Origin of the sequence: Rhizobium beringeri, assembly GCF_004306515.1 — a bacterium.
GTDB lineage: Bacteria > Pseudomonadota > Alphaproteobacteria > Rhizobiales > Rhizobiaceae > Rhizobium > Rhizobium beringeri.
In genome coordinates, this window is the sequence record NZ_SILG01000001.1 from 3064611 (window position 1) to 3121778 (window position 57168).

Sequence of the window (57168 nt, forward strand, 5' to 3'; positions counted from 1 at the left end):
CAAGATCGTCGCCGCCGAATAAACCATCGCTGACCGTCGACGACCGGGCGCCCTTGCGGCGCCCGGTTTCGTTTTGCGGCACTCGCTTGTGGCGGCAGATCGGTTATAAGTTTCGGAATCGGTTGTAATGTGAGCAATGCCATGACCACCAAGCTCGAACGTCTCATCGACCAGGGCGTCGGCCGCGTGCCGGCCGATATCGTGCTGAAGGGTGGCCGTTTCTTCGACCTCGTTACCGGCGAACTCGTCCTGTCGGACATTGCCATCGGCGCCGATCGCATCGTCGGCACCTCAGGCAATTATGATGGCGAGACCGAGATCGATATATCGGGCAGGATCGTCGTTCCCGGCTTCATCGACACGCATCTGCACATCGAATCTTCGCTCGTCACACCGCATGAATTCGATCGCTGCGTTCTGCCCTACGGCGTGACGACCGCGATCTGCGATCCGCACGAAATCGCCAATGTGCTCGGAACCGCCGGCATCGAATTCTTTCTCGAATCGGCGCTGGAGACGATCATGGACATCCGTGTCCAGCTCTCCTCCTGCGTTCCGGCGACGCATCTCGAAACCTCCGGCGCCGATCTGCCGATCGAGCGCCTCCTGCCCTACCGCCACCATCCGAAGGTCATCGGCCTTGCCGAATTCATGAATTTCCCCGGCGTGATCCACAAGGATCCCGTCTGCATGGCCAAGCTCGATGCCTTCCAGGGCAGCCATATCGACGGTCACGCGCCACTGCTGTCCGGCAACGACCTCAACGGTTACCTCTCAGCCGGCATCCGCACCGAGCACGAATGCACGACTGCCGCCGAAGCGCTGGAAAAGATCCGCAAGGGCATGCATATCCTCGTGCGCGAGGGTTCGGTATCCAAGGATCTCGCGGCGCTGATGCCTATTATCACCGAGCGGCTGTCGCCCTATCTGGCGCTCTGCACCGACGATCGCAATCCGCTCGATATCGCCGAACAGGGCCACCTCGATCACATGATCCGCACGGCAATCGCAAGCGGCGTCGAGCCCTTGGCGATCTATCGCGCCGCCTCGATTTCGGCCGCCCGCGCCTTCGGCCTCAGGGACCGCGGCCTGGTCGCGCCGGGCTGGCGCGCCGATCTGGTGGTTCTCGACAGCCTGGAAAACTGCCGCGCCGACATGGTCTTCTCGGCCGGTCGCCGCGTCACCGATGCGCTGTTTTCCTCGCGCCGACCGGTTGCCCCAATCGGTCTCGACAGCGTCAAGGCCAGGCCCGCCAACGCAGCCCATTTCGGCGTCCCGGTCGCCGAAGGCGAAACGCCCGTCATTGGCGTACTGCCGGGCAAGATCATCACCGAGCATCGCCGTTACCGCCTGCCCGTCAGGGGCAACGAGACGACGGTCGATCTTGCCAACGATATCATCAAGGTCGCCGTCATCGAGCGCCACGGCAAGAACGGCAATCATGCCAATGGCTTCGTCCAGGGCTTCGGCCTGAAGAAGGGTGCGATCGCCTCGACCGTCGGCCATGACAGCCACAATATCTGCGTGGTCGGCGTCAGCGAAGACGACATGGCCTGCGCCGCAAACCGCCTCGGCGAGATTAAGGGCGGCTTCGTCGTTGTCGAAGACGGCAAAGTCACCGGCGAAATCGCCCTGCCCATCGCCGGTCTTATGAGCCTAGAGCCCTATGAGACGGTTCGCGACATCCTCCACCATCTGCGCAAGGCCGCCTTGGCGCTCGGCGCCACGCTGGAAGAACCCTTCCTCCAGCTCGCTTTCCTGCCGCTGCCGGTCATCCCGCACCTGAAGATATCCGATCGTGGCATGGTGGATGTGGACAAGTTCGCGCTGATTGGGTGACGCAATTCCAGGGCTGACTCCGCAGTGGGGCAACCTTTGACCATCGCCTTCAGAGACACAGCAGCACGAACATCAAACCCGCGCACAAAACCCGTCGAGCGCTGCAAGCCTCACCGATCCCGCGCCCGCTACCGCCTCGAAGCCCGGCATCTCAAGCGGTTCCCCGAGCACCATGCCATCAGGCAGGCGGAATTCCGCCGGTTTGCGCGTCAGGTTGAAAACGAAGAGCAGTTTTTCTCCGCCCTTTTCGCGGGTGAAGGCGAGCAGGTCCTGGTTGGTGCCGATGAAGCTCATCTCGCCATCGATCAGGGCCGGATGGCTCTTCCGGAATGCGAGCGTCTTGCGGTAGTGATGCAGCACGGAGCTGTCGCTCGCCTCCTGCGTATCGACGGAAAGCGCTGCCTGCTCGTAAGGCACCGGCAGCCAGCTCTTTTCCGCGGAGGTGAAGCCCGCATGGGCCTTGCCTGCCTCCCAGGGCATCGGCGTACGGCAGCCGTCGCGGCCCTTGAAGGCCGGCCAGAAGCGGATCCCGTAGGGGTCGCGCAGATCCTCGAAGGCGAGCTCTGCCTCGGGCAGGCCGAGTTCCTCGCCCTGGTAGAGGCAGATCGAGCCACGTAACGCCGCAAGCACAGAGATTGCCAGCTTGGCGATGACTGGCCGTTCTTCCTCCGACCGCGCGAAACGGCTGACATGGCGCATGACGTCGTGGTTGGAAAAAGCCCAGCAGACCCAGCCGTCCGTGACTGCCTTGTGGAAGGCCTCGACGCAGCCGCGAATATGCTCGGCGGTGAAATCCGGCCCGAGCAGATCGAATGTATAGCACATGTGCAGCTTGTCGCCGCCACTCGTATAGGCGCCAACCGTCTTCAGCGAACGCGCGCCATCGCCGACTTCGCCTACGGTCGTGCGATCCTCGTACTGATCGAGCAGCGCCCGGAAGCGCTTGAGGAAATCGACATTTTCTGGCTGCGTCTTGTCGTAGAGGTGGTTCTGCATGCCGTAGGGATTGCTGTCGGGCGCATCAAGGCCTGCATCATCCTCATCAGGCTGGTGCGGCGGATTGCTCCTGAGCAGCTTGTCGCAGAAATAATAATTGACCGTATCCAGGCGGAAGCCGTCGACGCCGCGGTCGAGCCAGAACTTCACCGTCTCGAGGACCGCATCCTGCACGGCCTTGCTGTGGAAGTTGAGGTCCGGCTGCGAGGTCAGGAAATTATGCTGGTAATATTGCCGGCGTACGCCATCCCATTCCCAGCCCGGCCCGCCGAAGATCGACAGCCAGTTGTTCGGCGCCGTACCATCCGGCTTCGGATCGGCCCAGACATACCAATCCGCCTTGGGATTGGTCCGGCTCGATCGGCTCTCGACGAACCAGGGATGCCGGTCGGAGGTGTGCGAGATCACCTGGTCGATGACGACCTTGATGCCGAGCCTGTGTGCTTCGGCCATCATCTCGTCGAAATCGGCCAGCGTCCCGAAGATCGGATCGACGTCGCAATAATCGGAAACGTCGTAGCCCATGTCGGCCATCGGCGACTTGAAGAAGGGCGAGAGCCAGATCGCGTCGACGCCGAGGCTGGCTATATGCGGCAGCCGGCGGGTGATTCCCCTGAGATCGCCGAGACCGTCGCTGTTGGTGTCCTGAAACGAGCGCGGATAGACCTGATAGATCACCGCGCCGCGCCACCAGTCCGCACTCCCGCCTGCCTGCAATGCCATCGGCTACATCTCCTGCCTCGTTTGCGCTCGCCACACTAAAGCGGACAAAACAAAAGACAACCAGGTGAAGCCGTGATGAGAGCGTGGCTGATGTCGCGGCACATCGTCGCGATCCGACAAGGGGGAGACGTATATAGGCTTGTCCACAACCCGTTTCCACCCTCCGGATTTGGGGTTGCAACGCAAAGCCTTTGCGATAATGTGCGCGCTGACCTGCACGTAAGAGGTCAAACACCGGGAACAAATGTCTAATAAAGGCGAAAAGCCTAGAAAGGTGGACCCACCATGAACCATTTCGCGAAAAAATTTCTCGCCTCTGCGATGCTTGGCACATTGCTGGCGTTTTCGGCCCATGCGGCCACGCTCAACATTCACAATGGTGGCGACCCGCAGTCGCTCGATCCGCAGAAGCTTTCCGGGGACTGGGAAAATCGTATCGCCGGCGACATTTTCGAAGGCCTCGTCACCGAGGACGCCAAGGATAATCCGATCCCCGGCCAGGCCGAAAGCTGGACCATTTCGCCTGATGGCAAGGTCTACACCTTCAAGCTTCGCGACGGCATCAAGTGGTCCGATGGCCAGCCGGTAACGGCAGGAGACTTCGTCTTCGCCTTCCAGCGCCTCGTCGACCCGAAGAATGCCGCCGACTATGCCTATCTGCAGTTCACCATCAAGAACGCGGAAAAGATCAACAAGGGTGAGATCACCGATCTCAACCAGCTCGGCGTCAAGGCGATCGACGACAAGACGCTCGAAATCACCCTTGAAAACTCGACCCCTTATTTCCTCAATGCCCTGATGCATTACACCGCCTATCCGCTGCCGAAGCACGTCGTCGAAGCGAAGGGCCAGGATTGGGTCAAGATCGGCAACATCGTCACCAATGGCCCCTACAAGCCCGTCGAATGGGTTCCGGGCTCGCATGTCACCACAGTCAAGAACGACCAGTGGTATGACACCAAGGACCTGAAGATCGACGGCGCGAAGTTCTTCGTGCTCGAGGACCAGGAAGCCGCGCTGAAACGCTACCGCGCCGGCGAATTCGATATCCTCACCGACTTCCCGACCGACCAATACGAGTGGATGAAGAAGAACCTGCCGGGCCAGGCGCATGTCGCCCCCTTCTCCGGCCTCTATTATTACGTCGTCAACTCACAGAAGCCGCCCTTCAGCGACAAGCGCGTCCGCCAGGCTCTCTCCATGGCGATCAACCGTGAAGTCATCGGCCCGCAGATCCTCGGCACTGGCGAGCTGCCGGCCTATTCCTGGGTTCCGCCGGGCACGGCGAATTACGGCGAGCCGGCCTATGTCAGCTGGAAGGATCTGCCCTATAGCGAGAAGGTCGCCGAAGCCAAGAAGCTTCTGACCGAAGCCGGTTTCGGCCCGGACAAGCCGCTGCACGCCGTCCTCAGCTACAACACCAATGACAACCACAAGCGCATCGCCGTCGCCATCGCTTCCATGTGGAAGCCGCTCGGCGTCGATGTCGAGCTCGTCAATGCCGAAACCAAGGTGCATTACGACCAGATGCAGCGTGGCCAGGTCGAAATCGGCCGCGCCGGCTGGCTCGCCGACTATAACGACCCTGACAACTTCCTGAACCTCCTGGTGACAGGCGTGCAGATGAACTACGGCCGCTGGTCTAATCCCGACTACGACAAGATGATCAAGGAAGGCAACGCCGAGACGGATCTCACCAAGCGTGCCGCGATCTTCAAGAAGGCCGAACAGCTGGCGCTGGATGAATCCGCCGCCCTGCCGATCTACTACTATGTCTCGAAGAACGTCGTTTCGCCGAAGATCGAAGGCTTCGTCGACAACATCCAGGACATCCACCGCACCCGCTGGCTGTCGATGAAAGAGTAAGGGAAAACGGTCCTTCCCGCGCCTTGCGGGAAGGACCGGCCCACGACCATGATCAAATACGCCCTCCGTCGCTTGCTGTCGACGATCCCCGTCATGTGGATCGCCGTGACAGCCTCGTTTTTTGTTTTGCGCCTTGCCCCCGGCGGCCCTTTCGATGGCGAAAGGCCATTGCCGCCGGTGATCCTGAAGAACCTTGCGGCCCACTATAATCTCGACAAGCCGCTCATCCAGCAGTACCTGATCTATGTCGGTGACCTGCTCCGGGGCGATCTCGGCCCCTCCTTCGCCAGCGAAGATTTCACCGTGGCCCAGCAGATCATGATCGGTCTGCCCTATACCTTTACCATCGGTACGGCTGCCTTCCTGATTGCCATTATTGCCGGCGTGGCCGTCGGCTGTCTCGGGGCGCTCTATCAGAACAAGGCACCGGATTATATTCTGGGCGCGCTCATTCTGGTGGGCGTCGTGCTACCGAACTTCCTGATTGCGCCCATCCTGCAGCTCGTCTTCGGCATCCATCTCGCGTGGTTTCCGGTCGGCGGCTGGGGTGACGGCTCGATCAAATACCTCATCCTGCCGATCGTCGTTCTGGCGCTGCCGCATGCCGGCCGTATCTCGCGCATCACGCGCGGCTCGATGATCGAGGTGATGAATCAGAACTTCATTCGCACCGCCAAGGCCAAAGGCATCGGCCCCCGCCTGACGGTCATGCGCCACGCGCTGAAGCCTGCGCTGATGCCTGTCGTCTCCTATCTGGGTCCAGCAGCAAGTTACCTTCTCACCGGCTCGCTGGTTGTCGAGAGCATCTTCGGATTGCCCGGCATCGGCCGCTATTTCGTCAACGCAGCGCTGAACCGTGACTACGGCATGGTTCTCGGCACGGTCATCTTCTACATGGTGCTGATCGTGTTCCTGAACCTTCTCGTCGATATCGCCTATGCGTGGCTCGATCCGAAAGTGAGAAACAGATGATTCTCAACCCCGCAAAGCGCGAGCTGCTCGCGCAGGAGCTACTGGAGGCGGAAGGCCTTGCGCCCGAAAGCCGCTCGCTCACCAAAGATGCGTTGCGTCGCCTCGGGCGCAACAAGGCGGCCGTCCTGTCGATCGTCGTCCTGACGCTGCTGATCCTCGTGGCCTTCATCGGCCCCTGGTTCATTCCCTTCAACTATGAGGATCCTGATTGGGCGGCTTTCCGCATACCGCCCTCGATCGAGACCGGCCACTATTTCGGCACCGACCCGAACGGCCGCGACCTTCTCGCCCGCGTCCTCTATGGCACCCGCGTCTCGCTTGCCGTGGCGCTGACGGCGACCGTCGTCTCCGTCTTCATCGGCGTGCTCTACGGTGCGGTATCGGGTTATATCGGCGGCAGGCTCGATGCGATCATGATGCGCTTCGTCGATATCATGTATGCGCTTCCCTATATCCTCTTCGTCATCCTGCTGATGGTGATCTTCGGCCGCAACGTCTATCTGCTGTTTGCCGCCATCGGCGCGCTGGAATGGCTGACCATGGCCCGCATCGTGCGCGGCCAGACGCTGTCGATCAAGCATCGCGAATTCATCGAAGCGGCCCGCGCATCCGGGCAGCGGCCGTTCAAGATCATCATCAAGCACATCATCCCGAACCTCGTCGGGCCCGTGGTTATTTTCGCAGCATTGACGGTGCCTGAAATCATCGCCACCGAAAGCTTCCTTTCCTATCTCGGCTTCGGCGTACAGGAACCGCTGACCTCGCTCGGAACGCTGATCGCCGAGGGGACCGATGCCATGGAAAGCATGCCTTGGCTGCTGGTCTTCCCGGCAAGCTTCCTCGTGGCTCTGCTGCTTAGCCTGCTCTTCATCGGCGACGGCCTGCGCGACGCGTTCGACCCGAAGGATCGTTAAATGACGGATACCCTCCTCGAACTCAAAGACTACTCGATCACCTTCAAGACGCCAGATGGAGAGGTGAAGGCGGTCTCGAACATGAATCTGACGGTCAGGCGCGGCGAGCGCATCGCCATCGTCGGCGAATCCGGCTCCGGCAAGAGCCAGACCTTCCTCGGCATCATGGGCCTGCTCGCCAAGAACGGCAAAACGACGGGACAGGCCCTGCTCGAAGGCAAGGACGTGCTGGCGCTGAAACCACGCGAGCTCGACCAGATCCGCGGCAAAGACATGGCGATGGTTTTCCAGGACCCGATGACCGCCCTCAATCCAACGCTGAAGATCTCCCGGCAGTTGACGGAGCAGCTCGAGGTTCACGGCGGGCTGACGGCGCGCGCCGCATCCGCCGCCGCACTCGATATGCTGAAACGCGTCGGCATCCCCGACCCAACACGACGCTTTCACCTCTACCCGCATGAGCTCTCCGGCGGCATGCGCCAGCGCATCGTCATCGCCATGGCGCTGCTCACCCGGCCGAAGCTTCTGATCGCCGACGAACCGACGACGGCTCTTGACGTCACCATCCAGGCGCAGATCCTCGATCTCTTCAACGACCTGACGGCGGAGATGAACACGGCGCTCGTCATGATCACCCACGATCTCGGCGTCGTTGCCGGCCTCGCCGACCGCGTCGCCGTCATGTATGCTGGCCGCATCGTCGAGGAGGCTCCCGTCGACGAACTCTTCGACAACCCGGCGCATCCCTATACCGCGGCACTGCATGCCTCGATCCCGCGCCCCGACCAGGATGTCGACGACCTCGTCGTCATCCCCGGCCGTCCGCCAAACCTGCAGCACCTGCCGAAGGGCTGCAATTTCTCGCCGCGCTGCTCGCAGGTCCAGGACGATTGCATCGATCGCCCGCCACCGCTCGAAACCCTGGCGCCGCACCATTGCGCCGCCTGTTACCACCCTTTCCCGCGTCGCGAGGAGCTGTTGAACCATGGCTGAACGATCGCTTCTAAGGGTCGAGAACCTGACGACCCAATTCGAACTGCCGGCGAAAGGCCTCTTCAAGCCGCCGATCTTCCTGACCGCCGTCAACAATGTCAGCTTCGACCTCAGCGAGGGCCGCACGCTCGGCATCGTCGGCGAATCCGGCTGCGGCAAGTCTACGCTCGGCCGCTCCATCTTGCGGCTGTTGAAATCGCAGAAAGGCCGCATCCTCTGGCAGGGCCGCAACCTTCTCGACCTGTCGGACGAGGAAATGCGCGCCGCCCGCCGCGACATGCAGATCATCTTTCAGGATCCGATCGCCTCGCTCGACCCGCGCATGACGGTCGGCGACATCATCGCCGAGCCGCTTACCGTCTTCGAGCCGAAACTCTCCAAAGCCGAGCGCACCGAACGTGTCCGCGAGATCATGACCGCCGTCGGCCTGGTGCCGGAAATGATCAACCGCTATCCGCACGAATTCTCCGGCGGCCAGGCGCAACGCATCGGCATCGCCCGCGCGGTCGTTACCAAACCGAAGCTCATCATCTGCGACGAGCCGGTTTCGGCCCTCGACGTCTCGATCCAGGGTCAGGTCATTACGCTTCTGCGCAAGCTGCGCAAGGAATTCGGCCTGACGCTCATCTTCATCAGCCACGACCTCTCCGTCGTCCGCCTGATCTCAGACGATGTGCTGGTGCTCTATCTCGGCAGGGTGGTCGAAGCCGGCGACTGCGCCACCGTCTTCGATCATCCGGCCCACCCCTATACGCAGGCGCTCTTTTCCGCCGCGCCGATCCCGGATCCGAAGCTTGCGCGCCTGCGCACCCGCATCCGCCTGCAGGGTGACCCGCCCTCGCCGCTCAACCCGCCGAAAGGCTGCGTCTTCTCACCGCGCTGCTGGAAGGCGACCGACATCTGTCGCACCGAAATGCCGCCGACCGAGGAGGTCCGCCCCGGCCAGAAGGCCGCCTGTTATCATATGGACAGGCCATGAACGGAAACACGGCCGCCCAGGCGGCCCTCGCCTTGAATGCCCGATGCGCCGTCCATCCCGGGACGAAGCGGACTATTTTTGGATCTAAAATCCCCGATAAGAAAGATTTTATGAGCGAATGCTATCCCATTTCGGCCTAATCGCAGGCCAGGGGAACGCATATATGAAATCGAAAATATCAGCTTTGATCGTACTCGCCGCCACGATGATCGCCGCCTCGGCCGTTTCGTCGAATGCCGAAGATCTGAACTTCAAGCTCACCAACGGGACGAACTCCGTCCTGACGCGCTTCTACAGCTCGCCGACCGGCGTCGGCGAATGGGAGGAAGACGTCTTTGGCGACGAGGTTCTCAATCCGGGCGAAAGCATCGATATCACCATCGCCGATGGCCGCACCGTCTGCAAATACGACATGCGCTTCGAATTCGAGGAAGACTCAAACCTCGCAACCACGGAAGATACGCAAGATCTTTGCGCGATGGGCAGCTATACCATCCACGAATAAGCGTCCTTCTGAAAGCCCGCCTTCGCCTCGCCCGCGAAGGCGGGCTTTCATCTCCCGTAATATCGACGCTTGTCACTCCGCCCGGCTCCGCGTATCAGCGAATGAAGACCTGCGGATAATCCGCCAATTCAAAGTGATAGAGCGTCCTTAGCGTGTCCTGTTGGATCCGCAGCGCTCTAATGCCGGGAGGACAAGGTGAGCAGACGGTTTCTATCGATCGGTGAATGCATGGTGGAGCTCTCACAGGCAGGCGACGGCCTGCTGCGCAAGGGCTTTGCCGGCGATACCTTCAACACCGCCTGGTATGCCCGTGCCTGCCTTGCCGCCGACTGGTCGGTCGATTATTTCACCGCCCTCGGTGACGACGCCATGTCGGACGAGATGCTGGCCTTCATCGACACATCAGGCATCGGCACGAGCCTCATCCGCCGCATCAAGGGCAGGACGCCCGGGCTCTATATGATCAACCTGAAGAACGGCGAACGCTCCTTCAGCTACTGGCGCGACAGCTCGGCCGCCCGCAGTCTGGCGGCTGATCCGGACCGCCTGCGCGAGGCGGTGGAGAGCGCTGCCGTCATCTATTTCTCCGGCATCACCCTTGCCATCCTGCCGCATGAGGATGCCGAGACTTTGCTTGCCGAAGTCCGTCGCGCCAAGGCCGCCGGCAAGCTCGTCGTCTTCGATCCGAACATCCGCCCGCGCCTCTGGTCGAGCTACGACGTGATGCACACGACGATTAGCGAAGGCGCCCGCTCCTCCGTGCTCGTCATGCCGAGCTTCGACGACGAGGCGGCCCATTTCGGCGATGATTCCATTGAGGCGACGATCCACCGCTATCGCGCACTGGGCGCCGTCGATATCGTCGTCAAGAACGGCGCTGACGGTGTCACGCTGAATTTTGCCGGCGAGCAAACCTTCGTTCCGGCTGAAAAGGTGAAGAAGGTGGTCGACACGACCAGCGCCGGCGACAGCTTCAACGGCGCTTTTCTCGCACGATACCTCGAAGCAGGCGATGCGCCTGCCGCCGCCCGCTTCGCAGCAAAGGTCGCGGCCCGCGTCGTCAGCGAACATGGTGCACTGGTCGTGAGGGAAAAGCTTAGATTAGATGGCGGCTAGCCGCACATGCTGACGCAATACGAACGCCATGCGCAGGCGCTTCCCGCCTTGTCGGCATCGTTTGCGCCGCTGATCCCCCCTCAAATCGATTCCGATTTCAGGGTTATACGACAGAAAAAATCAGGACTTTGTCGGCCGATCGGACTCGCGAACTGCCTCGTCATGGTACCAGCAGCTGTCGAGCGCAGCATCGCAGACGTCTGCTGCCTCGCGCTCCATCAGCCTGGCGCGTTCGAACCGGTTGGCGTTTCGTATCGCCTTAACGGGAAACTGGTAGATCGTTGCGGATTCACGATGGAAACCGGTGGGCATGAGATCGCCTCCATTCAGTTCGGCGCATCAACATTTCAGGACCATCTACATAGCACAATGCACATAGTTTATGCAAATTGCATAAAATAAGGGCAATGTTGCAATTGTAATCGGTCGGCATGCTGTCTCAGCTAAAAGCTTCCGATAATTTGTTTAACACTTCATCATTTCAGCCTAACGCCACAATTTTCATCCGGTTCCAGATGGAAAAAGTGCGTTTTGATGGGCGATACCGCCTGTGAACGTTAAAAACAGCCCGATTTTCCAAAAGAGAAAAAATCGGTGGGCACGCTGATTCGCGATTTTTCTTTCGCGTGGCGCCAAAACTGGCACGCCACGTGCTTTTAAAGCGTCATCCCTGGCGGTCGGATGCGTTTGCGCGCCGAGATCACCTCCGGATTTGCTCACCTTCGTAGCATTGAGAGAGTCACGATGACAAAATATAAGCTCGAGTATATTTGGCTCGATGGGTACACTCCGGTACCGAACCTGCGTGGCAAGACGCAGATCAAGGAATTCGACGCATTCCCGACGCTGGAACAGCTTCCGCTCTGGGGCTTTGACGGCTCCTCGACGCAGCAGGCCGAAGGCCGCAGCTCCGATTGCGTGCTGAAGCCGGTCGCCATCTATCCCGACCCGGCCCGTACCAACGGCGCTCTCGTCATGTGCGAAGTCATGATGCCGGATGGCGTCACGCCGCACGCATCGAATGCCCGCGCCACCATCCTCGACGACGAAGACGCCTGGTTCGGCTTCGAGCAGGAATATTTCTTCTACCAGAACGGCCGTCCGCTCGGCTTCCCTGAGCAGGGCTACCCCGCTCCGCAGGGCCCGTACTACACCGGCGTCGGCTATTCGAACGTCGGCGACGTTGCCCGCGAAATCGTCGAAGAGCATCTCGACCTCTGCCTCGCTGCCGGCATCAATCACGAAGGCATCAATGCCGAAGTGGCCAAGGGCCAGTGGGAATTCCAGATTTTCGGCAAGGGCTCCAAGAAGGCCGCCGACCAGATCTGGATGGCACGCTACCTCTTGCAGCGCCTGACCGAAAAGTACGGCATCGACATCGAGTATCACTGCAAGCCGCTCGGCGACACCGACTGGAACGGCTCGGGCATGCATTGCAACTTCTCGACCAAGTACATGCGCGAAGTCGGCGGCAAGGCCTATTTCGAGGCGCTGATGGCACAGTTCGAAAAGAACCTGATGGACCACATCGCGGTCTACGGTCCTGACAATGACAAGCGCCTGACCGGCAAGCACGAAACGGCTCCGTGGAACAAGTTCTCCTACGGCGTTGCCGACCGTGGTGCTTCGATCCGCGTGCCGCACTCCTTCGTCAAGAACGACTACAAGGGCTATCTGGAAGATCGCCGCCCGAACTCGCAGGGCTGCCCCTACCAGATCGCTTCGCAGGTTCTGAAGACGATCTCGGAAGTTCCGACAGCAAGCTCGGCTTCCGCTGCCGCTTAACCTCCCAAACGGCGCCGGTCCACGACCGGCGCCGTCATTCTTTATGCATGAGAACCGCGATCGACCGCTGACATATTCGCGGGGATCGATTCGCTAAAGCCCTGCAATCCTTGCAATATGGGCTGTAATATTTCCATCATGGTCATGCCTCAAAATAAGCAAGCGGGAATCGCCGTTCCGGAACCCCGCTGAGGGGTTGAGCGTTGCCAGATCACTGCGACGCGGATGGAAATCGTGACATGCTGCAACGTCCGGCAAACACTTATAGCGGCGAGAGCTGGGCCAAGGCCGCAGCCGCCGGAAACCTGCCCGAAAGGCTGGTGATCGTCACCGATGCCTGGCACCCGCAGGTCAACGGCGTCGTGCGCTCGATCGAGAACACCAATCGCGAACTGGCGAAGATGGGCGTCGAGGTTTCGATGGTGACGCCGGAGCGCTTCAACAGCATACCCTGCCCGACCTATCCTGAAATCCGCCTATCGATCGCCAATTACCGCCGCATCGCTCGCGAGATCGAAAAGCACAATCCCTCCTACGTGCATATTGCCACCGAAGGTCCGCTGGGGCTGACCGCCCGCCGGTGGTGCCTGAAGAACCGCATGCCTTTTTCGACGAGCTACCACACCCGCTTCCCGGAATACGTCTCGGCGCGCCTGCCGATACCGAAGAGCTGGCTCTATTCTTTTGTCCGCTGGTTCCACAATGGCGGCGCCGGCTGCATGGTGGCAACACCGAGCCTTGCCCGCGAACTGTCGGAAAAAGGCATCCGCAACCTCATGCCCTGGAGCCGCGGTATCGACGCCACCCAGTTCCGTCCGATGGTACTCGAGGAAAACCCGTTCGGCCTGTCGCGCCCGATCTTCATGACGGTCGGCCGCGTGGCGCTGGAAAAGAACCTGCCGGCCTTCCTTGATCTCGATCTGCCGGGTTCCAAGGTCGTCGTTGGCGATGGCCCAGCCCGCGCAGAACTTGAAAAGCAATACCCCGACGTCTTCTTCGCCGGCGTGCAGTTCGGCGAGGATCTGGCGAAAACCTATGCCCAGGCCGATGTCTTCGTCTTTCCCTCGCTCACCGACACCTTCGGCAACACCATCCTCGAAGCGCTGGCATCGGGCGTGCCGGTTGCAGCCTATCCGGTCACCGGCCCGCTCGACATCATCGGCGAGGACAGCGACGTCGGGGCGCTCGACCAGAACCTGCAGGCCGCCTGCCTTGCCGCCCTCTCCGCCTCGCGCATCAAGGCGCGTGAACTCGCCATGCAATATTCCTGGGAAGCGGCGACACTGCAGTTCATCAACAATATCCGCGCCGCCAATGGCGTCATCACGCCGAAATGGAAGAAGGCCTGGCAGTTTGCCAAATCGCTTCCAAGAAGCAGAAAGCCCGGCGAAACCGCCGGGCCTCTCCCATCCGCAGACTGATTGGTTTTACTTGTGAAGCGCGCTGCGAAGCGTGTCGTTCGCGACCGTGATCGCGCTGCGCGCGGCAGGCGTTTCGGCAATGGCGTTCAGGAGCACGAAATCGTGGATCGTGCCGTTGTATCGCATCGACGTGACCTTGACGCCGGCCTGGCTGAGCTTGCGGGCATAGGCCTCACCCTCGTCGCGCAGCACGTCGTTTTCGTCAACGATGACGAGCGCCGGCGGCAGGCCGTTCAACTGCTCCAGCGACGCCTGCAGCGGTGAGGCAGTCGGCTCCTTGCGCTTGGCTTCATCAGGCAGATAGGCGTTCCAGAACCACTTCATCGCTTCCTTCGTCAGCCACGGGCCATCGGCGAACTGGTTGTAGGAACCATTGTCGAAATTGGCGTCGGTGACGGGGTAGAACAGCACCTGCTGATCGATGGCAGGACCGCCGCGTTCCTTGGCAAGCAGCGTCACCACCGCCGCCATGTTGCCGCCGACGCTATCGCCTGCGACCGCGAGCCTGGACGCGTCGACCTTGAACTCCTTGGCATGCTCGGCGACATATTTGGTCGCAGCATAAGCCTGCTCGATGGCAACGGGATAGCGGGCTTCCGGCGAGCGCTCGTAGTCGACGAAGACGACGGCGGCATCGGCGCCGTTGGCGATCTCGCGCACAAGCCGGTCATGCGTATCCGCATCGCCCAGCACCCAGCCGCCGCCATGGAAATAGAGAATGACCGGCAGCGTGCCCTTGGCATGTTCCGGGCGGACGATGCGCAGCTTGATGCTGCCTGTCGGACCAGCCTTGATGACCCTGTCCTCTTCCTTGGCGGCAAGCTTCTTCACATCGCCCTTCTGCGCGCCGGCCAGGACATTGCGGGCATCGGCCGGCGACAGCGTGTGGATCGGCTTGCCGCCGGCAAGCCCGTCGATGAATTTCTGCGTTGTCGGTTCGAGTACCGGATCGGCAAGCGCGCCAACGGCGGAGGCTGCGAGCAGTGCTGCTGCGGAAACTGCGGTCTTGATGGTCGACATTGTCTTGTCCTCTCGGTTTCGATGTTGGTCGTGAACACGGCATTTATATCGCGCACGATTATTTATTGCACAAATTAAATTTCCGCATAGCTGCCATGCATAAAAAGCGCCTACGATTATTTATCGCGCGATATATATTTGATTGGTTTTGGAGATATGCTCATGCAGGATCAACTGAAGCTCGACAATTTCATCTGCTTCGCCAGCTATACGGCAAGCCACGCACTGAACCGCGTCTACAAGCCGCTGCTCGACACGCTCGGCCTCACCTATCCGCAATATCTGGCGATGGTTTCGCTCTGGGAACAGGACGGCCAGACCGTCGGCGGCTTGGGTGAAAAGCTCTTCCTGGAATCGAGCACGCTGACCCCGCTGCTCAAACGCCTTGAAACCGCAGGTTATGTCAGACGCGAACGCAGCCGGGAGGACGAACGCGTCGTCGTCATCCGCTTGAGCGAAGAAGGCATTCGCCTGAAGGAAAAGGCGATCGGCATCCCGGGTTGCATCGCCGCTGCCAGCGGTCGCGATGCAGTCGACCTCACCCGCCTGCAGGCCGAGATCGTGGCGCTGCGTGAGGCGCTGAACAAAAGCGTGGTTTAGATTGCCGGATAGCTATCACAGTGCCTGTGATACCCTCTCTGCCCTGCCGGGCATCTCCCCCACAAGGGCGGAGATTGGATGGGGCGATGGCTTCCCCAAACAACGGGCCGTCACATGAATCGTAAATTGAGGGCGAGACACCGCTTCCTGCCGATCTCCCCTCTTATGGGGGAGATGCCTGGCAGGGCAGAGGGGGTGGCTCCACGACGCGTGCGCAATGCCCCACCAATCAGTGCAAGCTCCCCGCCTACGTCCGCCTCTTCTTGCCCTCGAACGGATTTTCAGGCGAGCGGAAATGGATACGGATCGGCACGCTCGGCATGTCGAAATCGGCGCGCAACCCGTTGATCAGATAGCGTGTATAGGATTCCGGTAGCGCATCCGAGCGGGTGCAGGAGATCATGAAGGCCGGCGGGCGGGCCTTTACCTGCGTCATGTATTTCAGCTTGATGCGGCGGCCGGAAACGGCCGGAGGCGGATGCTGAATCTGCTGTGTCTCCAGCCAGCGGTTGAGCCGCGCCGTCGAGATGCGTTTGTTCCAGACCCTGTCCGTGTCGATGATCGCCTGCATCAGCTTGTCCAGTCCCCAGCCGGTCTGGCCGGAGATCGGCACGGCGCGGATGCCGCGCGCCTGCGGCAGCAGGCGGTCGGTCTTTTCGCGCAGATCCGCAAGCACCGCCTGCCGGTCTTCGATCATGTCCCACTTGTTGAAGGCGAGCACAGCGGCACGGCCCTCGCGCAGCACCAGGTCGACGATCTGCAGGTCCTGCTTTTCGAAAGGGATCGTCGCATCGAAGACGATGACGACGGTTTCCGCGAAGCGGATGGCGCGCAGCGCATCGGCAACCGAAAGCTTCTCCAGCTTCTCGATCACCCGCGCCTTGCGGCGCATGCCTGCCGTATCGAACATCTTGATGGTGCGGCCGCGCCAGTCCCACTCGACCGAGATGGAGTCGCGGGTAATGCCTGCCTCCGGCCCGGTCAAAAGCCGGTCCTCGCCGAGGAAGCGGTTGATCAGCGTCGATTTGCCTGCATTCGGCCGGCCGACGATCGCCACCCTGAGCGGCTTCGTCTCGTCATAGGTTGGCTCTTCGTCCTCGTCGCTGCCCTCGCCTTCCGTCTGCGGAATGTCGACATCTGTGACGGCGACATCCTCCTTGGCGGGATAGGCCCGGTCCTCGCCGATTGCCGCAACGATCGCATCGCGCAAGTCGAGCATGCCCTGCCCATGTTCGGCCGAAATCGGCGTCGGCTCGCCGAGCCCGAGTGTGTAGGCGTCATAGAAGCCGCTGTCGGAGCCCCGCGCTTCGGATTTGTTGGCGACAAGCACCACCGGCTTGCCGCGACGGCGCAGCATTTCGGCAAGGTCGGTATCGACGGGCGTCAATCCGCTCTTGGCGTCGACGACGAAAAGCGAAAGATCCGCCTCGTCGATCGCCGCTTCCGTCTGCGCCCGCATCCGGCCTTGCAGGCTTTCTGCGTCGGCCTCTTCCAGACCAGCCGTGTCGATGATCGTGAAGGTCAGGCCCATCAGCCGCGCATCGCCCGGCCGGCGGTCGCGGGTAACACCCGGCGTGTCGTCGACAAGCGCAAGCTTCTTGCCTACCAGCCGGTTGAAAAGTGTCGACTTGCCGACATTCGGACGACCGACGATCGCGACCGTGAAACTCATATCTTGTCCTTAACGCGATCAGCCCTGAGCGGCGGGCGCCTTGCCGGATGCGGTAATCAGATCAAGCATCATATGGGCGCGATTGGCAACATTGCGTGGGCTGTCGGTATCGTCGACGATCGACTGGAACCACTGCCGTGCCTGGGCCATGTTGCCGGCTTTGTAAGCGGCGAGGCCAAGTGCCTCGCGCGCCGAATGACGAAAGGCGTTGCCCGGAACGGCCATTTCCTCGATCGCGGCCGAAACCTGTTCGTAAGCGCCGTTCTCGATGAGCAGCCAGCCGGCACGCATCTTGGCGGCATCGCGCACGGCGGCCGGAACGGCATTGTCCTTGCCGATCTCGTTGAAGGCGGCGATCGCCGCGGCGGTATCGCCCTTCTGCACCTGGACGGTCGCGGCCCGCATCCGCGCCAGCACCGGATAGGCGCCATGGCCTTCCTTCTCGAGCTTGTCGAGCGCGGCCAGCGCCTCGTCGTTCTTGTTCTCGTCGGCAAGCTTCATCGCCGCCAGAAACTGGTCGCCGGTACCGGAGGAACGGTTGTCGTCCCAATACTCGTAGAGAACCTTGCCGGCTGTGCCGACGACGATCAGAATGGCGACGACGATGATATAGCGGCCGAACCGGCGCCAGACGCCCTTCATCTGGTCGGATCGCAATTCCTCATTGACTTCACGGATGAAGCTGTCGTCGTTGAATGCCATTCTCGTCTCCGGCCGAGGAAATACCCATACACCATGCAAAATGCATATTGTCGGGCCTTCTACTCCATTTTGCAGCCGTTGTAAGGGGGATGTGAAAGATTAGAGCAATTCCAGGAAAAGTGCGAAGCGGTTTTCCCAGGCAAAGCGCGAAGCGCTTTTGCCGGGAATTGCGTAGAAACAAAAGGTTAGAGCGGTTCTGAGCTTCCATGAAAAGCTGAACCGCTCTAGAGCGCCGCGCGTCCAACAGGACGCGCTAACACTTTGAATCCGCGTATAATCCTTTCCAAAAATCGGAATCGATTTTTGGGGTTATGCGCGGGTCAGATGACGAGCGGCGAAACGCCGATCAACCATTCGTGCAGCTTCCAGATGATCAGCCCCCAGACGACGATGCCGATGATGATGGCATAGAGGTCGTATTTGGCCGAGACGAACGGCCGGAGCGTGATCTCGCCCGCCCGCTGCCGCCGTTTCAGGGAAATGCGCAGGATAACGCCCCAAGCGAGAAAGGCGGCAAACAGCAGGACCGACGACGTCTCGCCATTGGCGAGCAGGTGCGCCAGCGCCCAGATCTTCACCGACAGCACCATCGGATGCTTGGTCTTGGTCGCGATATGCCCCGCCGGCAGCAGCGAGGCGACGAGACAGATCATCGCGATCAGCATCAGCGTGATTGTTATATGCGCCATCCAGACCGGTGGATTGTAGAGCATGCCGGTTACCTGCCGGGCCTGCCCGAAGCCGTAGATCAACAGGATCAGCGTGGCGAGGCTGGCGATCGAATAGGCCGCCCGCCAGCCCTTCTCGCCGAGGCTTGCAATCATCGAGCGGCGAAAGTCCGGCGACACCACCCGCACCAGATGCACCCCGAGGAAAAGTATGATGCCGACGATAAGCAATGTCATTGCGGATCCCTTCCGTGCCGTTTGTGTTGGCTTAGCCGCTGGCGTGAAAAAATGCCAGCGCGACCGCAGCTTCGCCGCAATTCTGGTGGAGGAAACCGCGAACAAATTGTCGCGGTGCCCATGTCTCGTTCCCTTCTCTCCGCCTGCCTTTCTGTCTCGCTCCTCGTTCCGGCAGTTGCAGAGGCGGCCGACCGGCCGAAACAGCTCGTCATCATTTCCTTCGACGGCGCCCACGACAACGCGCTCTGGCTGAAGAGCCGCGAGATGGCGGCGAAAAACGGCGCCCACTTCACCTATTTTCTCTCCTGCACTTTCCTGATGAACGAGGCGGCGAAGAAGGCCTATCAGGCGCCGCACCAGAAACGCGGAAAATCCAATGTCGGCTTCGCCCAGAGCGACGACGAGATCCGCGAGCGCCTCGGCAATATCTGGCATGCCCATCTCGAAGGCCACGATATATCGAGCCATGCCTGTGGCCATTTCGACGGCCGCCTCTGGAGCGAGGCGGACTGGTCGGCCGAATACGCAACCTTTCATGCGACGTTGAAAAACGCCTGGAAGAGCGTCGGCCTGCAGGAGCCGGCCGGCTGGCAGGATCTGGTCGATCACGGCATCAAGGGCTTTCGCGCCCCCTATCTCTCGGCGACAGCGGGCACCGACATGATCGCCGCCGAAAAGAAGGCGAGCTTCAGCTATGATGCAAGCCTCGTCACCAAGGGCCCGGCGATGCCCGTCGAGGAAGACGGCATCATCCGCTTCGGCCTGCCGCTGATCCCCGAAGGCCCGAATGAAAAGCCGATCATCGGCATGGACTACAATCTCTTCGTCCGCCATTCCAAGGGCGAGGAAGACACGGCCGATTCCGCGGAGTTCGAGGATCGCGCCTATGCCGCCTTCAAGGAAGCTTTCGACAAGCAATATGCCGGCAACCGCATCCCGCTACAGCTCGGTTTCCACTTCGTCGAAATGAACGGCGGCGCCTATTGGCGCGCGCTCGATCGACTGGTCAGCGACGTCTGCCACCGGGATGACGTCGCCTGCGTCAGCTATTCGGAAGCGATCCCGATGATCGAGGCCCGCGGCAGATTGCAGACGTCAGGTCTTTGATGGCGGCTATGGGCGCTGTCGAGCCGCAAGGTGTCTCTAAGTTCCCTTGAACGAGACGACGTGCCGGGCCGCCGCCTCATCTACCCATCGGGATCTTCTCCCCGCTGGGGAGAGGAGTTCGTTGCGACGCTGCGATTCCCCTTCTACCCAGCGAGGAGGAGGCGTCCCAAACGCGAATCTTCCGATGCCCGCAGATTCCCTGCCCATCAGCCGTCGGCGTGCACGACCCCCGTCTCACGCTCCAGGTAGCGCTGGTCGATTTCAGGCAGCGGTTCGTCGTCGATCGCAGCCTCGAAAGCCTTGAGGCGTTTGTGGATCGAGAGCAGTTCAATGATCGTCGTCCAGGAGTTGACGAGATACTGAAACGAGTTGCTGACCTGTCCGAAGGCGGTCGAGATCTGCTGGAAGATACCGTAAGTGATAGTGCCCGCCACGATGGTCGGCACCAGCATGAAGACCACGAAGAGCGCGTCGGCCTGGATATAGAAATAGCGGGCGACATTGAAATACATGTAGTGGAAATACATGCGGTAATAGTTGCGGCGAACGTTGCCGAAGAGCTCCCTGACTGTCAGCGGCTCAGCCCGTTCCGCATGGTCCTCGCCATAGACGAGCTCCTTGCGATACGCCGCTTCAACGCGCTGGTTGCGGAAGTTCAGCCCCGGCAGCTTGACGCCGGCGACCGCCAGCAGAAGCGTGCCGAACGCTGACCAGAACAGCGCCAGCCAAAAGAGCGAATTCGCCACCGGCCCGATGAACGGCAGTTCGGTCACGTAATGTGACAGCGCCAGAAGGATCGGAAGGAATACCACGAGCGTCATCACCGAGTTGATGAGGCTGATGCCAAGACCTTCGAGCGTGCTCGAAAAGCGCATCGTATCTTCCTGAACGCGCTGGGAGGCACCTTCGATATGACGAAGCTTTTCCCACTTCGACATATAGAAGTTGTTCATCGCCGTGCGCCAGCGGAAGATGTAATGGCTGGTGAAGAAGTCGGTCATGATCGATACGAACATGCTGAGGAATGCGATCTGGCAGAAGACCCACATCAGGCTGTAGAAATTGTCGACGGAAATGCCTGGCTGCTTCGACAATGCGTTCTGCAGGAGGTCGCCGAACGGCCGGCGCCAGTTATTGATCACAACGCTGATCTGGACGCCGAAGTAGGTCACAAAGATGATCAGTGCCGAACCCCAGATCGACCAAATCTTCCAGGGGTGGTTCAGCGCCTTCAGATGCCATGCACCGCAGAAGATCACCGCCGACAGAAGGAAATAGCCGTAGAACCAGACATTTTCGGGCAGCAGGAAGAACGAAAGGTCGATCGGCTGCTGCTCTTCCGAAACCGGCGCATAACCGAGCGATACACCGAGGCTGGCGGCGAAGAGATACCAGCCGGCAATGGAAATCAGGGTCCAAACGACGAGCGAAGTAAAGAACGCCTTTGGCTGCGGAAAAAAGGAATGAAACACGGGAGGCTTTGCTTTCCTGAACTGTGAGTCTCGGGAGTGTCGTCGAACACTGATTGTGCCGGAAACTAAGGCAGTTCGAAGGAAGCAGCAATGGGTTCGGCCGATTGTTACGGAGATGTAACCGGTTAAGAGATCTTCTTGATCACCGGCATGACCAGCGCCGCGCAGGCGACGAGTGCCGCGGCGGCGATCACTGTCGGGACGGTGAAGCTGCCGCTACGTTCGGCGATCCAGCCGGCGACAACGGGCCCGACGATCTGGCCGAGGCCGAAGGCGGCCGTCATCATCGCCAGGATCCGCCGCGGACTGTCAGGCGAAAGCTTGCGGCCGATCTGCAGCCCGTAAGCGGTGATTGCCAGGAACGTCGCCCCGAACAGCGCCCCGCCGATCAGCGGTGCGACGGAAGGCGGCAGCGCCACGGTCGCAAGCACGCCGGCGGCCTCGACCAGAAGGGCCGCGACATAGACCCCGCCAAGCCCGAGCGGCCTGACCAGCGGCTTCCAGGCAAACAGCGCCACCGCCGCCGTCAGGCCGGCGATGAACCAGCAGAGGAATTCGACGAAGGATCCCGTTGCCGAGAGGCGCGCGATGGTGACGAGGAAGGTCGCGGTGATGACGTAGCCGAAGCCGAAAAGGCCGTAGGACAACGTCAGCAGCACCATTGGCCGGTTCCAGATGAGCGCCGGCTCCTTGCCCGCCTGCGCTGATTGCGCCGGCGCCGACGGCAATAGCAGGAAGACGACGACGAGGCTTGCCGCGCAATAGAGCGCTCCGCCGATCCAGTCGGCCCGCCAGCCGCCCGGCCCGTCGCGAAAGCCTAGGCCGATCAGAAACACCATGACCGAGGACAGCGCGATGCCCGCCCCCGGCCCGCCGAAATGCGCTGCTTGCACATGATCGTTGCCAGCGGCAGCCCCGTGGCTGAGCACGATCGACGATGTGAAGACCATCGCAAAGGCGCTGGCGACGCCGGCCAAGAAACGAATAATGGCAAAGACGGCGACGGAATCGGTGGCGGCCATGGCGGCAAGCAGGATGGCGGTTGCCAGCAACGACAGCAGCGCCACCAGCCGCTCCCGCCCCGCCGCCCAGCCATAGGCGGCAAGCACGGCGCCGACGAGATAACCGACGAAATTGGTCGACGCGATGAAGCCTGCATCCGCTGCCGAAAGTGGCACGCCGCTGATCATCCCGGGCAGGATCGGCGTGTAGGAGAAGCGCCCGAAACCCATGGCAGCAGCCATGGCAACGGCGCCGGCAGCGGCGGTGGAGACAAGGTTCGGTGGGGAGTGACGGGTGCGCTCGAGCATGCAGCGCTTATCGCGCCGTCGTGCCGGCACCACAATCAAGTAATTCTGATCGACTGATCAATTTCCCGAAACATCAAAAATTCCAGGTCACACTTGAAAGCCATTATCGTACAATATATATTTTACGACATAGCTAGAGATACATCTAACGATGAAAGGAAGAGCCATGAGAGGTTTTAAAGGCGGCATGTTCGGCGGAGATTTCCGCATGGGCCGCAAATTCGCGGCCGGCGATCTGCAACTGGTCATCCTGGCCCTGCTCGCCGAGCAGCCGCGCCACGGCTATGAATTGATAAAGTTGCTGGAGGAGCGTTCCGGCGGCTTCTACGTGCCGAGCCCCGGCGTCATCTATCCCGCGCTCACTTATCTCGAGGAAACCGGCCTTGCCGAGGTCGAGGCCGAGGGCGCCAAGAAACTCTATCGCATTACCGAGACCGGCCGCCGCCGCGTCGAGGAAAATCGCGATATGATCCTGCACACGCTCGCCAAGCTCGAGCGTATCGGCGAGAAGATGGCCTATGTGAAGCGTGTCTTCGAAACCGACCGTCACGGCGCCGACGACGGCGATGACGGCGATTTCATGCAGGACGGCGGCGATATCCGCGCCGCCCGCATGCTGCTGCGCTCGGCCCTGCGCATGCGCTATCCCTGGTCGAAACCCGAAGCCGCCCGCATCGCCGGCATCCTCGAACGCGCCGCCACCGAAATCCTGCAAGGCGGCAGGCCGGTAACGCGGGGCTGAGGCGAAGACTGTACGGCGGGATTTGAGACAGAGTCAGCTCCCGCCACCTTTCTTCATTATCAGCGCCGGTCTTACGCCCGCTCATCCGGCAAGGTCAGAACCACCGGCCCGTTACGCGTCGCGACCACCGTGTGTTCGTATTGCACGGTTGGCGCCTTCGGATCGGCATAGAGCGTCCAGGCATCGTCGCCGCCTTCGGCCCATGTCGCGCCGAGCGAGAGAAACGGTTCGACGGTGAAGACGAGACCTTCGGTCATCATCCGTTTTTCCGAAGGATCCGGCCAGGTCGAGAGCTCGGCCGGCTCCTCGTGCAGCGAGCGGCCGACGCCGTGGCTCGCCAGATTGGCCACCAGCGTATAGCGGTTCTTCTGCGCAAAGGCGCCGACGGCTGTGCCGATCTTTGCCAGCGGCTCGCCCGATTTGACTTGGTTGAGCCCGATCCAAAGCGCCCGCTTGCCGTCGCGGCAGAGCCGCTCGATCTTCGGCTTGACCGGCGGCATCGTGAAGGAGGCGCCGGTATCGGCGAAGAAGCCGTCCTTTTCCGCCGAGACGTCGATATTGATGAGATCGCCGGCGCGGATGACGCGCGGGCCGGGAATGCCGTGGGCGATTTCCTCGTTGATACTGATGCAGGTGGCACCGGGAAACTGGTAGCAGAACTCCGGCGCCGAACGCGCGCCCGAATCCTCGAGCACCTTGCGGCCGATCTGGTCGAGCTCCAGCGTCGTCATGCCGGGCTCCATCGCCGCCGCCATCACTTGGATGGCGTTGGCGCAGATGCGGCCGATCTCTTTGAGCTTTACCAGTTCGTCGTCGTTTGCGATAACCATTCGTCTGTTCCGGCCTTGCGCAGTGCGGCAGCGGCCGCCTTAGAGCGCCGCGCCTCCAACAGGAAGCCCTAGGGACGCTCTGTAACTTCGAATCTGCGCATACTCAGTTCAGAAAATCGATTCCGATGTTCGACGTTATGCGCTCGTCAGGCCGTGGCTTTCGCCTCTTCGCCACTTTCAGTCAATGCCTTTCTGACGATCGGCGCGACTTTCGTGCCGTAAAGCTCGATGCCGCGCATGATCTCGGCATGCGGCATCAGGCCGATCGCCATCTGCAGCAGGAAGCGATCGTTCTTGAAGAGCGCATGATGGGCGATGATCTTTTCGGCGACCGCCTCGGGATCACCGACGAAGAGCGCACCGTTCGGCCCGCGCGACATGTCGAAATGCGCCCGGTTCGTCGGTCCCCAGCCGCGCTCACGGCCGATGCGGTTCATCACCTCGGCTTGAGGCCCGTAGAACTGGTTGGCCGCCGCCTCCGTTGTATCGGCGATGAAGCCATGGACGTTGATGCTGGTCTTCAGCTTCGCCTGATCCTGCCCTGCCCGGCGCGCCGCCTCGCGGTAGAGTTCGAAGAGCGGCGCAAAACGACGCGGCTCACCGCCTATGATCGCCAACGCCACCGGCAGGCCCAGCGCGCCAGCGCGCGCCACCGACTGCGGCGTGCCGCCGACGGCAACCCAGAGCGGCAACGGATCCTGTAGCGGCCTGGGATAGACGCCGCGCCCGTTGATCGGCGCGCGAAGCTCACCCTTCCATTCCACAACCTCGCTGTCGCGCAGCGCCAGCAGCAGATCGAGCTTCTCCTCGAAAAGCTGGTCGTAATCCTCGAGATTATAGCCGAACAGCGGGAAGGACTCGATGAAGGAGCCGCGCCCCGCCATGATTTCGGCCCGGCCATTGGAAATCAGATCGAGCGTCGAGAACTGCTGGAAGATGCGCACCGGATCGTCGGAAGAAAGCACGGTGACCGCGCTGGTCAGCCGGATATTCCTGGTCTTGACGGCGGCCGCGGCCAGCACGACCGCCGGAGCGGATGCGGCATAGTCCGGCCGATGATGCTCGCCGAGCCCGAAGACATCGAGCCCCACTTGGTCGGCAAGCTCGATCTCCTCGATCAGGTTCTTCAGCCGCTCCGCCCCTTCGACGCCTCTGCTGCCGGCAGGGTTGGGATTGACATCGGCGAATGTGTAAAGCCCCAGTTCCATCATCTGCATCCTGTTGAATTCTCGGCTGAGATAAGGATGCCGGGGATATAGCGCAAATACAAATTCTGGAACGGAATGTTCGAGAATTTCGATGGGCGGCATGATGTCTTCGACGATCTGGAAGATCGATCGGCGATCAATTCGAATCTGAATTCAACGACTTCGAAGCGCCGGCGGAATCATCTTTCGAACCGTCTTAGACGATGCTTCAACTGCCAGGACGACGCGGTCTCGCCGCGCCGCCTCGCCCCCCGCTCACATCTTCGCCAGCAACTCCGCCAGTTGGTCCGCTGCCTTGCCCCATCCTTCGTGGAAGCCCATCTTCTCGTGCGCCTCCTTGTCCTCGGCGCGCCAGTGCAGCGCCTTGGCCGTATATTTCGTGCGACCGTTGCCGAGATCCTCGAGCAAGATGACGCCTGTGAAAAATGGTTTCTCGGAAGGCACCCAGGCGCTGGTATAGGCATCGGTAAAGACGATCTTCTCGTTCTCGATGATCTCGAGATAGACGCCACGGTTCGGGTATTGATTGCCCTCGGGGTCATGCATGACGACGACGCTAGAACCGCCGGGACGGACGTCGAGCGTTGCTTCCACCACCCCCCAGGGACGCGGCACGAACCACTGCTTCAGCAGGTCGGGATCGGTCCATGCCTTGTAGATCTTCTCGCGCGGCGCGTCGAATTCGCGAACGAGGAAGAGTTCATGTTGCGTTCTGGCGGTCATGTCGACATCTCTCCATTTGAATGAAACCTGTTTCCTGTCAGGTTGTTACAAGGACGTGTCGAAGTTCGCCGTTCCGACAGCCCGCCGGCTTTTTCGCATTTTATTTTGCGATCGGCTGCGTGCTCTCTTCCTGCATCTTGTCGATCTGCCGGCGGATATGAGCGGCCTCAGCCGCCGAATGGGCCAGTGCAATGGCGCGGTCGAAGGCTTCGCGCGCCTGGCTGGTCAAGCCAAGCTGCTTCAGCAGTCCGCCCCGCAGGCCGTGATAGTAGAAATAGCCGCCGAGTTTTTCGTCAAGCGGATCGATGAGGTCGAGCGCATCCTGCGCACCCTGGAGCTTGGAGACGACGACGGCCCGGTTGAGCGTGATGACAGGCGACGGCTGGAGACGCTCCAGCGCGCGATAGAGCAGATCGATCTCCACCCAGTCTGTATCCTCGGCGCGTTTTGCGCGGGAGTGAACAGCGGCGATGGCTGCCTGAATCTGATAAGGAGCAGGCTGGCGGTGGCGTAGCGCCTTGTCGAGCAGCGCTAAGGCCTCATTGATGAACGGTTGGTTCCAGAGCGACCGGTCCTGATCTTCGAGCAGCACGATCTCGTCCCCGGCGTTGAAGCGTGCCGGCCGGCGCGAGATCTGCAGCAGCATGAGCGCAAGCAGCCCCATCAGCTCCGGTTCGGATGGGAAGATATGCAGCATCAATCGCGCCAGCCGGATCGCTTCGTCGCTGAAGGCAGCCGCCTCATGCCTGGGATCGGCCTGGCTGTAGCCCTCGTTGAAGATCAGGTAGATCATCGTGCTGACAATCGAGAGCCGTTCGGCCCTCTCCTGCGGGCTCGGCGTTTCGAAAGGCACGCCGGCCTTCGCGACGCGCGCCTTGGCCCGGGTGATGCGCTGCTCCATGGCGCTCTCGGAAACCAGGAAGGCACGCGCGATCTGCTGCACCGAAAGGCCGGAGACGATGCGCAGCGCCAGCGCGATCTGCTGGGTCGCCGGTAGATCGGGATGGCAGCAGATGAACAGCAGCCGCAGAATATCGTCGCGATAATTGGAATCGTCCAGCCGCTCGACGATGTCGCTTTCGGCATCTTCGGTATCGGAGATAACGTCCTCATCCGGCAGAGCCTGGATCTTCGCCCGCTTGCGCACCGCATCGATGCCGCTGTTGCGGCCGACGAAGATAAGCCAGGCTGTGGGATCGCGCGGTGGTCCTTTCTCCGGCCATGTCCGGATCGCCCTCAGGCACGCCTCCTGAAACGCCTCTTCCGCGGTATCGAGATTGCGGAAATAGCGGAGCAGCGCGCCGAGCGCCTTCGGGCGAGCCGATGCAAGCGCGAGGTCGATCCAGGCAATGTCTGTCATGATGGAGCATCTCCGGGCCTGAAGACGTAGAAAGGCCGAATTTCGTAAGAGGTGGAACCTGGATTGACGGATGAAAGCTGCTTCGAGAAGGCGATCGCCTCGTCGAGCGTTTCAAAGTCGACGACGTAGAAGCCGAGAAGCGCCTCTTTCGTTTCCGCAAAAGGTCCGTCAATGACCAAGGGCTCGTCCTTGCCCTTGCGCACGGTGGTCGCAGCCGTCGTCGGCATCAGCCGGCCGACGGGGCCGAGTTTGCCGGATGCGGCAAGCGGCTCCTGCACGGCGTAGAGTTTCTCCATGACGGCAGCTTCCTCCTCCTTGGTCCAGGCGAAGACGGTTTCCTCATGGGCGTAACAAAGGATTGCATAAAGCATCGCTCACTCCTCTTCTTGAATGACGAAGGAGTAACCGCTTACCCGACAGGCCGCATCAAAAAATTATTGACGGGAAATTCGTGATCTTCCCGAGCACAGCGACACCGTGGCTGCAGAAATGGCCGGGCATCTCCCGGGACAAGCGGGAGCTATAGTACGGCGCTGATCGCCCCTCAGCCCTCGCTCAAGGTCCGCCTGACTGCATTCTTCCAACCCTTGAGTTTTGCCGCCCGCACCTTCTCATCCATGTCGGGCTCGAACCGCCGATCCCGTTTCCACGTCGCCGAAAAATCGTCCCGGTCCGGCCACACCCCTGCCCGGCTGCCGGCGAGCCAGGCAGCCCCCAGCGCCGTCGTCTCCAGGATCACGGGGCGATCGACCGGGGCGTCAAGCAGATCGGCAAGACGCTGCATCGTCCAGTCGGAGGCAACCATGCCGCCGTCGACGCGCAGCACGGTGTCGTCGGCGCCGTTCTTCCAGTCTTTCTGCATGGCATCGAGCAGGTCGCGGGTCTGATAGCACACGGCTTCCAGCGCCGCCCGGGAGAGCTCCGCCGGGCCGCTGTTGCGTGTCAGCCCAAAGATCGCGCCCCGCGCCTTGGCATCCCAATGCGGCGCGCCGAGACCGGTGAAGGCGGGCACCAGATAGACCTCCTGGGTCGGATCGGCCCTTTCGGCAAGCGCGTTGGTCTCTGCCGCGCTGCCGATAATGCCGAGCCCGTCCCGCAGCCATTGCACGGCGGCACCGGCGATGAAGATCGAACCCTCGAGCGCATAGGTCGTCTCGCCGTTCAGGCGATAAGCTATGGTGGTCAGCAGCCGATTTTTGGAGCGCACCATGTCGGCGCCGGTGTTGAGCAGCGCGAAACAGCCAGTGCCGTAGGTCGATTTCATCATGCCAGGCGCAAAACACGCCTGGCCAATGGTCGCCGCCTGCTGGTCGCCGGCCACGCCGAGGATCGGGATAGCAGCACCGAATATGTCAGGATCGACCGTGCCGAAATCAGCGGCGCAATCCTTGACCTCCGGCAGCATGGCGGCAGGGACCCTCAGAATATCGAGCAGATCCTCGTCCCACGCGTTTTCGCCTATGTTGTACATAAGCGTGCGCGAGGCATTGGTGGCATCGGTGACGAAGCTTTTGCCACTCGTCAGCCGCCAGATCAGGAAGGTGTCGATCGTGCCGAAGCAGAGATCGCCCCTGGCAGCGCGCGCCCGCGCGCCCTTCACGTTGGCAAGCATCCAGGAGAGTTTGGTGCCGGAAAAATAGGGATCGAGGATCAGGCCGGTCTTCTTCGTGAACAGCCGCTCGAGATCCTGCCTTTTCAGATTTTCGCAATAGCTTGCCGTGCGCCGGTCCTGCCAGACGATGGCATTCTGTATTGGCCGGCCCGTCTCGCGCTCCCAGACGACCACCGTCTCGCGCTGGTTGGTGATGCCGAGCGCGGCAAGATCCATAGCCTCGATCCCGGCATCGCGCAGCGCCATGTGGACAGTGGAGACGACCGAATCCCAGATCTCCTCGGGATCGTGCTCGACCCAGCCGGAACGTGGGTAGATCTGGGTGAACTCCTTCTGGCCCTTGCCGACGACATGCATGTCGCCATCGAAGACGATCGCCCGCGTCGACGTCGTTCCCTGATCGATCGCCAGAACATATCCGCTCATGAAAACCCTCCCTCAGCATGTCAATTGTCGTGACAAATCAATAGGACACGGATGCGGGCGAGAAAAGCGAATAAAGCGGAATTGCCAGCCCGCCGGCTTTGGGCATAACCTCGCAGCTAACGCTGCAACGCAGCATCGCCATTTCAGGGAGAACAGCATGAGCAGAACAGTCGTCGTCACCGGTTCCACCAGCGGCATCGGCCTTGCAATCGCCACTGCCTTCGCGGAAATGGGTGACAACATCGTCATCAACGGTTTCGGAAAGGCCGATGAAATCAAGGCGATCGTCGAGCGGCTTGAATCATTGTCCAAAGGCCGGGCGCTCTATCATCCGGCCGACATGACCAAGCCCGCCGAGATCGCCGACCTGATCGAAACGGCGGCCAAGTCCTTCGGCGGCGTCGATGTCCTGGTCAACAATGCCGGCATCCAGCACGTCGAGAAGATCGAGGATTTCCCGATCGAGAAATGGGATCAGATCATTGCGATCAATCTGTCGAGTTCCTTTCATACCATGCGCGCCGCGATCCCGCTGATGAAGGCGAAGAAGTACGGCCGCATCATCAACATTGCCTCGGCCCACGGGCTCGTCGCCTCCCCTTTCAAATCCGCCTATGTCGCGGCAAAACATGGTATATTAGGCCTGACGAAGACGGCAGCGCTGGAGCTCGCCGAATTCGGCGTGACCGTGAACGCCATCTGCCCCGGCTACGTGCTGACGCCGCTCGTCGAGAAGCAGATACCGGATACCGCCAAGGCCCGCGGCATGACCGAGGAACAGGTAAAGAGCGAGGTCATCCTCAAGGCGCAGCCGACACATGAATTCGTCAAGGCCGAGGAAATCGGCGCACTGTCGCTCTATCTCGCCAGCGATGCCGCCCGGCAGGTGACCGGAACGCACATCTCGATTGACGGTGGCTGGACGGCGGCTTAACCATTTGGAAAACAACAACAGGAACATCATGAACGACAGCATCCGCTTCATCCTGAATGGCGAGGACGTCACGCTTACCGATGTCAGGCCAACCGAGACGCTTCTCGATTTTCTGCGGTTGAAGCGGCGGCTGACGGGCACCAAGGAAGGATGCGCGGAAGGCGATTGCGGAGCCTGCACCGTGCTCGTCGGCCGGCTGGCAGACGGCAAGCTCGCCTATGAATCCGTCAATGCCTGTATCCGTTTCATCGGCTCTTTACACGCCACCCATGTGGTAACGGTCGAGCATCTGGCCGGCAGGGACGGCGCACTGCATCCAGTGCAGCAGGCACTGGTCGATTGCCACGGCTCGCAATGCGGCTTCTGTACCCCGGGCTTCGTCATGTCACTTTATGGTCTCTGGCTCGCCAAGGAAAAGCCGAGCCGCCAGGAAATCGAAAAGGCGCTGCAAGGCAATCTCTGTCGCTGCACGGGCTACGAGCCGATCGTCAAGGCCGCCGAGCAGGTGAGCCTGATGCGGCCAAGCACGCTCTTTGACCCGCTGGAACGGACGCGCTCGGAAATCGTCGCGCGGCTTTGGGCAATGCAGGCAAGCGGCACGATCAGGATTGCGAATGGCGAAGACCGGCTGATCGTGCCGGCTTCTGTCCGGGCGCTGGCTGAGGTCCTTTCGCAGGAACCCGACGCGATTATCGTCGCCGGTGCGACCGATGTCGGCCTCTGGGTGACGAAGCAGATGCGCAAGCTGAGCCCGGTGGTCTTCATCAGCCACCTCAGCGAATTGCAGTCGGTCACGGAAGGCGAGGATGGCGTCACCATCGGCGCTGGCGTCAGCTATACCAAGGCCTTCGAGGCGATCTCCAAGAAAATTCCGGCGCTCGGCCGACTGATCGATCGCATTGGCGGCGAACAGGTGCGTAACATGGGCACGATCGGCGGCAACGTCGCCAACGGCTCACCGATCGGGGACAGCCCGCCGCCGCTGATCGCGCTCGGCGCGATGCTGACGCTGCGGTCCCTGCAAGGCCAGCGCAGAATGCCTCTCGAGGATTTCTTTATCGCCTATGGCAAGCAGGACCGGAAGCCCGGCGAATTCGTCGAAAGCGTCTTCGTGCCCTATCCGGCGGCAATCAGCCGCTTTGCCGCCTACAAGATCACCAAGCGCCGCGACGAAGACATCACTGCCGTGCTCGGCGCCTTCCTGCTGACGCTTGACGAGGCAGAGATGATCACCGACATCCGCATCGCCTTCGGCGGCATGGCTGCGACGCCGAAACGCGCCCGCACGGTGGAGGCAGAGTTGATCGGCAAACCATGGACGGAAGCGACGATCGAGGCAGCCCGGCCCGCCTTCGACGCCGACTATCAGCCGCTGACCGACTGGCGCGCAACGGCGGAATACCGCCAGCTGACAGCGAAGAACCTGTTGACGCGGTTCTATCTTGAGACCGTCGGCGCGCCGGCCGAACTGAAGCGGTTCGAGGAGGTGGCGTGATGGAAAAATCGATCTTCAGCCTGATCTCCAAGACCTGGTCGCATGCTTCGATGGGAACGGTCGCGGTCGCATCCCATCACTCCCTTCGCGGAGGACATCGCTAATGGACAAGTCCACCTTCGAAGACCGCAAGGCCATCATCGCAGGCCCGATGCACGGCTCGCTGCGGCATGATTCAGCACATAAGCACGTCACCGGAACCGCCGATTATATCGACGATATTCCAGAACCCACGGGCCTGCTGCACGGCGCCCTCGGCCTCTCCGACCGGGCACATGCCGAAATCACCGCTATCGACCTTTCCGCAGTCGCCGCCTATCCCGGCGTCGTCTGGGTCTTCACCGGCAAGGATGTGCCCGGCGTCAACGACGTCAGCTCCAACGGCAGCCATGACGAGCCGCTGCTGGCCGAAACTTTAGTTCAGTTCCACGGCCAGCCGATCTTTGCCGTCATCGCCGAAACGCGTGATGCCGCCCGCCGCGCCGCACGGCTGGCAAAAATCGACTATCGCGACCTGCCGCATTGGAGCGATATCGACGGCGCGCTCGCCAATGGCAGCCCGCTCGTCATCACCCCGATGACACTGCGGCGCGGCGAGCCGGAAACGGAAATGACGAATGCTGCCATGCGTCTGAAAGGTCAGATGCGCATCGGCGGACAGGAGCATTTCTACCTCGAAGGCCATATCGCCGTGGCCATCCCAGGCGAGGACGACGAGGTCACCGTCTGGTCCTCGACGCAGCATCCAAGCGAGATTCAGCACATCGTCGGCCATGTGCTCGATATTCCTTCCAACGCCGTGACCGTCAACGTGCGCCGCATGGGCGGCGGCTTCGGCGGCAAGGAGACGCAGGGCAATCAGTTCGCAGCACTTGCGGCGATTGCCGCCAAGAAGCTCGGCCGCGCGGTCAAATTCCGCCCGGACCGCGACGAAGATATGAGCGCCACCGGCAAGCGCCACGATTTCCTCGTCGATTATGAGCTCGGCTTCGATGCCCAAGGACGCATCCACGCGGTCGACGCGACCTATGCGGCGCGTTGCGGCTTCTCCTCCGACCTCTCAGGGCCGGTAACCGACCGTGCCCTCTTCCATGCCGATTCCAGTTATTTCTATCCGCATGTGCATCTGACTTCGAAGCCGTTGAAGACTCACACCGTCTCCAACACCGCCTTCCGCGGTTTCGGCGGGCCGCAGGGCATGCTCGGGGCCGAACGCTTCATCGAGGAGATCGCCTATGCCCTCGGCAAGGATCCGCTCGATGTCCGCAAGCTGAATTTCTACGGCCAGCCGGGTTCCGGGCGCACGCTCACCCCCTATAACCAGGAGGTCGAGGACAATATCATCCCCCGCATCGTCGAGGAGCTGGAGGAAACGTCCGAATACCAGGCACGGCGCAACGCCATCATCGCCTTCAACCGCGACAGCCGCTACATAAGAAAGGGCATCGCGCTGACGCCGGTGAAATTCGGCATCTCCTTCACCATGACTGCCTTCAACCAGGCCGGCGCCCTCGTCCACATCTACCAGGACGGCTCGATCCACCTGAACCATGGCGGCACCGAAATGGGCCAGGGCCTCTACACCAAGGTGGCGCAGGTGCTGGCTGACAGCTTCCAGGTCGATATCGACAGGGTGAAGATCACCGCGACGACGACGGCCAAGGTGCCGAACACCTCGGCCACCGCAGCTTCCTCCGGCTCGGACTTGAACGGCATGGCCGCCTATGACGCTGCCCGCCAGATCAAGGAACGGCTGGTCGCCTTCGCCGCCGAGAAATGGGATGTTGGATCCGCCGACGTGGTCTTCCTGCCGAACCGCGTGCGCGTCGGCGAGACCGAGATCCCCTTCCCCGACTTCATCAAGCAGGCCTATTTTGCCCGCGTCCAGCTTTCCGCCGCCGGCTTCTACAAGACGCCGAAGATCCATTGGGACCGCAAGGCCGGCCGCGGCACGCCCTTCTATTATTTCGCCTACGGCGCCTCCTGCACCGAGGTGTCGATCGACACGCTGACGGGCGAATATCTGATTGACCGCACCGACATCCTCCACGATGTCGGTCGCTCGTTGAATCCGGCGATCGACATGGGCCAGGTCGAAGGCGCCTTCGTCCAAGGCCTGGGCTGGCTGACGACGGAGGAACTCTGGTGGGATGACAAGGGTCGGCTGCGCACCCATGCCCCCTCGACCTATAAGATCCCGCTCGCTTCCGACCGTCCGAAGATCTTCAACGTGCGCCTCGCCGAATGGTCCGAGAACGCCGAAGCCACCATCGGCCGCTCCAAGGCCGTCGGCGAACCACCCTTCATGCTGGCGATCTCGGTGCTGGAGGCACTGTCGATGGCAGTAGCAAGTGTCGCGGATTATCGGGTCTGCCCGAGGCTCGACGCGCCGGCGACACCGGAGCGGGTGCTGATGGCGGTCGAGCGGATGAAGCGGGTGTAGCAGATGCGAATGCGTCCGGCTCGTTTGTTCGCCTCGGCGGCGAACCCATCGGTCAGCCACCCATGACAGACATCCGCCGCTTCCTCGCCGCCCACCCGGACTGCATCCTCATCGACATCACCGGCACACAAGGCTCCACCCCGCGTGAGGCCGGTACCTTCATGCTGGCATCGCAAACCGCGTTATGGGGCACAATCGGCGGAGGCCAGTTCGAGTTCATGGCGATTGCGAATGCGCGGGACATGCTCGCGGGAACCGGTGGGATGGCGGAGATGGATATCCCGCTTGGGCCCGACATCGGCCAGTGCTGTGGCGGACGCACGCAGTTGCGGTTTCGCCGGGTGACAAAGGCGGTTGCTGAAGAAATCGAAGCCAGGCTTGCCGGCGAGATCGAGCGTCTGCCGGAGGTCTATCTCTTCGGTGCCGGCCATGTCGGCCGGGCGCTGGCTGCGGCCTTGGCGCCGCTGCCGCTGTCGGTGACGGTCGTCGAAACGCGGCAGGAAGAGCTCGCCAACCTGCCGGCAGAGACGAAGGCGCGGCTTGTGCCGATGCCCGAAGCACTGGTGAAGGATATTCCGGCCGGCGGCGTGGTCGTCATCCTGACGCACGACCACGCGCTGGATTTCCTCATCGCCCGCGAGGCGCTGGAAAAGACCGACCTCGCCTATACCGGCATGATCGGCTCGGCGACCAAGCGCGCCACCTTCGCAAGCTGGCTTTCCCGCGAAGGTGGCGGAGAGCGCGGCTGCATGGAGCGGCTGACGCTGCCGATCGGCGGCTCGGCGGTCAGGGACAAGCGCCCTGAGATGATCGCCGCCATGACCGCCGCCGAGATCCTGACGGCGCTCGCTGCCTACCGCATGCGCTCGTCCTCGTAATAGGGATCGCGCCCGTCGAGGAAACCGAGATCGCGCTTGACGCGATCCGGCGCCGTGTCGAGATCGAGGCTGGGCATGCGCCAGATCCGCGCCAGCCGGCCGCCGATGCGCCGGAAAATTCCGATGGTCTGCTGCGGCGGGCTCTGTTCGATAGCATAGCAATCCATGACATCACCTCGATGGTTTGATGGTATGAGTTGCAGTTTGCCGGTAAAAATGCTGCAATTCCAATCGAACGACCGTCTGCCTGCATCAAGAGAACTGATCCATGAAACTCTCCAAACAATTCCCGCTGAATGCGCTGCGCGTCTTCGAGGCCGCTGCACGGCTCGGAAGTTTCACCAAGGCGGGCGACGAGCTCGGCATGACGCAGACGGCCGTCAGCTACCAGATCAAGCTGCTGGAGGAGAATGTCGGCGAGCCGCTCTTCCTGCGCCGTCCTCGCCAGATCGCACTGACGGAGACCGGCGAGCGGCTGGCGCCGAAGGTGACCGAAGCCTTTGCCATGCTGCACGACGCGATGGCGACGGCGCGCGACAGCGTCGAAGGCACGCTCGCTATCAGCTCGACCCATACCTTCGCCTCGAAATGGCTGGCGCCGCGCCTCGGCTCTTTCCACTTGAAACATCCGGCGATCGCGGTGCGCTTTCAGGCGAGCTCTGATATCATCGACTTCGCCCGCGAGCAGATCGATGTCGGCATCCGCTGGGGCGACGGCAACTGGCCGGGGCTGACGCTGCACCGGCTGATGGGCCTGGAGTTCACGCCGATGCTGAGCCCAAAGCTGGCGGAGACGGCAGGCGGCATCAGGGAGCCGCGCGATCTCCTGAAGTTCGATCTCTTCGACGCCGGCGACATCTGGTGGAAACAATGGTTCGAGGCAGCCGGCATCACCGAGACGGATCTCGATCGGCGCCCGCGCAACCAGCTTGGCTCCCAGGCGGTGGAAGCCGATGCGGCGATCGCCGGCCATGGCGTCGCCATTCTCCATCCGGCCTTCTATGCGGCCGAGATCGCGCTCGGCCGGCTCTACCAGCCCTTCGAACTGACCCGTAGCGACGGCAAGGCCTACTGGCTCGTCTACCCCGAAAACCGTCGCAACGTGCCGAAGATCAAGGCCTTCCGCAACTGGATCCTCGAGGAGATGAAGGCAGCCGGAAATTGATGCATGCCGCCTGAAACTGTACAGCGGTTTTCGAACAACGACATACCGGACCCGGTTCGTGAGCCGGGTCCGGTGCTGTGGTCCGCCTTCAATATCCCATTTCCGGCGCATAGAAACAGCGCGGCGTATCCTCGTTCGGGAACAGACAGAGATGATAGTCGTTATCACCGGATTGCATTGCCTTCGTCATTGGCAGCAGGAAGACATGAGCGTGCGTGACCAGCCGGTGGTCGCCTGGCATCAGCGTCACACGATATCCGCCTGGCGTCACCGTCACGCTTTTCGAAGGGATCATCTGGCAATCGCCATTGTGACTGTCGCCGTTGCAACAATAGGGGTCATAACTCCACCCCGAAGGTGCGTCGTGAGCCGTCGCCAACGACGCATACGCAATCATCACACACGTCAGAATACTGCGCATGGGCATCTTCTCCGTCGATGAATGCGCCGCCGATGATCTAACGGTTCTTATTTTATTCCGGCGGCCTGCAAAATAACTGTAATCGAGTCGTCGCAGTTCAAGATCTGCTGAATTAGCAGATTCAGTACAAGGCGGCGATAATGCACAGCCTTCTCGGCAGCTTTTAGGCACGCGACAGCAGATCGGCGATCCGACCGCGATCGGCAACTTCGGTAAAACCGCCGGAAATCATCAGCGGAGCGCCGAAGATCTCGACGAGCCCATTGTCGAGAATGACACCTTCGCCATCCCGACACGCGAGAATGGGTGTTGTCGCCGTCTCGCTGTAGCGTCGTAGCGCGGAGAGATAGCCGGGATCGTCGTTCAGATGCGGGAAGAATTCGAAAGGCAGGAGATTAAGAGCCGCGCCATCCTGCACTGCATCAGGCGAAGCGCCGGAAAAGAGCGCGTCGACGGCGATTGTCGGCGTCATCAAAATCGCCCCGGCGCTGGTTCCGACAAGAATGCCATCGTCCAGTGCCCATGCGCGCAACTTGTCCAGCATACCGCTCTGTCGCAGCCTTCTCAGAAAATCGCCGGTATCGCCGCCGGAAAGATGGATGGCGTTACAGGAAAACAGCCGGCTGATCTCCTCGTCGCCGGAGAGTGCGTTGAGATCGACGAAAGGATCGAGAAGAAGCCCGTATCTCATGTAATAACGCCGTTTCTCATCGAAAAACGCCCGCTGCGGGTCCGGACCGGACGTGATATAGCCGACGCGGTTCCCACGCGAGAGGATGAGCGCCGCAAGCCGCCGGTCCATCGGCGCGTTTTCGGCGATGACTTGATCGCTGTAGAGCGCGGTGATCATTCCATTGCTCCTTTGGCCGCGCCGGTCGTTGCGCGTGTGCAGTTCTTCAATCTCCTCTTCCCTCCCCGCCAAAATTTCCGCAATGTCACGAGTCGGAGGAAGATAGGGGAACTCGATGTATGAATATGCCATAGCATGGGAATGGCTCGCCTTCGCGGCGCGCTGGTTCCATGTCATCACCGCGATCGCCTGGATCGGATCGTCGTTTTATTTTATCGCGCTCGATCTCGGACTGGTGAAACGCCCGCATCTGCCGCCCGGCGCCTATGGCGAGGAATGGCAGGTTCATGGCGGCGGCTTCTACCATATCCAGAAATATCTGGTGGCGCCCGCCCAGATGCCGGAGCATCTGACCTGGTTTAAATACGAAAGCTATTTCACCTGGATTTCCGGCTTCCTGATGCTCTGCATCGTCTATTATGGCGGTGCCGACCTGTTCCTTATCGACCGGCATGTGCTCGATATCAGCCCGCCTGTCGCCATCCTGATCTCGCTGGCGTCGCTTGCCCTCGGCTGGATCGTCTACGACCTGCTCTGCAAATCCCCGCTTGGGCGGAATACCTGGGGGCTGATGGCGGTGCTCTATGTCGTGCTCGTCTTCATGGCCTGGGGCTATACGCAGCTTTTCACCGGCCGCGCCGCCTTCCTGCATCTCGGCGCCTTCACCGCCACGATCATGTCGGCCAACGTCTTCATGATCATCATTCCGAACCAGAAGATCGTCGTCGCCGATCTTATCGCCGGGCGCACGCCCGACCCCAAATACGGGCAGGTCGCCAAGCAGCGTTCGCTGCATAACAACTACCTGACGCTGCCCGTCATCTTCTTCATGCTGTCGAACCATTATCCGCTGGCCTTCGGAACGCAGTTCAACTGGTTGATCGCCGCCCTGGTCTTCCTGATGGGCGTCACCATCCGCCACTGGTTCAACACCACGCATGCCAGGAAGGGCTGGCCGACCTGGACGTGGATCGTCACCGTCATCCTCTTCATCCTGATTATGTGGCTTTCAACCGCGCCGAAGCTGCTGACGGGCGAAACGGATGCGGCGGCGGTCGCGCCCGCCTTCCAGCAATTCGCCGGCGATCCGCACTTCCCCGCCGTCAAGCAACTGGTCTCGACGCGCTGTTCCATGTGCCACGCGGCCGAGCCCGTCTATGAGGGTATCGTGCGACCGCCCAATGGCGTGATGCTCGAAAACGACGCGGAAATCGCCGCCCATGCCCGCGAAATCTATATACAGGCGGGCCGCAGCCATGCCATGCCGCCCGGCAACATCACCGACATCACGCCGGATGAACGCAAGCTGCTCGTCGCCTGGTTCGAGAGCGCAGTCGAAGGCAAGAAACAATGACGACGACACTCCTGCGCGGCCGCCTGCTTTCCTTCCATCGCGCACCGCTGAGCCTTACCGACAGCCAAAGCTATCTCTACGAGGAGGATGGCGGCCTGCTGATGACCGACGGGCTGATCACAGCGCTCGGCCCTTATGGCGACGTCAAGGCAAAAGCAGCGGAAGACACGGTCGAGATCGACCACCGCCCGCATCTGATCATGCCCGGCTTCATCGATATGCACCTGCATTTTCCGCAGATGCAGGTGATCGCCTCCTACGCCGCCAACCTGCTCGAATGGCTGAATACCTATACCTTTCCCGAGGAATGCCGTTTCGTCGAAAGTGCGCATGCTGAAAGGATCGCCACGCATTTCTATGACGAGTTGATCCGCCACGGCACGACGACGGCGGTCGCCTATTGCTCCGTGCACAAGACCTCGGCCGACGCCTTCTTTGCCGAGGCGCTGAGGCGCAATATGCGCATGGTCGGCGGCAAGGTGATGATGGACCGCAATGCCCCGCAGGGCCTGCTCGACACGCCCGAGATGGGCTATGACGAGACCCGCCAGGTGATATCGGACTGGCACGGCAAGGGCCGCAACCACGTCGCCATCACTCCGCGCTTCGCCATCACCTCCACGCCGGCGCAGATGGAGGCGACATCAGTGCTTGCCCGCGAATTTCCCGAGCTGCACATCCAGACGCATCTTTCGGAAAACCACGACGAGATCAAATTCACCTGCGAGCTCTATCCCGACGCGCTCGACTATACCGACATCTATGCCCGCTACGGCCTGCTCGGGCCGAAAAGCCTCTTCGGCCACGCCATCCACCTGTCCGAGCGCGAAGCCGATGCCATGAGCGAGGCGGGTGCCGTCGCCGTCCACTGCCCGACCTCGAACCTCTTCCTCGGCTCGGGCCTGTTTCCGCTGAAGGCGCTGGCGCGGCGCGAAAAGCCGGTTCGCATCGGTGTGGCGACCGATATCGGCGGCGGTTCCAGCTATTCGATGCTGCGGACGATGGACGAGGCCTACAAGATCCAGCAGTTGCTCGGCGAACGGCTGAACCCGCTGGAAAGCTATTACCTGATGACCCTCGGCAATGCCGAGGCCCTGTCGCTGGCGGACCGGATCGGCACGCTGGAACCCGGCACCGAGGCCGATCTCGTCGTTCTCGATGCCGCGGCGACACCGGCCATGGCGCTGAAGATGGAAGTGGTGAAGACGCTGCCCGAGGAGCTTTTCCTGCTGCAGACGATGGGCGACGACCGGGCGATCGCCGAGACCTATGTGGCCGGCGTTGCGTTGAAGAAGGAGCTTCAATGACACGCGCTGTCACCCTTGAAATCGGACCGTGAAAGCTCCCCGGCACGGCCAATTTCCCGTAACACTCCTGCCAAATTCATGTTATGGCCGATAGTCGCATTCAGATGTGAAGGTTCAATTCATGGCCGCTCCGCTCACCATCGCTGATCTGAAAAAGCTTGCACAGCGCCGTGTGCCGAAGATGTTTTTCGACTATGCGGATTCGGGCGCCTGGACGGAATCGACTTATGCGGCGAACGAGAGCGATTTCAGTCAGATCAAGCTGCGTCAGCGGGTGATGGTCGACATGACCGACCGCACGCTGGAAACGACGATGATCGGCCAGAAAGTGTCGATGCCGGTGGCCCTGGCGCCGACTGGACTGACCGGCATGCAGCATGCCGACGGCGAGATGCTGGCGGCACGCGCCGCCGAGGAGTTCGGCGTTCCCTTCACGCTCTCGACGATGAGCATCTGCTCGATCGAGGACGTCGCGTCGGTGACGACGCGCCCCTTCTGGTTCCAGCTCTACGTGATGAGGGACAAGGATTTCGTCCTCAACCTTATCAATCGCGCCAAGGCCGCCAAATGCTCGGCGCTGGTGCTGACCGCCGATCTGCAGATCCTCGGCCAGCGGCATAAGGATCTGCGCAACGGCCTGTCGGCGCCGCCGAAATTCACGCCGAAACATGTCTGGCAGATGGCGACCCGGCCCTTCTGGTGCCTGGATATGCTGCAGACCAAGCGACGCACCTTCGGCAATATCGTCGGCCACGCGAAGAATGTCTCCAATATCGCCTCGCTCTCCGCATGGACGCACGAGCAGTTCGACCCACGGCTGTCCTGGGCGGATGTCGCCTGGATCAAGGAACAATGGGGCGGCCCCCTGATCATCAAGGGCATACTCGATCCGGAGGATGCGAAGGCGGCCGCCGACACCGGCGCCGATGCGATCGTCGTCTCCAATCACGGAGGGCGCCAGCTTGACGGCGCCCCCTCCTCGATCAGCATGCTGCCGAAGATCGTCGATGCCGTCGGTGACCGCATCGAGGTCCATCTCGACGGCGGCATCCGCTCCGGCCAGGACGTGCTGAAGGCCGTGGCACTCGGCGCCAAGGGCACCTATATCGGCCGCCCCTTCCTTTATGGTCTCGGCGCCATGGGCAAGGAAGGCGTATCGCTGGCACTCGGCATCATCCGCAAGGAGATGGACATCACCATGGCGCTCTGCGGCAGGCGCGACATCAACGATGTGAATTCGTCGATCATCGCCGGACGGCAGTGAACCTGCTGCTAGCGACGCATGTAGCAACGGCTCCCCAAATATCTCGATACTGGACGCTGCCTCAGTCCTTCTAACCGCACGTTAAGCCTAGGTTGTATTTTTAGCGCGACCTCTTGAAAGCACAAAAGCGGTGCTTTATGTTTTACCTATGGCAACCACAGGCAAGACACCGCATCCATCGCTGCTGCGCTACACGCTGGCGCCTGACGACAGTGCCCGGCAGGCGCTGGACGACACCATTGCCGCCTATCTCAGGATGATCGAAATCCTGACCGGCCTCGTCTCCGACAGGACGGGCGCCAATCTCGTCGTGCTGCATGACCTTGCCTATGAAACTGTCCGCGAGCAGACGGGCTTGCCGGCACGGCTGGTCACGCTCGGCCTTCGCGATTTCGCCGCCAATCGCGGCGTCACCGCCGATCCGCCGCATCTGCCGCTCGATGACAAGCTCTTCGCCATCAAAGGCCCCTCGGACCTGACGATCGCCACGGTGCACGGACGTGTTGCCGTGCCCTTCGATGTCGCGGGTTATTCCAGGGGATGGGAGAGTATTTTTCCGGCCTACCTCGTTGCAGGCCAGGATCGCTACGAGATTCACATCGGCGTCACGCCGAATTCCGCTCGGATGGAGGAAAACATGACGAACGAAGGCATTCTCTCACGCATGGGCCGTCTGATCGCGGGCATCGCGAATGCGGCGGTCGACAAGGCGGAAGGCGTAAACAAGATCGCCGTCATCGAACAGGCGATCCGCGAGATCGATGCAGCGGCGGATGAGGCCCGCACCGATCTCGGCAAGGCGCGCGCCGAGGAATATCGCATCCAGAGCCGCAGGGACGAAATCGTCGAAGACCTGAGCGCGCTCGACCAGAAGATCCGCCTCGCTGTCTCGTCTCAGCGGGATGACCTGGCAAAGGCCGGCGTTGCCCGCCAGATCGATCTCGAATCCCAGATCGCAGCTCTGGATAAGGCGCTGGCCGATGCCAGGGAACAGCTGGACGAAGGCCAGAAAGCCTTGCAGGCCGTGCTCGCCACGCGCCGCGAGGCGGACGCTCGCCTTGCCGATTTCAAGCGCAGCATTGCCCGGCATCCCGAACAGGCCGCAACCGGTCATAGCCAGCCCGCGCCGGGCGCAGATGCTGCCCGCGCTGCCGCGGCAGTCTCTCGGCTGACCGGGGTTCCCACTGGCGAGCATGCCCATAGTTCCGAATTGGACGAACTCGATCGGCTGCACCGCGAACAGGCGATCGAGGCACGCCTCGCACGCTTCAAGGCGGATAACCGGTAACGGCGATGGCCCTTCTCTTCGCTCCCGAATGTGCGCCCTTTGCCATCGCCGCCGCCGTGCTTGCAGGTCTGACCGCGATCGAGATGCTCGCGATGGTCATGGGTTTTTCGATGACGGAATTTCTGGGAAAGCCGGAGGTTCATGGCCATGACGGCATCCTGGCATACCTATCCTGGCTCAATCTCGGCGGTGTTCCCCTGCTGATTCTTCTGATGATGACACTCGGCTTCTTCGCGATGACGGGGTTTGCCTTGCAGGCCGTCGCCAACGCCTTCTGGGCGCCGCTGCCAAGCTTCATCGCTGTCATTCCTGCCGCGCTGGCAACCATCCCCATGGTCAGGGCGTCGAGCAGAACCGTGGCACGGCTCGTACCGCACGACGAAACCTATGCCGTCGATCTCGACGCCTTCCTCGGCCGGACCGCCGAAGTGTCGATCGGCCCGCTCGATCAGGGACTGCCGGGCCGCGTCCGTGTCAAGGATCAGCACGGAAACTGGCATGTGCTTCGAGCCCGAGCCGCCAAGGGCGAGGGTCCGCTTGGGATCGGCGCTTCGGTTCTTCTCGTCGATCACAAGGCAAATGTGTTTATCGCCATTCCCGCGCCGGTCGACCCCACCGATGCGAACAATCAATCTTTCAGGGAGCAGCAATGATGTACGACGTTATCCTACCAGCCGGCATTGGGATTGTTCTGATCTTCGGCATCGGTTTTGTCCTCGCCTCTCTTTACACGCGCTCCAGCCGCGATGAGGCCTATGTGCGCACCGGTCTCGGCGGCCAGAAGGTCGTGCTCGACGGCGGTTCGGTCGTCCTGCCGATCTTCCATTCGACCGCCCGGGTCAACCTGAAGACGTTGCGGCTCGAGGTGCGCCGCGGCGAAGGCGATGCACTGATCACCAAAGACCGCATGCGCGTCGATATCGGCGCCGAGTTCTATGTGCGCGTGAAACCCGATGCCTCCTCGATTGCGCTTGCAGCGCAGACACTCGGCAATCGCACCAATGACGCCGAGGCGCTTCGCATCCTGATCGAGGCGAAATTCGTCGACGGTCTCCGCTCGGTGGCCGCGACCATGAATCTCGACGCGCTGCAGGAACAGCGCATGGATTTCGTCAAGGCCGTCCAGGAAGCCGTCGGCGCCGATCTCCAGTCGAACGGCCTCGAACTCGAATCCGTGTCGCTGACACGCCTCGACCAGACCGATATCAAGCACTTCAACGCCAACAACTTCTTCGACGCGCAAGGCCTAGCGGCATTGACCCGCATCACCGAGGGACGCAAGAAGGAGCGGAACGAGATCGTTCGCGACACCGAAGTCGCCATCGCCCAGAAGGATCTCGAGGCCCGCCAGCAATCGCTGACCATCGAGCGGACGAAGCGAGAGGCCGAACTCAGCCAGGAAAGAGATATCGCCAACAAATCCGCGGCGACACGCGCCGAGACCGCGCAGCAGGAGCAGGCCGCAAAACGCGCCGAGGAGGAAGCCCGCATCGCTTCCGAACAGGCGATCGCCGAACGCGAGGCATCCGCCAAGCAGGCTCGCGAAAGCGCCAACATCGACGCCGCCCGCGCCGTCCAGCAACGCGAAACCGAAGCCAAGCGTGACCTCCAGATCGTGGCACAGGAGAGCGCGATCGCCGTTGCCAATAAGAGCCGTGAAGAATCCGAAGCGAAGGCGGCTGCTGAAACGGCCCGCGCGCTGGCGATAGCGGCGGAGGAAAAAGTCGGCACCGCCAAGGCGATCGAGATTGCCGAACGCGAAAAGCAGATTGCCGTGATTGATGCGCGCAAGAAAGCCGAGACGGAAGCAACCGCCGTCACCGTCGGCGCGGAGGCCGAAAAACAGGCAGCAAGCGACCAGGCCGAGGCCATCAAGACGCTCGCAACCGCCGAGGCGGATGCGGCGATCATCAAGGCCAAGGGCATTCTCGAAACCGGCAAGGCCGCGGCCGAGAGCGAAGCATTACTCAACGACGCGCGCAACAAGTTGAGCTCTGCTATCATCGAGTTCGAGATCACCCGCGAACGTATCCGCATCATTCCGCAGGCGCTCGCCGAGGCGGTCAAGCCGATCGAGAAGATCTCCGATATCAGGATATTCGATACCGGCGGCATGCTCGGCCGCGGAAACGGAGCGACCGGCGGAAACGGCATCGGGCTCGGCGAAGGACTGGCCAGCCAGCTCCTCTCCTATCAGGCGAATAAACCGATCCTCGACAAATTGCTGAAGGAAGCCGGCTTCGACGGCGACGATGCCATCTCATCCCTTCTTGGAAATCTCGATGGCGCAAAACCGGCAAGACCGGCAACCGCCGCAGCCCCGGCAAAGCCGGCAACACCGGCCGCAGCCCCGACACAAACGATCATCCCTCCGGCCCCGAAGCCGGCACCAAAGAAGGACTGATCGCCGCGCAAGCGGGTCTGGACTAGAACAGGATGATTTTAGGCCGGTTCGGCCTAAAATCTGAATCCTGTTCTAAATTAAATAGTTAGAGCATGATGCCGAAAACCGCACACACTTTTCGGCATCATGCTCTATCTCACCCAACCCGTTGCCAGCGCGCCTGCCCAGTCGGCACGGCCCCTTTCGGCGGCCAGTGCCGACATCGCCATATAGTCGTAGGCGACGGTTCGGAACTGCCATGTCCATCCCACAGCCGCCTTTTCCAGAATGGCATAACTCGCCAGCGGATGGCCGGCTTCCACCTTGTGGTAATAGGGCAGCTCGTCGTCATAGGCCGGGCAGCCGACGCTGCCGGGATTGACGATGAGGCGGCCGTCGGAAAGCTGGACAGCGCGGGGAATGTGACTGTGGCCGCAGAGGATCAGCGGCAGGTCGATGCCTTCGGCCAGTGCCGCGATCGCTTCGATCGGCTTCAGGAAGACGAAGCCCTCCGGCGAGACCGATTCCAACCAGTAAAGATTGTCGTCCTTCGGCGTTGCGTGGCAGAGATAGATCTCACCGCGATAGACGGTATCGAACGGCAGGCTTCGTATCCAATTAAGATGAGACGACGACAATTGACCGTAAGCGGCCGCATCCGAAGCATGCATTGCCGCCGGGTCCTGTTCGATCAGGTAGCGGTCGTGATTACCACGGACCGAGGTCAGGCCGAGCGTCATCAGCAAGTCTGCCGTCTTGCCGGCCTCGAGCGGGCCGCTAAAGAAATCACCGAGATTGACGATCTCATCGATCCCCTGCGCGCGAATATCCGCAAGCACGGCCTCGAGCGCCAGATGGTTTCCATGGATATCGGCAATTGCCGCAAACCGCATTTTTTAGCTCCCTCGGTAGGTGGAATAGCCATAAGGCGATATCAGCAACGGCACATGGTAATGCGCCGTGACGTCGGCAATACCGAAGCGGATCGGCACGAGATCGAGGAAAGCGGGATGCGGCAGCGGAGTGCCGCTCGCCCTCAGATAATCGCCGGCGTGGAAGACCAGTTCGTAGGTACCGGCCCGAAAATTTTCGCCAATGAGGATGGGGCCACCGTCGACCCGGCCGTCGGCATTGGTCTCGACCGTCTTCAAATGCCTGCGGATCTCGCCGTCGAGCTGGAAAAGATCGATCCTCAGGCCCTCTGCCGGCTTGCCGAGGGCGGTGTCGAGAACATGCGTGGTCAGTCCGGTCATGGGGCTGGCTCTTTGATGATATAGGGGGGGTCGAAGAAGTATTCTTCCAAATTGTTGCCCGGCCCTTCGCGGTCGACGACCAGGAAATCTGAGGCCTGGCCGAGCGCCATCAGCGGATGATGCCAGACATTGCGGCGGTAGTTCACACCTTGGTCGCCGCGCGCCAGAAACACCTGCGGCCTGCCCGGACGTCCGTTCTCATCCTCGGAGACGATGACGAGAAAAGGACGGCCCGAGACCGGCGAGAAACTCTGGCTGCCGAAAGGGTGGCGCTCCATCATGGCGACGCCATAGGGGAAGCTGCGCGGCTGGCCGCGAAAGAGGTTGATGACGACGCGTGCGCCCTCGCCCGTCGCCTCAGCGGCGGCCAGCGCATGAAAACGCTGCGTTGTGCCGCCATTGATCAGCCGCATCGAGGCCGGATCGGCTTCGATCACCTCGCCGAAGGGCGTAAAAGTGGATCTGGTGAGCGGGCGGACGTCGAGAAGCTCAGTCAATTACCTTACTCGCCTTGGGCATGCCAGTTGCGGACGCCATCGATCGCGGCAAGAAGCTCCGGCAGCGTGCGCTGCGTCGCCTCCCAGATTTCGGATGGATCGAGATCGAAGACGTCGTCGAGGATACGGTTGCCCGTCCCGCAGATTTTCGTCCACGGCAAATCGGGATGCTCGGTTGCAAATGCCGGATATGTCACCAGCAGACGGGATGCCGCCGCCCCGATGGTGAAATGGCAAAAGGCAACCGCCTTGAAGATCAGTTTATCCCCGGCGAACGCCTCCCCATCCATTCCGCCGACAAAGAGCAGCGCATCGGATGCCGCCTCTTGCATATCGTTAAGATAATCGACAGCGCGCCGCTCGCTCATTCAGCCTCCGGAAGCATCGATGTGAGGCGCAGCAGCGCGATCTTTTCGACCTGCGCCGTCGCGGTCGCGAATTCCTCATCCTGCCCGTTGCCGATGCGTGTTTCGAAGGCCGAGAGGATGTCACCCTTGCCAAGTCCCTTGACGGCGATGATGAAGGGAAAACCGAATTTTTCGACATAGGCCGAATTGAGTTCGGTGAAGCGGGCATGCTCGGCCGGGCTCAGGCGATCGAGACCGGCGCCGGCCTGCTCTTTCCTGCTGTCCTCGGTGAGTTCGCCTGATATGGCCAGACGACCGGCAAGATCGGGATGGGCGCGCAAGACGCCCAGACGTTCCCGAGGGCTTGCCGCGCGGAAGACGGCGGCGAGTGCGGCATGCACGCCGGCCGCCGTCAGCGGCTCCGTCACGGGACCGGCGTCATAGGCACGCTCAGCGATAAAAGGCGAATGTTCAAAGACGCCGCCGAAGCGGGAGACGAAATCGTCACGCGACACCATCAAAGCGCTTCCGGCTGATGGTGCTTGTGCCAGTGCTCGGCGATCTCGATGCGGCGTGGAATCCAGACATTGTCGTGCTTCAGCACATATTCGATGAAGCGTTTCAGCGCCGCTGCCCGGCCGGGACGTCCGACGAGGCGGCAATGCAGGCCGACTGACATCATCTTCGGGCTGCCCGCCTTGCCTTCCTCATAAAGCGTATCGAAGGCGTCCTTCAGATAGGTGAAGAACTGATCGCCGGCGTTGAAGCCCTGCGGCGTCGCAAATCGCATGTCGTTGGTTTCGAGCGTATAGGGGATGATCAGGAAGGGTTTCCCGTCGACGCCCTTCACCCAGTAAGGCAGGTCGTCGGCGTAGGAATCGGAGGAATAAAGGAAACCGCCCTCCTCCTGCACCAGTCGAAGCGTATTGTCGGAAGGCTTGCCCTGATACATGCCGTAGGGCCGCTCGCCGGTGAGTTCGGTGTGCAGGCGCACGGCTTCGAGGATATGCTTGCGCTCCAGATCTTCGGGAAAATCCTTGTATTCCAGCCAGCGGTAACCGTGGCTGGCGATTTCCCAGCCGGCCTCCTTCATCGCGGCGACGGCCTCGGGGTTGCGGGCCATCGCCAGCGTCACGCCGTAGACGGTCGCCTGCACCTTGAGATCGGTGAACATGCGCCAGAGCCGCCAGAAGCCGGCACGTGAACCGTATTCGTAGATCGATTCCATGTTGAGGTTGCGCTGCCCTGGCCAGGCGGCCGCACCGACGATCTCCGACAGCAGGTTTTCGGACGCCGGATCGCCGTCGAGGATCGAGCTTTCACCGCCCTCCTCGTAGTTGATGACGAACTGCACGGCGACGCGTGCCTCGTCCGGCCATTTCGGATCGGGCGTCAGGCGCCCGTAACCAACGAGATTGCGCGGATAAGTCTCGGATACCATCAAATCACCTTCTGAAAAGACGGGGAACGGTAGCATCCGCAGCCGGAATGTCGAGACGGAAACTGCTCGGCCGGATTTTGCCTTTGCAGCATAAGGCTTTAGCTCATCAGCATCCTTAGGCGATTTTGCGTGCGCTGACCTTGCCCATCGGATGCAGCGAATGAACGCGGAAAGGACCGCCCGTGCCCTCCTCGATCATCAGCGCCACGTTCGAAACCGTGACAGGCTCGCTCAGGACAGGCTCGAAGATCGTTCGCAACACCGGCTCGATCCGCGGCATGTCGATCGCGTTGACGGGGCCTGTCACCGGCATATGAAAGCGGAACTCCTCCATCACATAGGGATTGCCCCAGCGATGCAGATTGGCAAATTGCGTCGCCGACAGCCCGTCCGGATCGCTGCGTTCAATCTCGGCCTCGCTGAGCGGCGCGCGGAAACGATCGAATTCCTGCACGATCGCCGAAGCAAGATACTGGATTTGCTCGCAGGGAGTGCTCGGCAGCAGGCTGTAGAAATTGCCGAGCCGGGCGACTTCGATACGCGGAATCTGGAAGGGAATGAAGGTCCCGGAAAAACGCATAAGATCGCGCAGGAGTTGCGATTCGGGCATGTCGCGGGACAAGTGGAACGGCGCCTTCAAAACCCCGTGAAATCCGTAGCGCCGCGGCACGGCGGTATGGAAGGCGATCTCGTGAATGCCGAGGCCACGAACTGCCGGAGGCTCCATCATATCGCCCGAAAACACGTTTCGGCCAAGCCAATTGGCGGCCACGAGCGACAGCGGATCGCTCGCCGGAGGCGTGAAGCAAATGGCATAGCGCATGCAATTTCCTCCATCAAGGAAGTGAGCGCCGTTCAGATCCGGCGCTGTCGATGCGCAAGCAGATAGGTGATTTGCATGACAGAATAACGAAACGCAGCGGCGCCTAATTCACGTTTAACGTGAAGCCGCCGCAATATGGCTTGAAATTGCGAAGCTTTCCGGCAGCAAAAATCCGCAGTCTGTATCGCCTACGATACATATCGCCGCCTCCGCCAGCCGGTGGGCGAGGCCGAAGCTGACCTTGAAGCCGCCGGTCAGCGCGATCAGGCGCCGGTGATAGGGATGGCGGCCGATCATTGGATCCCGGTCGATCGCCTTCGGACGAAGCCCGGCCCAGCGCTCGACAACGGGAGCGTCGCGAAGCGTCGGCACGATGCCGCGCGCCGCCTCGATCAGCACGTCGAGCTGGGCGTCGGTCGAACTGGGATCGTCAAAACGGTTCTCGCTGGTGCTGCCGATTGCCGCGTGCCCGCCCTCATGCGCGACGACATAGAGCCCGTCCAGAAAGATCGTCGGTAGCGCCGGGTCGATATCGGCTTTCAACAGGGCTGCCTGCCCCTTGACCGGCTGGCCGAGCGGTTGCTTCAGCCCCGGCGTCAGCGCTTGCAGCAATGGAAAGGAGCGATGGCCGGCGGCCAGGATGCAGTGACTAAAAGCGATCGTTTCACCGTTGATTTCGGTCGTGCCGCGATCAGGATCGAGGCCGGCAACCGTCGCATGCTCCAGGATACGAACATGCTTTGCCCGCCGCAGGAAGGCGATAAGCGCTGCGATCAGTAAGCGGGGCGCAACGCGGGCGGCGAGCGTGTCGTGCACGAAGCCGCTCTCGCCGGCAGACGCCTCGATCCAGCCGTTGACCGGTAGCCTGTCGAGCACATGCCAATGGAAGCGGCGCTCGCCCACCCGCCAATGCTGTTCAGCGTCCTCGAAATGGCCGCGCGCTATTTTGTTGAGATGCGGCTTCGGCAGCGGGATCAGCCGTCCGGACCTGTTATAACCGGCGGAAAGCCCGGTCTCGGCTTCGAGCGCTGTGATTTCGGCTTCGAGCGAGACCAGCGCATCGAACTGGAACTGCTTCTTCTCCGACCACCGGTCCGGCATATGCGGCATCAGCGCGCCGAGCAGGCCGCCGCTTGCACCTTCGCCCAACCTGCCGGCGTCAGCAATAAGGGCACGGATGCCCTGGCGCTCGGCATGGACGGCCGCCCAGAGACCCATTATGCCGCCGCCGACGATCAGCAATTCGCAGGACGATTGACCTGAGACCGGCGCAGGACTATCGGCTTTTTCCATGACAGACGTGAACCCCGATCAGATTGGCGCGGGCGCGCCGCAGCCGCTCGAATGGCGCGACGGCGATATGCCCTATTCGACAGCCTTTGGCGATCATTTTTATTGCCAGACCGATGGGCGGCTGGAATGCGGCCACGTTTTTCTCGCCGGCAACGGCCTGCCGAAGCGCTGGAACGGGCGGCAGAGATTCCGGATCGGAGAGCTCGGCTTCGGCACCGGCCTGAACTTCGCCGAAACCTGGCGGCAATGGAAGCTCCACCGTGTAGATGGCCAGCACCTGCATTTCACCTCCTTCGAACTCCACCCGATGCGCGGCGAAGAAATCGGCCGGGCGCTGTCGCACTGGCCGGAAATCGATGCCGAACGCGAGGCGCTGACGGCGGCGTGGCCGCAAGCGCCTGATGGCATCGTTGAGCTCGATCTCGATGCCCAGACGACGCTCAGCATCGTATGCGGCTATGCCTTGGACGGGGTCGCGGCAGCCGAAGACGACTTCGACGCCTGGTATCTCGACGGCTTCGCCCCGTCGCGCAACAGTGATATGTGGTCGGAGGAACTGATGCGGCTCGTCTGCGAGAAAAGCGCAACCGGCGGCACTTTCGCCACCTATGCGGCTGCCGGTTTCGTGCGCCGCAATCTCATCGCCGCGGGTTTTGCCGTCGAGCGCCGCAAGGGCTTTGCCGGCAAACGCGAAATGCTCTGCGGCATCAAGGCATCCCCCGGTCAGCGCGCAGATCAGTAGCTGGTGCGCTCCGGCTGCTGCTCGCTCGTTCCGAGCCACTGGCGGATTTTTTCCTCGAGCAGCTCGGGGCTGATCGGCTTCGACATGTAGTCGTCCATGCCGGCATCGAGGCAGAGCTCGCGGTCGCTTTCGAGCGCATGGGCGGTGACGCCGATGATCGGCACCCGGTGCCCCTGCCTCTGTTCGCGCGCGCGGATCGTCTGGGTCGCCTGATGGCCGTTCATGACGGGCATCGAGACGTCCATCATGATAATGCGCGGCGTATGCCGCTCCCAGGCGGCGACCGCCTCCTCGCCATTGTCGACGACGAGGAAGGAAAGACCCGTGCCTTGCAGGATCTGTGTGAAGACGATCTGGTTGACCTCGTTGTCCTCGGCGACGAGCACGTCGACGAATTCAACGGCCCGCTTCTGCGGCGCGGGCGCGGGCGCCGGCACGGCCACTTCCGTCTGCAGCCGGGCAATCTCGGCCTCGGATGCCTGCTTGACGCGGCTGGCGCGCACCACCTCGACGACCGTGTTGCGCAGCACGTTGGCGCGCGCCGGCTTCATCAGATGCGCGTGGCCGTTCAGCGCCGCGAATTCCTTTTCCGTGCCGGAAATATCCATCGACGTCAGGAAGATGATCGGCAGTTCGACGAAGCGGGGATCGGCTCGTAGCCTGCGCGCGACATCGGCACCGTTCATATCGGGCATGTGATAATCGAGCACGACGGCATCGACGGTGACGCCGAGATTGGCCGCCGCCTCCAGAATCGCAAGACCGGTACCGCCGCCTTCGGCGGCCACGCCGTCGAAGCCCCAAAGAGACAGCTGTTCGGTCAGGATTCGCCGGTTCACCTCATTGTCGTCGACGACGAGGATGCGCGCACCCTGCACATTGATCGGCAACGGCTTCGGCTCAAGGCGGGCGGCCGCGACCGCAAACGGCAGGTTGACGGTGAAGACCGAACCCTTGCCCCATTCGCTCTCGACATTGAGATAACCGCCGAAGAGGTCGACGAGCCCGGCGGTGATCGCAAGACCGAGGCCCGTACCCTCATGCCGCCGGGTCGATGAGGCGTCCACCTGCGAGAACTTGTCGAAGACCGATTCGAGCTTCTCCGACGGAATGCCGATACCAGTATCCTCGATGCGGATTCTGGCCATGATCTCGCCGCCGGCGGCCGGCTGGAAGCCGACATCGACAAAGACATGGCCGCGCTCGGTGAACTTGACGGCGTTGCCGACGAGATTGGTGACGATCTGGCGGAAGCGCCCGGCGTCGCCAATGACCGCAGCGGGCAAATCGGGCGCGGCTCGCACCAGGAGCTCGATGTTCTTCTCGGCCGCGTGCGAGGACAAGAGTGTCGCTACGTCCTCCACCGCTTCGGTGATATCGAAGGCGGCTTTGCGCAGCTTCATCTGCCCGGCATCGATCTTCGAGAAGTCGAGGATATCGTTGATGATCGTCAGCAGCGCATTGCCCGACTTGACGATGATATCGACGAAGGTCTTCTGGCGCGTATCGAGATTGGTCTTGGCAAGCAGTTCCGCCATCCCAAGCACGCCGTTCATCGGTGTGCGAATCTCGTGGCTCATATTGGCGAGGAATTCGGACTTGGCGCGGTCGGCGGCTTCGGCGCGCGACAGCAGCTGGCGCAGTTCCTCTTCGCGGCTCTTGAGTTCGGTGACATCGGTAAAAAGCGCCACCCAATGCTGTCCCCGGCTGACCGTCGCATCCATGTTCACCCAGCGCTCGCCGCCGACATGGAAAGCCGTGGAGATCGGCAACCTGGCCGCGATATTGTCGCGCCAACCCTGCAGAATCTCGGCCGCGTCCTCGTGGAAGTCGCCGCGCGCAGCGCAGAACTCGAACATGCCGAGCCAACCTTGCCCGGTCTCGATATAGGTGGCGGGAATTTCCAGGATATGAGCCAGCGCCTCATTAGACATCCTGATAATGCCGTCCTGGACGATGGCGAGGCCCTGCGGCATGGCGTGTGTCGCGTCGCGCATCAATTCGCCGAGATGCTCCAGCGCGGCGCGGGCCTCGTGGACTTCGTTTTCCCGCTCACGCACGGCCGTGATGTCGGCATAGGTGAGCAGGATCCGGTCGTTTGAGATACGGCGGCTGTCGAAAATGACGGATTTGCCACCCGCCCAGCCGAGCTCGATCGGCTCGGGCTCCTCGGTTTCGAACAGGTGCTTGCGGAAAGCGTAGATCTCCTCGGGCGTCTGTGTGCCGTCGTAGCGACCGAGCTCATAATTGCGGCGGATGACGTCGATGAAGGGGCGGCCGTCGAAGGGATCGTCGAGCGGCAATTCCCAGATGCTGTAGAACTCGTCGTTGACGGAGAGGATCCGGTGGTCGTTATCGAGGATCAACACGCCGATCGGAAGCGAGCGTAGGATATTCTCGATATCCCGGTGCAGCACCTCTTTGTGCTGCTGCGCCTCGATCAGCGCCTTCTCTCGTTCCTTGAGTGGCGAGATGTCTGAAAAGGAGCCGACGACATAGGGCCGACCATCCGCTGTCACGACGCGGTTGACGCGCGAGAGGACGGAATAGATATGGCCGTCCTTGCTCGGCAGCAGGCTTTCGATCTCCTTCGACTTGCCTCCCTCCAACGCCAGCAGGTTTTCCTGGTAGATCGCCTCGCCCCCTTCCGCACCGAACATTTCGTGTTCGGTCATCCCCAGGACCCGAGAACGGCTATGGCCGCTGAAGGTTTCGTAATATTGATTGGCATAGACGAGGCGATGCTTCTCGTCGCGCACGAAGGCTGCGACCGGGAGGTCCTCCAGGATGGTCCGCAGCAGGTCGAGCTCATTGACGCTCTCGTGCCACGCCGTCTCGCTGACAGCTGCAGGCTTTGCGTCGTTGCGATAGGCGGCGTTGACGACCAGCGGCCGGCCATCCTCGGCAAAGATGCCGATCGGATGGTCGAGCTGTTCCAGCGCCTCACGCACGCGGGCGAAATCGCTGTCGTCCGCGGCGCGGCGCGGCGGTGCTCGCACTTCGAAAATGCCGAGCACGTAGGCCCGGTCCAGCGATGGCGAAAAGCTTTCTATCTGGATGCGTTCATGGCTGAGGCCCGCCGCATCGAAGCAGATTGCGTTTTCCTCAGTGCCGAATACCAGCGCGCGGCGCTCCTTGTCCTCACGATCCTCTTCCTCAGGACGGTCGAGGAGCTCGCGGCTGCGCCTGCCGATGAAATCGGAGATTTCGCGACCTAGAAAACGGGCATAGGCCTCGTTGACGGCGACATAGCGCAACTCGCTGTTCTTGACATAGGCCGGGGTATCCAGATCAGCGATCCGGCGGCAAGCCAACTCCAGAAGTTCCCCGGCTGATTTCAAAAAATATCGCTCCCGCAATGAATGAAATATCGACTACAAAAACTATAACGCCAAGGCTTTTAACAAGGTTTTAACCATAAATTTCGACAGCGGAATTTTACGAGCCGGCTCACCAAGCTGAAGATAATACGGGATTACCAGCCCCGGCTTGCACGAGACTGAAAAGACGCCCGCAATAATTCATTTCGACGTCGGGATCCCTTGAAATCATGACGAAAATTTAATGCCGAAACCGCTTGCGCGGCCATTGCGCCGCCGCGATCCGGGCCGAGTCTGGGCTTGGCTTTATGAAAGCCATGCCCATGAAAGGAAAATACCATGTCCGTTCTTCATAAGACCATGGCGACGGGCCTGATCGCCCTGACCTTCGCCGGCGCCTCGCTCGCCACCGCCACCACCGCCGATGCCCGTCCACGCGATGCCTTCTGGGGCGGCCTTGCCGCCGGCGTCGTCGGCGGCGCCCTGCTGTCGGAGGCCGCCCGTCCCGCCTACCCGGTCTATCCCGCCTATCCCGCTTACCGCCCCTACCCCGTTTACCGGACTTACTATCGGCCGGACTATTGCCACTTCGAATGGTTGCACGACGATTGGGGCAATCCCTATCGCGTCAAAGTTTGCCAGCGATAGCGGAAACCGCATCCGGCGTCGCTTGACCTCCCGTCGGCGCCGGTCAAATTACAGCGCCGCGCGTCTTTTCAGACGCGCAGAGGACGCTGTAACGCTTTGAATTGCTGCATAATTTTATCCTTAAATCGATTCCGGTTTGAGGAATGATGCAATAGCCGGAACGGCAATCAAAAAGAAACTGGCGGATTTCATCCGCCAGCTCAAAGCCGATAAGATCGCATTTTCAACCGTTACGGAGAAAGCTCCTCCAGCACGCGATCCTTGGTTTCGACCGCAAACAACACCGTGATGATCGCACCGACGATCAGAATGGCTGCGAAGCTCGCAAAGACATACTGGATGCCCATGGAAGACATCACCGTGCCGACGAGGATCGGACCGGCCGATGATCCCAAGCGAAGCCAGGCGCTGCCGGTTCCTGTTCCCAGTGCCCTGAGGCGCGTCGGGTAGATCTCTGCCGAGTACAGGTACAGGGAGAATGTGACGGTCTGGACAATCGCATAAGCGAGGCCGGCAAGAACCAGAACTTGGATGGGAGAGGTCGCGCCGAGCCATGCGAGAGCCAGCAGTGGCACGGGAGCAAGAAGCAGCGCACCCGTGTACCAGCGCTTGCGTCCCACTTTGTCGATGAGCAGCGCACAGATGACAGCGGCGATCACGCCGCCGACCGACGTCAGGAAACCATAGAAGATGCTGGTTTGAAGCGGCAGATTGAAGACCTGTCGATACAGGGTCGGCAGCCAGGTGATCGTACCATTGGCCACCGTATAGGCGGTAAACCACATTGCCCAGATGGAAAGCGTCCGCTTCAGGTAAATGCCCTGGAAGAGCTCGCGCCAGTCCGACTTGCGGCGGACCGGCGCCTGGATGAGCTTCGGCTCGGGCAGTTCCTTGCCGGCTGCGCGAGCACTCTCTTCCATGCGGGTGACGATAGCGGTTGCTTCGCTATAGCGGCCGTTGGCAGCCAGCCAACGCGGTGATTCCTTCAAGAACCAGCGCAGAGGAATCATGATGATTGCGGGAACGAGACCGACGACGAACATCGCCTTCCAGCCGTAAACCGGTACCATGAAGTAGCCGATCAGCCCGGCGCCGACGAGGCCCAGCAGGAACATGACCTCATAGAGGAGGAAGAACTTGCCGCGCCCCTTCGACCCGATCAACTCGTTGATATAGGCGCTGGCGACCGGAACCTCGCCGCCCGTGCCGATCCCCTGGACGAAA

54 protein-coding genes (2 of these 54 running past the window's edge) are annotated in these 57168 nt (G+C 61.4%); 27 read left to right on the forward strand and 27 right to left on the reverse strand.

The genetic code is table 11. The annotated features are described in order from the left end of the window. A protein-coding gene (locus ELH03_RS15490) for a branched-chain amino acid ABC transporter substrate-binding protein (RefSeq protein WP_128402020.1) crosses the window boundary here: on the forward strand, positions 1 to 22 show its 3' end. It extends 1082 nt beyond the left edge of the window; 22 of the gene's 1104 nt are visible here — the last part of the coding sequence; its start codon lies beyond the left edge, outside the window; its stop codon occupies positions 20 to 22. 119 nt (positions 23 to 141) lie between these two features. Next, positions 142 to 1839, forward strand: a complete 1698-nt coding sequence (gene ade, locus ELH03_RS15495; protein WP_130659183.1) for an adenine deaminase — start codon at positions 142 to 144, stop codon at positions 1837 to 1839. A 72-nt stretch (positions 1840 to 1911) separates the two neighbouring features. Here the strand turns inward: ade and bglA are convergent, their stop codons facing one another. Continuing rightward, positions 1912 to 3558 (reverse strand): beta-galactosidase BglA, encoded by a 1647-nt coding sequence (gene bglA, locus ELH03_RS15500; protein WP_130659184.1) that lies wholly within the window; start codon positions 3556 to 3558, stop codon positions 1912 to 1914. 285 nt (positions 3559 to 3843) lie between these two features. On the opposite strand from bglA, the gene ELH03_RS15505 reads away from it, so the two are divergent. The 7 genes from ELH03_RS15505 to ELH03_RS15535 all read left to right on the forward strand — a co-directional run bounded on the left by ELH03_RS15505 (position 3844) and on the right by ELH03_RS15535 (position 10903). Further along, the gene (locus ELH03_RS15505; protein WP_128402023.1) at positions 3844 to 5424 is read left to right on the forward strand and encodes a peptide ABC transporter substrate-binding protein; all 1581 of its coding nucleotides are present in this window, start codon (positions 3844 to 3846) and stop codon (positions 5422 to 5424) included. A 48-nt stretch (positions 5425 to 5472) separates the two neighbouring features. Next, positions 5473 to 6396: an ABC transporter permease subunit gene (locus ELH03_RS15510; protein ID WP_033180129.1), complete on the forward strand. Its 924-nt coding sequence runs from the start codon at positions 5473 to 5475 to the stop codon at positions 6394 to 6396. Continuing rightward, a complete protein-coding gene (locus tag ELH03_RS15515; RefSeq protein WP_003561446.1) occupies positions 6393 to 7310 on the forward strand; it encodes an ABC transporter permease in 918 nt (305 codons plus the stop codon). The genes ELH03_RS15510 and ELH03_RS15515 overlap by 4 nt, the downstream gene beginning before the upstream one ends. Further along, complete coding sequence (locus ELH03_RS15520; protein ID WP_128402025.1) at positions 7311 to 8303, forward strand: ABC transporter ATP-binding protein; 993 nt, start codon at positions 7311 to 7313, stop codon at positions 8301 to 8303. Continuing rightward, the gene (locus ELH03_RS15525) at positions 8296 to 9282 is read left to right on the forward strand and encodes an ABC transporter ATP-binding protein (protein ID WP_018243108.1); all 987 of its coding nucleotides are present in this window, start codon (positions 8296 to 8298) and stop codon (positions 9280 to 9282) included. The genes ELH03_RS15520 and ELH03_RS15525 overlap by 8 nt, the downstream gene beginning before the upstream one ends. Positions 9283 to 9445: 163 nt before the next feature. Then, positions 9446 to 9787 (forward strand): hypothetical protein, encoded by a 342-nt coding sequence (locus tag ELH03_RS15530; protein ID WP_130659186.1) that lies wholly within the window; start codon positions 9446 to 9448, stop codon positions 9785 to 9787. A gap of 195 nt (positions 9788 to 9982) precedes the next feature. Next, the gene (locus ELH03_RS15535; RefSeq protein ID WP_130766486.1) at positions 9983 to 10903 is read left to right on the forward strand and encodes a sugar kinase; all 921 of its coding nucleotides are present in this window, start codon (positions 9983 to 9985) and stop codon (positions 10901 to 10903) included. Positions 10904 to 11023: 120 nt separating this feature from the next. Here ELH03_RS15535 and gstI read toward each other — a convergent pair whose 3' ends face one another. Continuing rightward, positions 11024 to 11215 carry a glutamine synthetase translation inhibitor GstI gene (gene gstI, locus ELH03_RS15540; RefSeq protein WP_018243111.1) on the reverse strand — a complete coding sequence of 64 codons (192 nt, stop codon included), beginning with the start codon at positions 11213 to 11215 and terminating at the stop codon, positions 11024 to 11026. 432 nt (positions 11216 to 11647) lie between these two features. On the opposite strand from gstI, the gene ELH03_RS15545 reads away from it, so the two are divergent. Continuing rightward, positions 11648 to 12688, forward strand: coding sequence for a glutamine synthetase beta-grasp domain-containing protein (locus ELH03_RS15545; protein WP_130659188.1), 1041 nt, complete (start codon positions 11648 to 11650; stop codon positions 12686 to 12688). Positions 12689 to 12927: 239 nt separating this feature from the next. Next, positions 12928 to 14109: a glycosyltransferase family 4 protein gene (locus ELH03_RS15550; protein WP_128402029.1), complete on the forward strand. Its 1182-nt coding sequence runs from the start codon at positions 12928 to 12930 to the stop codon at positions 14107 to 14109. A gap of 6 nt (positions 14110 to 14115) precedes the next feature. Here the strand turns inward: ELH03_RS15550 and ELH03_RS15555 are convergent, their stop codons facing one another. Next, positions 14116 to 15129, reverse strand: a complete 1014-nt coding sequence (locus ELH03_RS15555; protein WP_128411169.1) for an alpha/beta hydrolase — start codon at positions 15127 to 15129, stop codon at positions 14116 to 14118. 162 nt (positions 15130 to 15291) lie between these two features. On the opposite strand from ELH03_RS15555, the gene ELH03_RS15560 reads away from it, so the two are divergent. Continuing rightward, positions 15292 to 15729 (forward strand): MarR family winged helix-turn-helix transcriptional regulator, encoded by a 438-nt coding sequence (locus ELH03_RS15560; protein ID WP_130766487.1) that lies wholly within the window; start codon positions 15292 to 15294, stop codon positions 15727 to 15729. A gap of 247 nt (positions 15730 to 15976) precedes the next feature. Here ELH03_RS15560 and der read toward each other — a convergent pair whose 3' ends face one another. From der to ELH03_RS15580, 3 genes are all read right to left on the reverse strand, one after another. Continuing rightward, positions 15977 to 17401, reverse strand: coding sequence for a ribosome biogenesis GTPase Der (der, locus tag ELH03_RS15570; RefSeq protein WP_128402033.1), 1425 nt, complete (start codon positions 17399 to 17401; stop codon positions 15977 to 15979). 18 nt (positions 17402 to 17419) lie between these two features. Next, positions 17420 to 18103, reverse strand: a complete 684-nt coding sequence (locus ELH03_RS15575; RefSeq protein ID WP_028732950.1) for a tetratricopeptide repeat protein — start codon at positions 18101 to 18103, stop codon at positions 17420 to 17422. A 320-nt stretch (positions 18104 to 18423) separates the two neighbouring features. Continuing rightward, entirely contained in the window at positions 18424 to 19008 is a 585-nt protein-coding gene (locus ELH03_RS15580) for an NnrU family protein (protein WP_128402034.1), read from the reverse strand. A 120-nt stretch (positions 19009 to 19128) separates the two neighbouring features. On the opposite strand from ELH03_RS15580, the gene ELH03_RS15585 reads away from it, so the two are divergent. Beyond that, a complete protein-coding gene (locus ELH03_RS15585; protein ID WP_128412330.1) occupies positions 19129 to 20115 on the forward strand; it encodes a polysaccharide deacetylase family protein in 987 nt (328 codons plus the stop codon). Positions 20116 to 20321: 206 nt separating this feature from the next. On the opposite strand, the gene sbmA is transcribed toward ELH03_RS15585, so the two are convergent. Together sbmA and ELH03_RS15595 are read right to left on the reverse strand one after the other, a co-directional pair. Further along, on the reverse strand, positions 20322 to 21587 hold the full coding sequence (sbmA, locus tag ELH03_RS15590) for a peptide antibiotic transporter SbmA (protein ID WP_128402036.1): 1266 nt from the start codon (positions 21585 to 21587) through the stop codon (positions 20322 to 20324). A 125-nt stretch (positions 21588 to 21712) separates the two neighbouring features. Next, positions 21713 to 22897: a YbfB/YjiJ family MFS transporter gene (locus tag ELH03_RS15595; protein WP_130766488.1), complete on the reverse strand. Its 1185-nt coding sequence runs from the start codon at positions 22895 to 22897 to the stop codon at positions 21713 to 21715. A gap of 166 nt (positions 22898 to 23063) precedes the next feature. Here ELH03_RS15595 and ELH03_RS15600 point away from each other — a divergent pair, with 166 nt between their 5' ends. Further along, entirely contained in the window at positions 23064 to 23639 is a 576-nt protein-coding gene (locus ELH03_RS15600; protein ID WP_128402038.1) for a PadR family transcriptional regulator, read from the forward strand. Positions 23640 to 23710: 71 nt separating this feature from the next. On the opposite strand, the gene map is transcribed toward ELH03_RS15600, so the two are convergent. The 6 genes from map to glpK form a co-directional block, all read right to left on the reverse strand. Further along, positions 23711 to 24469, reverse strand: a complete 759-nt coding sequence (map, locus tag ELH03_RS15605) for a type I methionyl aminopeptidase (protein ID WP_128402039.1) — start codon at positions 24467 to 24469, stop codon at positions 23711 to 23713. A 146-nt stretch (positions 24470 to 24615) separates the two neighbouring features. Then, a complete protein-coding gene (locus tag ELH03_RS15610) occupies positions 24616 to 25677 on the reverse strand; it encodes an LLM class flavin-dependent oxidoreductase (RefSeq protein ID WP_130766719.1) in 1062 nt (353 codons plus the stop codon). Between the two features lie 255 nt (positions 25678 to 25932). Further along, on the reverse strand, positions 25933 to 26400 hold the full coding sequence (locus tag ELH03_RS15615; protein ID WP_130766489.1) for an SRPBCC family protein: 468 nt from the start codon (positions 26398 to 26400) through the stop codon (positions 25933 to 25935). Between the two features lie 100 nt (positions 26401 to 26500). Next, positions 26501 to 27760: an RNA polymerase sigma factor gene (locus tag ELH03_RS15620; RefSeq protein ID WP_130766490.1), complete on the reverse strand. Its 1260-nt coding sequence runs from the start codon at positions 27758 to 27760 to the stop codon at positions 26501 to 26503. Then, a complete protein-coding gene (locus ELH03_RS15625; RefSeq protein ID WP_128412327.1) occupies positions 27757 to 28131 on the reverse strand; it encodes a YciI family protein in 375 nt (124 codons plus the stop codon). Before ELH03_RS15625 ends, ELH03_RS15620 begins: the two co-directional genes overlap by 4 nt. Positions 28132 to 28304: 173 nt before the next feature. Further along, positions 28305 to 29798 (reverse strand): glycerol kinase GlpK, encoded by a 1494-nt coding sequence (gene glpK, locus ELH03_RS15630; RefSeq protein WP_128412326.1) that lies wholly within the window; start codon positions 29796 to 29798, stop codon positions 28305 to 28307. A 157-nt stretch (positions 29799 to 29955) separates the two neighbouring features. Here glpK and ELH03_RS15635 point away from each other — a divergent pair, with 157 nt between their 5' ends. The 4 genes from ELH03_RS15635 (at position 29956) to xdhC (ending at position 35548) form a co-directional block, all read left to right on the forward strand. Next, positions 29956 to 30732, forward strand: coding sequence for a 3-hydroxybutyrate dehydrogenase (locus tag ELH03_RS15635; RefSeq protein WP_128412325.1), 777 nt, complete (start codon positions 29956 to 29958; stop codon positions 30730 to 30732). Positions 30733 to 30760: 28 nt separating this feature from the next. After that, entirely contained in the window at positions 30761 to 32227 is a 1467-nt protein-coding gene (gene xdhA, locus ELH03_RS15640; RefSeq protein ID WP_130659196.1) for a xanthine dehydrogenase small subunit, read from the forward strand. 103 nt (positions 32228 to 32330) lie between these two features. Further along, the gene (xdhB, locus tag ELH03_RS15645) at positions 32331 to 34670 is read left to right on the forward strand and encodes a xanthine dehydrogenase molybdopterin binding subunit (protein ID WP_130766491.1); all 2340 of its coding nucleotides are present in this window, start codon (positions 32331 to 32333) and stop codon (positions 34668 to 34670) included. Positions 34671 to 34732: 62 nt separating this feature from the next. Next, on the forward strand, positions 34733 to 35548 hold the full coding sequence (xdhC, locus tag ELH03_RS15650) for a xanthine dehydrogenase accessory protein XdhC (protein ID WP_130766492.1): 816 nt from the start codon (positions 34733 to 34735) through the stop codon (positions 35546 to 35548). Here xdhC and ELH03_RS15655 read toward each other — a convergent pair. After that, positions 35524 to 35715 (reverse strand): hypothetical protein, encoded by a 192-nt coding sequence (locus tag ELH03_RS15655; RefSeq protein WP_003561511.1) that lies wholly within the window; start codon positions 35713 to 35715, stop codon positions 35524 to 35526. The genes xdhC and ELH03_RS15655 overlap by 25 nt on opposite strands. A 101-nt stretch (positions 35716 to 35816) precedes the next feature. On the opposite strand from ELH03_RS15655, the gene gcvA reads away from it, so the two are divergent. Further along, on the forward strand, positions 35817 to 36713 hold the full coding sequence (gene gcvA, locus ELH03_RS15660; protein WP_128402049.1) for a transcriptional regulator GcvA: 897 nt from the start codon (positions 35817 to 35819) through the stop codon (positions 36711 to 36713). An 88-nt stretch (positions 36714 to 36801) separates the two neighbouring features. On the opposite strand, the gene ELH03_RS15665 is transcribed toward gcvA, so the two are convergent. Both ELH03_RS15665 and ELH03_RS15670 read right to left on the reverse strand, forming a co-directional pair. Beyond that, on the reverse strand, positions 36802 to 37134 hold the full coding sequence (locus tag ELH03_RS15665; RefSeq protein ID WP_047611392.1) for a hypothetical protein: 333 nt from the start codon (positions 37132 to 37134) through the stop codon (positions 36802 to 36804). Between the two features lie 163 nt (positions 37135 to 37297). Next, positions 37298 to 37984, reverse strand: a complete 687-nt coding sequence (locus ELH03_RS15670; protein WP_128412323.1) for a Type 1 glutamine amidotransferase-like domain-containing protein — start codon at positions 37982 to 37984, stop codon at positions 37298 to 37300. Between the two features lie 115 nt (positions 37985 to 38099). Here ELH03_RS15670 and puuD point away from each other — a divergent pair, with 115 nt between their 5' ends. The 6 genes from puuD to ELH03_RS15700 all read left to right on the forward strand — a co-directional run bounded on the left by puuD (position 38100) and on the right by ELH03_RS15700 (position 45601). Continuing rightward, a complete protein-coding gene (gene puuD / locus ELH03_RS15675; protein ID WP_130766493.1) occupies positions 38100 to 39338 on the forward strand; it encodes a urate hydroxylase PuuD in 1239 nt (412 codons plus the stop codon). Continuing rightward, entirely contained in the window at positions 39335 to 40645 is a 1311-nt protein-coding gene (guaD, locus tag ELH03_RS15680; RefSeq protein ID WP_130766494.1) for a guanine deaminase, read from the forward strand. The genes puuD and guaD overlap by 4 nt, the downstream gene beginning before the upstream one ends. A 121-nt stretch (positions 40646 to 40766) precedes the next feature. Beyond that, positions 40767 to 41909, forward strand: coding sequence for an alpha-hydroxy acid oxidase (locus tag ELH03_RS15685; protein ID WP_128412321.1), 1143 nt, complete (start codon positions 40767 to 40769; stop codon positions 41907 to 41909). A 130-nt stretch (positions 41910 to 42039) separates the two neighbouring features. After that, positions 42040 to 43197 (forward strand): PspA/IM30 family protein, encoded by a 1158-nt coding sequence (locus ELH03_RS15690; protein WP_128412320.1) that lies wholly within the window; start codon positions 42040 to 42042, stop codon positions 43195 to 43197. A 5-nt stretch (positions 43198 to 43202) separates the two neighbouring features. After that, complete coding sequence (locus ELH03_RS15695) at positions 43203 to 43850, forward strand: OB-fold-containig protein (protein WP_128412319.1); 648 nt, start codon at positions 43203 to 43205, stop codon at positions 43848 to 43850. Continuing rightward, complete coding sequence (locus tag ELH03_RS15700; protein WP_018073861.1) at positions 43847 to 45601, forward strand: flotillin family protein; 1755 nt, start codon at positions 43847 to 43849, stop codon at positions 45599 to 45601. The genes ELH03_RS15695 and ELH03_RS15700 overlap by 4 nt, the downstream gene beginning before the upstream one ends. 131 nt (positions 45602 to 45732) lie before the next feature. On the opposite strand, the gene ELH03_RS15705 is transcribed toward ELH03_RS15700, so the two are convergent. The 8 genes from ELH03_RS15705 to ELH03_RS15740 all read right to left on the reverse strand — a co-directional run bounded on the left by ELH03_RS15705 (position 45733) and on the right by ELH03_RS15740 (position 51234). Beyond that, positions 45733 to 46473 (reverse strand): metallophosphoesterase family protein, encoded by a 741-nt coding sequence (locus tag ELH03_RS15705; RefSeq protein ID WP_130659199.1) that lies wholly within the window; start codon positions 46471 to 46473, stop codon positions 45733 to 45735. A gap of 3 nt (positions 46474 to 46476) precedes the next feature. Next, entirely contained in the window at positions 46477 to 46833 is a 357-nt protein-coding gene (gene uraH / locus ELH03_RS15710) for a hydroxyisourate hydrolase (protein WP_003541961.1), read from the reverse strand. Continuing rightward, a complete protein-coding gene (locus ELH03_RS15715) occupies positions 46830 to 47330 on the reverse strand; it encodes an ureidoglycolate lyase (RefSeq protein WP_130659200.1) in 501 nt (166 codons plus the stop codon). Before ELH03_RS15715 ends, uraH begins: the two co-directional genes overlap by 4 nt. Positions 47331 to 47335: 5 nt before the next feature. After that, positions 47336 to 47698, reverse strand: coding sequence for a HepT-like ribonuclease domain-containing protein (locus tag ELH03_RS15720; protein ID WP_105006965.1), 363 nt, complete (start codon positions 47696 to 47698; stop codon positions 47336 to 47338). Further along, positions 47695 to 48195: a 2-oxo-4-hydroxy-4-carboxy-5-ureidoimidazoline decarboxylase gene (uraD, locus tag ELH03_RS15725; RefSeq protein WP_128402059.1), complete on the reverse strand. Its 501-nt coding sequence runs from the start codon at positions 48193 to 48195 to the stop codon at positions 47695 to 47697. Before uraD ends, ELH03_RS15720 begins: the two co-directional genes overlap by 4 nt. Continuing rightward, positions 48195 to 49118, reverse strand: coding sequence for an allantoinase PuuE (puuE, locus tag ELH03_RS15730; RefSeq protein WP_018446766.1), 924 nt, complete (start codon positions 49116 to 49118; stop codon positions 48195 to 48197). Before puuE ends, uraD begins: the two co-directional genes overlap by 1 nt. Before the next feature lie 115 nt (positions 49119 to 49233). Then, positions 49234 to 49941, reverse strand: a complete 708-nt coding sequence (locus ELH03_RS15735) for a DUF1045 domain-containing protein (protein WP_128402060.1) — start codon at positions 49939 to 49941, stop codon at positions 49234 to 49236. Between the two features lie 114 nt (positions 49942 to 50055). Then, entirely contained in the window at positions 50056 to 51234 is a 1179-nt protein-coding gene (locus tag ELH03_RS15740) for an NAD(P)/FAD-dependent oxidoreductase (RefSeq protein WP_130766495.1), read from the reverse strand. On the opposite strand from ELH03_RS15740, the gene mnmC2 reads away from it, so the two are divergent. Continuing rightward, on the forward strand, positions 51233 to 51976 hold the full coding sequence (gene mnmC2, locus ELH03_RS15745) for a tRNA (5-methylaminomethyl-2-thiouridine)(34)-methyltransferase MnmC2 (RefSeq protein ID WP_130766496.1): 744 nt from the start codon (positions 51233 to 51235) through the stop codon (positions 51974 to 51976). The genes ELH03_RS15740 and mnmC2 overlap by 2 nt on opposite strands. Here mnmC2 and ELH03_RS15750 read toward each other — a convergent pair. Further along, entirely contained in the window at positions 51970 to 55317 is a 3348-nt protein-coding gene (locus ELH03_RS15750; RefSeq protein ID WP_130766497.1) for a response regulator, read from the reverse strand. The genes mnmC2 and ELH03_RS15750 overlap by 7 nt on opposite strands. A 318-nt stretch (positions 55318 to 55635) precedes the next feature. Between ELH03_RS15750 and ELH03_RS15755 the strand changes: the two genes are divergently transcribed. Next, the gene (locus tag ELH03_RS15755) at positions 55636 to 55944 is read left to right on the forward strand and encodes a hypothetical protein (protein ID WP_003561784.1); all 309 of its coding nucleotides are present in this window, start codon (positions 55636 to 55638) and stop codon (positions 55942 to 55944) included. A gap of 230 nt (positions 55945 to 56174) precedes the next feature. Here the strand turns inward: ELH03_RS15755 and ELH03_RS15760 are convergent, their stop codons facing one another. Then, positions 56175 to 57168 carry the 3' portion of an MFS transporter gene (locus ELH03_RS15760; protein WP_130766498.1) on the reverse strand. 392 nt of this gene lie beyond the right edge of the window, so 994 of the gene's 1386 nt are visible here — the last part of the coding sequence; its start codon lies beyond the right edge, outside the window — the gene reads right to left on this strand; it ends in the stop codon at positions 56175 to 56177.

Coding starts and splice junctions, on each gene's coding strand:
- ade (WP_130659183.1), top strand. CDS start 142: ATGACCACCAAGCTCGAACGTCTCATCGACCAGGGCGTCGGCCGCGTG.
- bglA (WP_130659184.1), bottom strand. CDS start 3,558: ATGGCATTGCAGGCAGGCGGGAGTGCGGACTGGTGGCGCGGCGCGGTG.
- ELH03_RS15505 (WP_128402023.1), top strand. CDS start 3,844: ATGAACCATTTCGCGAAAAAATTTCTCGCCTCTGCGATGCTTGGCACA.
- ELH03_RS15510 (WP_033180129.1), top strand. CDS start 5,473: ATGATCAAATACGCCCTCCGTCGCTTGCTGTCGACGATCCCCGTCATG.
- ELH03_RS15515 (WP_003561446.1), top strand. CDS start 6,393: ATGATTCTCAACCCCGCAAAGCGCGAGCTGCTCGCGCAGGAGCTACTG.
- ELH03_RS15520 (WP_128402025.1), top strand. CDS start 7,311: ATGACGGATACCCTCCTCGAACTCAAAGACTACTCGATCACCTTCAAG.
- ELH03_RS15525 (WP_018243108.1), top strand. CDS start 8,296: ATGGCTGAACGATCGCTTCTAAGGGTCGAGAACCTGACGACCCAATTC.
- ELH03_RS15530 (WP_130659186.1), top strand. CDS start 9,446: ATGAAATCGAAAATATCAGCTTTGATCGTACTCGCCGCCACGATGATC.
- gstI (WP_018243111.1), bottom strand. CDS start 11,215: ATGCCCACCGGTTTCCATCGTGAATCCGCAACGATCTACCAGTTTCCC.
- ELH03_RS15545 (WP_130659188.1), top strand. CDS start 11,648: ATGACAAAATATAAGCTCGAGTATATTTGGCTCGATGGGTACACTCCG.
- ELH03_RS15550 (WP_128402029.1), top strand. CDS start 12,928: ATGCTGCAACGTCCGGCAAACACTTATAGCGGCGAGAGCTGGGCCAAG.
- ELH03_RS15555 (WP_128411169.1), bottom strand. CDS start 15,129: ATGTCGACCATCAAGACCGCAGTTTCCGCAGCAGCACTGCTCGCAGCC.
- ELH03_RS15560 (WP_130766487.1), top strand. CDS start 15,292: ATGCAGGATCAACTGAAGCTCGACAATTTCATCTGCTTCGCCAGCTAT.
- der (WP_128402033.1), bottom strand. CDS start 17,401: ATGAGTTTCACGGTCGCGATCGTCGGTCGTCCGAATGTCGGCAAGTCG.
- ELH03_RS15575 (WP_028732950.1), bottom strand. CDS start 18,103: ATGGCATTCAACGACGACAGCTTCATCCGTGAAGTCAATGAGGAATTG.
- ELH03_RS15580 (WP_128402034.1), bottom strand. CDS start 19,008: ATGACATTGCTTATCGTCGGCATCATACTTTTCCTCGGGGTGCATCTG.
- ELH03_RS15585 (WP_128412330.1), top strand. CDS start 19,129: ATGTCTCGTTCCCTTCTCTCCGCCTGCCTTTCTGTCTCGCTCCTCGTT.
- ELH03_RS15595 (WP_130766488.1), bottom strand. CDS start 22,897: ATGCTCGAGCGCACCCGTCACTCCCCACCGAACCTTGTCTCCACCGCC.
- ELH03_RS15600 (WP_128402038.1), top strand. CDS start 23,064: ATGAGAGGTTTTAAAGGCGGCATGTTCGGCGGAGATTTCCGCATGGGC.
- map (WP_128402039.1), bottom strand. CDS start 24,469: ATGGTTATCGCAAACGACGACGAACTGGTAAAGCTCAAAGAGATCGGC.
- ELH03_RS15610 (WP_130766719.1), bottom strand. CDS start 25,677: ATGGAACTGGGGCTTTACACATTCGCCGATGTCAATCCCAACCCTGCC.
- ELH03_RS15615 (WP_130766489.1), bottom strand. CDS start 26,400: ATGACCGCCAGAACGCAACATGAACTCTTCCTCGTTCGCGAATTCGAC.
- ELH03_RS15620 (WP_130766490.1), bottom strand. CDS start 27,760: ATGACAGACATTGCCTGGATCGACCTCGCGCTTGCATCGGCTCGCCCG.
- ELH03_RS15625 (WP_128412327.1), bottom strand. CDS start 28,131: ATGCTTTATGCAATCCTTTGTTACGCCCATGAGGAAACCGTCTTCGCC.
- glpK (WP_128412326.1), bottom strand. CDS start 29,798: ATGAGCGGATATGTTCTGGCGATCGATCAGGGAACGACGTCGACGCGG.
- ELH03_RS15635 (WP_128412325.1), top strand. CDS start 29,956: ATGAGCAGAACAGTCGTCGTCACCGGTTCCACCAGCGGCATCGGCCTT.
- xdhA (WP_130659196.1), top strand. CDS start 30,761: ATGAACGACAGCATCCGCTTCATCCTGAATGGCGAGGACGTCACGCTT.
- xdhB (WP_130766491.1), top strand. CDS start 32,331: ATGGACAAGTCCACCTTCGAAGACCGCAAGGCCATCATCGCAGGCCCG.
- xdhC (WP_130766492.1), top strand. CDS start 34,733: ATGACAGACATCCGCCGCTTCCTCGCCGCCCACCCGGACTGCATCCTC.
- ELH03_RS15655 (WP_003561511.1), bottom strand. CDS start 35,715: ATGGATTGCTATGCTATCGAACAGAGCCCGCCGCAGCAGACCATCGGA.
- gcvA (WP_128402049.1), top strand. CDS start 35,817: ATGAAACTCTCCAAACAATTCCCGCTGAATGCGCTGCGCGTCTTCGAG.
- ELH03_RS15665 (WP_047611392.1), bottom strand. CDS start 37,134: ATGCGCAGTATTCTGACGTGTGTGATGATTGCGTATGCGTCGTTGGCG.
- ELH03_RS15670 (WP_128412323.1), bottom strand. CDS start 37,984: ATGATCACCGCGCTCTACAGCGATCAAGTCATCGCCGAAAACGCGCCG.
- puuD (WP_130766493.1), top strand. CDS start 38,100: ATGTATGAATATGCCATAGCATGGGAATGGCTCGCCTTCGCGGCGCGC.
- guaD (WP_130766494.1), top strand. CDS start 39,335: ATGACGACGACACTCCTGCGCGGCCGCCTGCTTTCCTTCCATCGCGCA.
- ELH03_RS15685 (WP_128412321.1), top strand. CDS start 40,767: ATGGCCGCTCCGCTCACCATCGCTGATCTGAAAAAGCTTGCACAGCGC.
- ELH03_RS15695 (WP_128412319.1), top strand. CDS start 43,203: ATGGCCCTTCTCTTCGCTCCCGAATGTGCGCCCTTTGCCATCGCCGCC.
- ELH03_RS15700 (WP_018073861.1), top strand. CDS start 43,847: ATGATGTACGACGTTATCCTACCAGCCGGCATTGGGATTGTTCTGATC.
- ELH03_RS15705 (WP_130659199.1), bottom strand. CDS start 46,473: ATGCGGTTTGCGGCAATTGCCGATATCCATGGAAACCATCTGGCGCTC.
- uraH (WP_003541961.1), bottom strand. CDS start 46,833: ATGACCGGACTGACCACGCATGTTCTCGACACCGCCCTCGGCAAGCCG.
- ELH03_RS15720 (WP_105006965.1), bottom strand. CDS start 47,698: ATGAGCGAGCGGCGCGCTGTCGATTATCTTAACGATATGCAAGAGGCG.
- uraD (WP_128402059.1), bottom strand. CDS start 48,195: ATGGTGTCGCGTGACGATTTCGTCTCCCGCTTCGGCGGCGTCTTTGAA.
- puuE (WP_018446766.1), bottom strand. CDS start 49,118: ATGGTATCCGAGACTTATCCGCGCAATCTCGTTGGTTACGGGCGCCTG.
- ELH03_RS15735 (WP_128402060.1), bottom strand. CDS start 49,941: ATGCGCTATGCCATTTGCTTCACGCCTCCGGCGAGCGATCCGCTGTCG.
- mnmC2 (WP_130766496.1), top strand. CDS start 51,233: ATGACAGACGTGAACCCCGATCAGATTGGCGCGGGCGCGCCGCAGCCG.
- ELH03_RS15740 (WP_130766495.1), bottom strand. CDS start 51,234: ATGGAAAAAGCCGATAGTCCTGCGCCGGTCTCAGGTCAATCGTCCTGC.
- ELH03_RS15755 (WP_003561784.1), top strand. CDS start 55,636: ATGTCCGTTCTTCATAAGACCATGGCGACGGGCCTGATCGCCCTGACC.